This window comes from Elusimicrobiota bacterium, from assembly GCA_016722575.1.
In the GTDB taxonomy this organism is placed as follows: Bacteria; Elusimicrobiota; Elusimicrobia; order FEN-1173; family FEN-1173; genus JADKIY01.
On the sequence record JADKIY010000001.1, the window covers coordinates 806,303 to 850,996 of the forward strand.

39 protein-coding genes and 1 pseudogene (1 of these 40 running past the window's edge) are annotated in these 44,694 nt (G+C 61.5%); 23 read left to right on the forward strand and 17 right to left on the reverse strand.

The features are described from left to right. The 3 genes from IPP68_03545 to IPP68_03555 form a co-directional block, all read right to left on the reverse strand. A protein-coding gene (locus tag IPP68_03545; GenBank protein ID MBL0349437.1) for a hypothetical protein crosses the window boundary here: on the reverse strand, positions 1-1,488 show its 5' end (the start). It extends 8,640 nt beyond the left edge of the window; 1,488 of the gene's 10,128 nt are visible here — the first part of the coding sequence; its start codon is at positions 1,486-1,488; its stop codon lies beyond the left edge, outside the window. Positions 1,489-1,797: 309 nt separating this feature from the next. After that, positions 1,798-2,142, reverse strand: a complete 345-nt coding sequence (locus tag IPP68_03550; GenBank protein MBL0349438.1) for an iron-sulfur cluster assembly accessory protein — start codon at positions 2,140-2,142, stop codon at positions 1,798-1,800. Then, entirely contained in the window at positions 2,143-2,466 is a 324-nt protein-coding gene (locus tag IPP68_03555) for an iron-sulfur cluster assembly accessory protein (protein ID MBL0349439.1), read from the reverse strand. A gap of 87 nt (positions 2,467-2,553) precedes the next feature. Here IPP68_03555 and def point away from each other — a divergent pair, with 87 nt between their 5' ends. From def to IPP68_03595, 8 genes are all read left to right on the forward strand, one after another. Further along, positions 2,554-3,084 carry a peptide deformylase gene (gene def / locus IPP68_03560; protein MBL0349440.1) on the forward strand — a complete coding sequence of 177 codons (531 nt, stop codon included), beginning with the start codon at positions 2,554-2,556 and terminating at the stop codon, positions 3,082-3,084. A 16-nt stretch (positions 3,085-3,100) separates the two neighbouring features. After that, positions 3,101-3,436 carry a hypothetical protein gene (locus IPP68_03565; protein MBL0349441.1) on the forward strand — a complete coding sequence of 112 codons (336 nt, stop codon included), beginning with the start codon at positions 3,101-3,103 and terminating at the stop codon, positions 3,434-3,436. Between the two features lie 6 nt (positions 3,437-3,442). Next, complete coding sequence (locus IPP68_03570) at positions 3,443-4,369, forward strand: methionyl-tRNA formyltransferase (protein ID MBL0349442.1); 927 nt, start codon at positions 3,443-3,445, stop codon at positions 4,367-4,369. A 15-nt stretch (positions 4,370-4,384) separates the two neighbouring features. Then, complete coding sequence (htpX, locus tag IPP68_03575; protein ID MBL0349443.1) at positions 4,385-5,272, forward strand: protease HtpX; 888 nt, start codon at positions 4,385-4,387, stop codon at positions 5,270-5,272. Between the two features lie 37 nt (positions 5,273-5,309). Next, a complete protein-coding gene (gene rlmN / locus IPP68_03580; GenBank protein ID MBL0349444.1) occupies positions 5,310-6,374 on the forward strand; it encodes a 23S rRNA (adenine(2503)-C(2))-methyltransferase RlmN in 1,065 nt (354 codons plus the stop codon). A 52-nt stretch (positions 6,375-6,426) separates the two neighbouring features. Further along, positions 6,427-7,458 (forward strand): PASTA domain-containing protein, encoded by a 1,032-nt coding sequence (locus IPP68_03585; GenBank protein ID MBL0349445.1) that lies wholly within the window; start codon positions 6,427-6,429, stop codon positions 7,456-7,458. Further along, positions 7,458-8,141: a ribulose-phosphate 3-epimerase gene (locus IPP68_03590; protein MBL0349446.1), complete on the forward strand. Its 684-nt coding sequence runs from the start codon at positions 7,458-7,460 to the stop codon at positions 8,139-8,141. Before IPP68_03585 ends, IPP68_03590 begins: the two co-directional genes overlap by 1 nt. Positions 8,142-8,272: 131 nt before the next feature. Continuing rightward, positions 8,273-8,893 carry a hypothetical protein gene (locus tag IPP68_03595; protein MBL0349447.1) on the forward strand — a complete coding sequence of 207 codons (621 nt, stop codon included), beginning with the start codon at positions 8,273-8,275 and terminating at the stop codon, positions 8,891-8,893. A gap of 24 nt (positions 8,894-8,917) precedes the next feature. Here the strand turns inward: IPP68_03595 and IPP68_03600 are convergent, their stop codons facing one another. The 5 genes from IPP68_03600 to IPP68_03620 form a co-directional block, all read right to left on the reverse strand. Next, a complete protein-coding gene (locus tag IPP68_03600; protein ID MBL0349448.1) occupies positions 8,918-10,942 on the reverse strand; it encodes a hypothetical protein in 2,025 nt (674 codons plus the stop codon). A 240-nt stretch (positions 10,943-11,182) separates the two neighbouring features. Beyond that, positions 11,183-11,800, reverse strand: coding sequence for a hypothetical protein (locus IPP68_03605; protein ID MBL0349449.1), 618 nt, complete (start codon positions 11,798-11,800; stop codon positions 11,183-11,185). 47 nt (positions 11,801-11,847) lie between these two features. Next, on the reverse strand, positions 11,848-14,229 hold the full coding sequence (locus IPP68_03610) for an AsmA family protein (GenBank protein ID MBL0349450.1): 2,382 nt from the start codon (positions 14,227-14,229) through the stop codon (positions 11,848-11,850). Then, positions 14,226-14,585 (reverse strand): hypothetical protein, encoded by a 360-nt coding sequence (locus IPP68_03615; protein ID MBL0349451.1) that lies wholly within the window; start codon positions 14,583-14,585, stop codon positions 14,226-14,228. Before IPP68_03615 ends, IPP68_03610 begins: the two co-directional genes overlap by 4 nt. Then, positions 14,582-15,517, reverse strand: coding sequence for a hypothetical protein (locus IPP68_03620; GenBank protein ID MBL0349452.1), 936 nt, complete (start codon positions 15,515-15,517; stop codon positions 14,582-14,584). The genes IPP68_03615 and IPP68_03620 overlap by 4 nt, the downstream gene beginning before the upstream one ends. Before the next feature lie 218 nt (positions 15,518-15,735). Between IPP68_03620 and IPP68_03625 the strand changes: the two genes are divergently transcribed. The 5 genes from IPP68_03625 to IPP68_03645 all read left to right on the forward strand — a co-directional run bounded on the left by IPP68_03625 (position 15,736) and on the right by IPP68_03645 (position 19,231). Beyond that, positions 15,736-16,317 carry a hypothetical protein gene (locus IPP68_03625; GenBank protein MBL0349453.1) on the forward strand — a complete coding sequence of 194 codons (582 nt, stop codon included), beginning with the start codon at positions 15,736-15,738 and terminating at the stop codon, positions 16,315-16,317. 10 nt (positions 16,318-16,327) lie between these two features. Continuing rightward, complete coding sequence (locus IPP68_03630) at positions 16,328-16,537, forward strand: hypothetical protein (GenBank protein ID MBL0349454.1); 210 nt, start codon at positions 16,328-16,330, stop codon at positions 16,535-16,537. Between the two features lie 14 nt (positions 16,538-16,551). After that, positions 16,552-17,730, forward strand: a complete 1,179-nt coding sequence (locus IPP68_03635) for a hypothetical protein (protein MBL0349455.1) — start codon at positions 16,552-16,554, stop codon at positions 17,728-17,730. A gap of 190 nt (positions 17,731-17,920) precedes the next feature. Next, positions 17,921-18,520, forward strand: a complete 600-nt coding sequence (gene lexA / locus IPP68_03640) for a repressor LexA (GenBank protein MBL0349456.1) — start codon at positions 17,921-17,923, stop codon at positions 18,518-18,520. Positions 18,521-18,523: 3 nt separating this feature from the next. Continuing rightward, entirely contained in the window at positions 18,524-19,231 is a 708-nt protein-coding gene (locus IPP68_03645; GenBank protein ID MBL0349457.1) for a hypothetical protein, read from the forward strand. A gap of 19 nt (positions 19,232-19,250) precedes the next feature. On the opposite strand, the gene IPP68_03650 is transcribed toward IPP68_03645, so the two are convergent. Continuing rightward, a complete protein-coding gene (locus IPP68_03650; GenBank protein ID MBL0349458.1) occupies positions 19,251-19,778 on the reverse strand; it encodes a hypothetical protein in 528 nt (175 codons plus the stop codon). Positions 19,779-19,952: 174 nt separating this feature from the next. Here IPP68_03650 and IPP68_03655 point away from each other — a divergent pair, with 174 nt between their 5' ends. After that, on the forward strand, positions 19,953-21,935 hold the full coding sequence (locus tag IPP68_03655; protein ID MBL0349459.1) for a TonB-dependent receptor plug domain-containing protein: 1,983 nt from the start codon (positions 19,953-19,955) through the stop codon (positions 21,933-21,935). Between the two features lie 1,072 nt (positions 21,936-23,007). After that, positions 23,008-23,507: pseudogene (locus IPP68_03660) on the forward strand (HRDC domain-containing protein). A 50-nt stretch (positions 23,508-23,557) separates the two neighbouring features. Here the strand turns inward: IPP68_03660 and IPP68_03665 are convergent. Continuing rightward, positions 23,558-24,136 (reverse strand): hypothetical protein, encoded by a 579-nt coding sequence (locus tag IPP68_03665; protein MBL0349460.1) that lies wholly within the window; start codon positions 24,134-24,136, stop codon positions 23,558-23,560. Positions 24,137-24,618: 482 nt separating this feature from the next. Between IPP68_03665 and IPP68_03670 the strand changes: the two genes are divergently transcribed. The 3 genes from IPP68_03670 (at position 24,619) to IPP68_03680 (ending at position 26,642) form a co-directional block, all read left to right on the forward strand. Next, positions 24,619-24,786 carry a hypothetical protein gene (locus tag IPP68_03670; protein MBL0349461.1) on the forward strand — a complete coding sequence of 56 codons (168 nt, stop codon included), beginning with the start codon at positions 24,619-24,621 and terminating at the stop codon, positions 24,784-24,786. Between the two features lie 349 nt (positions 24,787-25,135). Further along, positions 25,136-26,050 (forward strand): amidohydrolase, encoded by a 915-nt coding sequence (locus IPP68_03675; GenBank protein ID MBL0349462.1) that lies wholly within the window; start codon positions 25,136-25,138, stop codon positions 26,048-26,050. A 13-nt stretch (positions 26,051-26,063) separates the two neighbouring features. After that, on the forward strand, positions 26,064-26,642 hold the full coding sequence (locus IPP68_03680; protein MBL0349463.1) for a hypothetical protein: 579 nt from the start codon (positions 26,064-26,066) through the stop codon (positions 26,640-26,642). A 738-nt stretch (positions 26,643-27,380) separates the two neighbouring features. Here the strand turns inward: IPP68_03680 and IPP68_03685 are convergent. The 7 genes from IPP68_03685 to IPP68_03715 all read right to left on the reverse strand — a co-directional run bounded on the left by IPP68_03685 (position 27,381) and on the right by IPP68_03715 (position 39,008). After that, entirely contained in the window at positions 27,381-28,268 is an 888-nt protein-coding gene (locus tag IPP68_03685) for a hypothetical protein (protein MBL0349464.1), read from the reverse strand. Positions 28,269-29,200: 932 nt separating this feature from the next. Further along, a complete protein-coding gene (locus tag IPP68_03690) occupies positions 29,201-29,554 on the reverse strand; it encodes a ThiF family adenylyltransferase (GenBank protein MBL0349465.1) in 354 nt (117 codons plus the stop codon). A 2,781-nt stretch (positions 29,555-32,335) separates the two neighbouring features. Then, entirely contained in the window at positions 32,336-33,559 is a 1,224-nt protein-coding gene (locus IPP68_03695; protein ID MBL0349466.1) for a glycosyltransferase, read from the reverse strand. Next, entirely contained in the window at positions 33,552-34,214 is a 663-nt protein-coding gene (locus IPP68_03700; GenBank protein ID MBL0349467.1) for a hypothetical protein, read from the reverse strand. Before IPP68_03700 ends, IPP68_03695 begins: the two co-directional genes overlap by 8 nt. Beyond that, positions 34,211-34,990: a trehalose-phosphatase gene (gene otsB, locus IPP68_03705; GenBank protein ID MBL0349468.1), complete on the reverse strand. Its 780-nt coding sequence runs from the start codon at positions 34,988-34,990 to the stop codon at positions 34,211-34,213. Before otsB ends, IPP68_03700 begins: the two co-directional genes overlap by 4 nt. Continuing rightward, complete coding sequence (locus tag IPP68_03710; GenBank protein ID MBL0349469.1) at positions 34,987-37,230, reverse strand: trehalose-6-phosphate synthase; 2,244 nt, start codon at positions 37,228-37,230, stop codon at positions 34,987-34,989. The genes otsB and IPP68_03710 overlap by 4 nt, the downstream gene beginning before the upstream one ends. After that, positions 37,227-39,008 (reverse strand): hypothetical protein, encoded by a 1,782-nt coding sequence (locus IPP68_03715; protein ID MBL0349470.1) that lies wholly within the window; start codon positions 39,006-39,008, stop codon positions 37,227-37,229. Before IPP68_03715 ends, IPP68_03710 begins: the two co-directional genes overlap by 4 nt. A gap of 356 nt (positions 39,009-39,364) precedes the next feature. Between IPP68_03715 and IPP68_03720 the strand changes: the two genes are divergently transcribed. From IPP68_03720 to IPP68_03740, 5 genes are all read left to right on the forward strand, one after another. Next, on the forward strand, positions 39,365-40,279 hold the full coding sequence (locus tag IPP68_03720; protein MBL0349471.1) for a calcium/sodium antiporter: 915 nt from the start codon (positions 39,365-39,367) through the stop codon (positions 40,277-40,279). Positions 40,280-42,092: 1,813 nt separating this feature from the next. After that, a complete protein-coding gene (locus tag IPP68_03725; GenBank protein ID MBL0349472.1) occupies positions 42,093-42,311 on the forward strand; it encodes a hypothetical protein in 219 nt (72 codons plus the stop codon). 609 nt (positions 42,312-42,920) lie between these two features. Beyond that, entirely contained in the window at positions 42,921-43,397 is a 477-nt protein-coding gene (locus IPP68_03730) for a ThiF family adenylyltransferase (GenBank protein MBL0349473.1), read from the forward strand. Position 43,398: 1 nt separating this feature from the next. Further along, complete coding sequence (locus IPP68_03735) at positions 43,399-43,650, forward strand: hypothetical protein (GenBank protein ID MBL0349474.1); 252 nt, start codon at positions 43,399-43,401, stop codon at positions 43,648-43,650. 222 nt (positions 43,651-43,872) lie between these two features. Continuing rightward, positions 43,873-44,694: hypothetical protein (locus tag IPP68_03740; protein ID MBL0349475.1), on the forward strand; the 822-nt coding region annotated here is incomplete at its 3' end.

Consider the following 44,694-nt stretch of genomic DNA (forward strand, 5'->3'; position numbering starts at 1 on the left):
GGTGGTGCCTTTTTCGGCCATTTTAGCCAGGAGGTTGGCCACCAGGGCGTCGTTTCGACGGACGGCGTAGGAGCAGAAATCCTCAAAGGGCTTGAGCGTTTCAACCGTCAGGGACGGGAGCCGGGCCACCGTCGGATCCAGGGCCGCCAGGCGGTCCCGAAGGGCCAGAATCTCGGGCCGGCGCTTTTCGTAGGCCACCCAGTCGGGCATGGCCATTTCGTGCCGGAGCATTTTTTCCAACAGGGCCAGGTCCCGGGCGATGTTCATTAAGGCGGTTTCGGCGGGGGTTTTGGCCAGGGAATTTTGGGCGGCGATTTCCAACTGGTCCAGTTCGGCCACGAGCTCGTTGCGGCTGATCTTCTCCGCCAGCAGGACGTAGGTGATGTAGCTGGAGAGTTGGCCGAAATCGTCCAGGCGAATTTTGTTGTCGGCGCAGACCTGGCGCAGGTGGCGGTGGTAGTCGCCGTAGCCCATCCGGCCCGTGCGGTAATCGATGCTTCGGGCCACCAAGTCCTGGAGGGCCGGTTTCGACAGGCGGCGGACCAAAACTTCCACCAGGCGTTGGCGCTCGGTTTCCACGGCCTTGAAATCGAGGTTTTCCTCCCAATCCAGGGCGTTCAGCATCAGGCGGACGTTGGGAATGTCCAGGCGCCCGTCCCGGCCGCCGGGGGTTTTGACCAGGGCCCGGACGTAGTCGCCCAACTTTTCCCGCTGGGCCTTGTAGGCTTCAAAATGCCGGTCGAAGTTCTTGAGGCCTTCGGAGAAGGTTTTTTTCTTTTCCTGGTCGGCGACGGCCCGCAGGGTGGCCAGGGTGGCGAGGAGGGTGGTTTTGGTCTTGAAAGCGGTTTTGAGGGCTTTGACGTTCCCTTCGTAGAGGGCCGAGTCTTCCGCGCCGTAGAAGGCCGGGGCCTGGGGCAGGGTGAGTCCGGCGTACTCGGGCCCCGCGATCAGGCCTTTAATCAAAAGGAAATCGGCGATGTCTTTGGTGATGGACGAATCGGGGTAGGTGCGGTAGGGGTCCAGGGTGAAGGAGCCCGAGGCGCCTTCCAGTCCCACCAGGTTGACCCGGCGTTCCTGCATGAGCGCCCCGAGCATGGCGGAGATGTTTCGCTGGGCTTCCTCGATGCCGTGGGCGTCTTGGATGTGAACGACCACCGGGGCGTTGGCTTTGGGGGAGAGGTAGACGTCCCGCACCCAGCCGTAGGGCGTGACCAGCTTGCCCAGCCAGTCCTGGGGGGCCGTTTTGGTGGGGGGGATCTTGGCCAATTCTCCGGGGGTGGAGGAAATGGCGGATCCGCCGGCCGAGCCCAGGTCCATCCGGACCGCCTGGGGGATTTGGGACAAGAGCATGTTGCCCTCTTGCCCCAGGTCGATCCCCTCGGATTCCGGCGGCTGCATTTTGCGCGCCGCGACCCGACGAGCGCTCCAAAAGTTTTGCTCCTGGGCGTAGACGCCGAGGACGTTGCAGAAAAAGAAGGAGGCCGCCAAGGCGCCGCCCAGGGCGGACCGAAGGCCCGCCGAAGGTCGGAGGAGCCGTCGCTCCTTTGGAGCGCCGACTGTCCCCGGAGCTCCGCGAAGGGGGCGGAGGAGCCGTCGCTCCTTTGGAGCGCCGACTGTCCCCGGAGCTCCGCGAAGGGGGCGGAGGGACGGGAGAAAGCGAAGTAAGGCTTTGGTTTTCGTCATGGATGAGCTGCGGCGCGGGGCTCTCTCCCCTCGGCGCGGCTTAATAGAAGAATAGGGGAAGAAGGGCGAAAAAGCCCTTAAGGGATGGTAAATTTATTGTAACGGGTTTTTGGGTTAAACGCCGAAGGATTCGCCGCAGGAGCAGGTGGCGGTGGCGTTGGGGTTCTTGAAGAGAAATCGGCGGGAAAACATCTTGTCTTCGTAGTCCAGGGTGGTGCCGGCCAGGTAAAGCAGACTTTTTTTGTCCACATAAACCGTGACGCCGTGGGCGTCCACCCGGTGGTCGGTTTGGGGGGCGGGGCCCACCAGGGGTTCCAGGGAGTAACTGAACCCCGAGCAGCCGCCCGCCGTGACTTTCACCCGCAGGGCCTCGGCGCCTTGGCCTTTTTCGGCCAAAAGCTTTTTGGCGCGCTGGGCGGCGCGTTCGGTTACGTCAAAGAGGGCTTGGGTTTCGATCACTTAGGCGTCGAAGGATTTGCCGCAGCCGCAGCTTTTTTTGGCGTTGGGGTTGGAGATGGCGAAGCCGCCGCCGGAGAAATCCTCTTTGTAGTCGATGACGGCGCCCGCCAAAAGCGCGGCGCTCGGCTCGTCGATCACCAGGTTCAGTCCGCTCAAATCCAGGGCGGTGTCCCCGTCTTTTTTGTCGTCGAAGGTGAACCCGTATTGGTAGCTGGAGCAGCCGCCTTTTTCGACGTAGACGCGCAGGGCTTTGCCGGCGAGTCCCTTGTCGTTGGCGTAAAATTCCTTGACCTTTTCCACCGCGTTCGGGGTCATTGTGAGCATGGTTCCTCCGGGATTCTTGATTTCGATCTAATTATGCCAAAAAAGTCATATATTGTCAACGACGGAAAAGAGCGGTATAATACTTCCATGTCCACCGCCGCCGAGTCCCCGACCCTGTTGGAAATCCGCAAATTCGGGGACCCCGTGCTTCAACGCCCCGCCAAGCCCGTCGAAAAAATCGACGAAAAGCTTTTGCGCCTCGTCGCCGCCATGTTCCGCACCATGTACGCGGAGCCGGGCATTGGCTTAGCCGCGCCTCAGGTGGGCGTCTCCCTTCGCCTGATGGTGCTGGACGTGGCCCCCGAAGGCCAAAGCCGGCCCCTGGCCCTTCTCAATCCGGTCTTTTTGGAAAAGAAGGGGAAGATTCGTTCCGAGGAAGGATGCCTTTCTTTTCCGGGAATCCAAGTGACGGTGCCCCGGGCGGCCCGGGTCAAGGTGTCGGGCATCAACGAACGCGGCCTGCCCGTGACCGTCGAGGCCGAAGGCCTCTTGTCCCGCTGCCTTCAGCACGAAATGGACCATTTGGACGGGGTCGTCATGATCGACCGCCTCCGTCTTCCCCAGAGGCTCAAGGTCCTCTGGGACATTCGCCAGCGTAAAAAAGCCGGGCTCTGGTAGCCCCCAAGGACCTCCCGTGACCGAACCCGCCGCTCCGCCCTCCGCGCTTTTAAAGATGGTTCGCGCTTCCCGCCATCTCATCACCGCCGTGTGCGTCGTTTTGGTTTTTGTCACCATCGTTTCTCTTTTCCGAAACGCTCTGGCCCCCTCCGGTTCCTGGCGACTCCTGGCCGAAAGCGGCCAGGTGTTCCTCCCCGCCGTTTTTCTTTTCGTCCTTTTCAATAATCTCGCCCACCGTTACCCGGTCAGCGAGGCGGCCAAGGCCCGTTTAAAAACGGCTTCCCGGGTTTGTCTCGGCCTGGCGGTCCTGGGGTTTGTGATGGGTTACCTGTATCTCCGGCGTTCCGCCTGAGAATTGATGCTTAAATCGGTTTTCTTCGGCACCCCGTCGGTGGCGGTGCCTTTTTTAGAGCGGTTGGCCAAAACCACCCGCGTGGTCGGCGTGGTGACGAGTCCCGACAAACCCGCCGGCCGCGGCTATCAACTGGCGGCCCCCCCGGTCAAAATCGCCGCCGAAAAACTGGGCCTCCCCGTCCACCAACCCCCTTCCCTGAAGACTTTTTCCCTTCGGGCCGCCCTGGGCGAAACGCCCGACCTGGGCATCGTCGTGGCCTACGGCCACCTGATCCCTTCGGCGGTCTTCGACGCCCCGCGGTTCGGCCTGGTCAACGCGCATTTTTCCCTGGTGCCCCGTTACCGCGGGGCGGGGCCCATGCAATGGGCCCTCATCCGGGGGGAAACCGAAACCGGGGTTTCCCTGTTCCGCATCGACCAGGGGCTGGACACGGGCCCCGTGTTCCTCCAACGGGCCGCCCCCATTCTTCCGTCGGACAACGCCGCCACCCTCCGGGAACGATTGGTGGCCCTGGGCGTCGAACTTCAAGACGAGCTGATCCGTAAGTTAGAGGCGGGCCCCTTTGAACCGACGCCCCAGTCCGGCGAGGTCAGCCAGGCGCCCCTCCTAAAGAAGGAAGACGGCGAAATTTTCTGGGACCGGTACACCGCCGACCAGGTGGCCAATCTCGTTCGTGGAACCTACGAATGGCCCGGGGCTTTCGCTCGAATGAAGGGCCAGCGGATTAAAATCCGCGCGGCGGAACCCCGGTCCGGCGGCAACGGCCGCCCCGGCGAAGTGATCGCCGTCGAGAAGGGGCGCGGATTTTTGGTAAAATGCCTGTCGGACAGCGTCCGGGTGACCCGGGTTCAGCCCGACGGGAAAAAGGAAATGGACGCGGAAAGCTTTTGGAACGGCGCGCGCCTTTCCGTCGGCGACACGTTCGAATAACGGAGGAATGATTTTATGGGTTTTATGAGACGCATCGTTTTGTTCATGGCCGTCAACCTGTTGGTAGTGGTGACGATTTCCATCGTCCTGCAACTCTTGGGGGTCCACGGTTACATGACCGCCCGGGGGTTGGATTACCAGGCGCTCATGTTTTTCTGTCTGATTTGGGGCATGCTCGGCGCTCTGATTTCCCTGGCGTTGTCCCGGATCATGGCCAAATGGATGATGGGCGTCCGGGTCATCGATCCGGCCCAGGCCACCGGCGACGCCGCCTGGCTCGTTCAAACGGTGCACACCCTGGCCCGGGCCGCGGACCTGCCCGAAATGCCCGAGGTCGGCATCTACGCCAGCCCCGAATTGAACGCCTTCGCCACGGGCCCGACGAAAAGCCGCGCCCTGGTGGCGGTGTCGGCGGGTCTTCTGGGGTCCATGGACCGGCGGCAGGTGGAAGGCGTTCTCGGCCACGAAATCACCCACATTTCCAACGGGGACATGGTGACCATGACCTTGATCCAGGGGGTGGTCAACGCCTTCGTCATGTTCTTCTCCCGGGTGATCGGTTTCCTCGTCAGCCAGCAGGTGAAGGAGGAAGCCCGCCGAAGCATTCAATTCCTGGTCACCATCGTCACGCAGATCCTTTTCAGTCTTCTGGGCATGGTGGTGGTCGCCTCCTTCTCCCGGTGGCGCGAATACCGCGCCGATGCGGGCGGGGCGCGCTTGGCCGGCCGGGAAAAAATGATCGCCGCCTTGGAAGCCCTGGGTCAATCCCGCGCTCCCATCGACACCCGGCAGGCCTCCGTGGCCGCCTTGAAAATTTCCGGCCGGCGGGGCCTTTTGGCCCTGTTGTCCACGCACCCGCCCCTGGAAGACCGCATCGCGCGCCTGAAACGGGCGGACTACTGATCCCCGCGCTCCGCCGACCTCGGCGGACCGCCCGTCCATGACCGAATCCCCTTCGGCGCTTCTCGATATTCCCTTCGACCGGTGGACCGCCGCCCTCGGCCTCGAGGGCGCCAACCTTTTTCGCGCCCGCCAGGTGCAGACCTGGGTGTTCGAAAAGCGTGCCGCCTCCTTTTCCGAAATGACGGATTTGCCCGCCGATCTTCGCACGCGCTGGGAATCCGCTTTTCGCCTTCGCACGGCCTCCTTCCTCCGTCAGGACACCTCCGCCGAAGACGGCACCGCCCGCCTTTTTTTTAAGGCGGCCGACGGCCGGGATTTCTCGACCGTTTACCTCCCCGCTCGGAAGGAAACCGAGGACCGGGCCTCCTTGTGCCTGTCCACCCAGGTCGGTTGCGCCTGGGGGTGCGTGTTTTGCGCCTCGGGCCGGGTGGCCTACGAGCGAAACCTCACCCCGTCGGAAATCCTGGAGCAGATCTTCGGCGCCGAAAAAGCCACGGGCCGCCGGGCCCAAAGCCTGCTTTTTATGGGCATGGGCGAACCCCTGGCCAATTTGGACAATTTGCGGGTGGCCCTGGCCGCCATTCGTTCGCCCCTGGGCCTCAACATCGGCGCCCGACACGTGACGGTGTCCACCTCGGGGCTCGTGCCGGCGATCCGGAAACTGGCCCAGGAAGGGCCCCGGGTCAACCTGGCCATCAGCCTTCACGCCGCCGACGACGAAACCCGGCGGAAGGTCCTGCCCAAAAGTTCGGCCTGGACCATTAAAGACCTCTTGAGCGCCGCCTGGGATTACCAGAAACTGGCCGGCGGCGGCGGGCGCGTGACCTTTGAATACATCCTTCTGGCCGGGATCAACGATTCCATCCGGGAGGCCCAACGCTTGTCCAACCTCTTGCGGGGGAAAAAGGCCTGGGTCAACTTGATCGCCTACAACCCCGTGGCGGGCCTCCCCTACAAGCGTCCCGACGACGAAACGGTCCGCGCCTTCGGCAAAGTGCTGGAGGACCGGGGCCTCTTCGTTCGATTGCGAAAACCCCAGGGGACCGATATCGAGGCGGGTTGCGGCCAATTGGGCCGCCCCCGAACCCTTCCGGCGGTTTGAAAGGCCCCCCCGGTCGATATGGTAAGATGAGTTTTCTGTTTAATTCCAAACCATGACCGACCCCACTTCCTATTCCAACAACCCCTCGGCCGGCCGTCTGGAGGCCCTCGCGAGCCGCGTCGGCCCCTCGGCGGAGGCCATTCGGCGCCACCCCTGGGCCTTTTTGGCCGCCGCTTTTCTGGCCGCCGCGATTTCCACCGCCTTGGCCACCTATTGGATCATCGGGGGATTGATTCACAGCCGCCAGGCCGTCACCGTGCCGGACTTGACGGGCAAAAACCTGGAAACGGCCTTGGACCTTCTGGGGCCCCTTCGTTTGTCCCTGGCCAAAGACGCCGTCCAAATCGACGAAAATTTTCCGCCCGGCGCCATCCTGCGCCAGGTGCCTCCCGCGGGCATTAAAGTCCGGGAGGGGAAAGTGGTCCACGTCACGCTTTCCTCCGGTGGCCAAGTGCTCTTCGTCCCCGAATTGACCGGCACGACGTTGACGGAGGCCCAGAACCGTCTCCGCTCCGCGGGGCTCGTGCTCGGGGCCATGTCCCAGGCCTATTCGACGCAAAGAGAAGCCGGGTGGGTCATGGAGCAATCCCCGCCCATCGGGGCCGTCATCAAGCCCGGGTCCATGGTGGATTTGAAGGTGTCCAAGGGACCGCCCCCCGAAGGCACCACCCTCATGCCGGATTTCATCAACCGGCCATTCGGGTTGGCGCGCCAATGGGCCAAAGACGCGGGCGTGGAAGTGAAATCGACGGAGGAATTGTCGCCCACCCTGCCCGGACTCGTGTTGAATCAGACCCCCGCGCCGGACACGCCGCTCGCCGAAAAGGCGGCCGTGACGTTCGTGGTGGCCAAGTCGAGCTCGACCGCCGCGGCCGACGTGAAGTTGATCCGCTACGAGATTCCCCCTGGAACCGAGCGCGTGCAGGTGCGCATCGTGCTGCGGGACGACGACGGGGAAAAAGAGGTTTACCAGTCCCAGCAGAACGCGGGGTCCGCGGTGGAAGTCGCCGTGGCGCCCAAGGGCGCCGCCCGGGCCCGTATTTTCGTCGACGGCGTGTTGATCGAAGAACGCCCCCTGCCGTAATGCCCCGCCCGCCGTTCCCCGCTCTGGCCCCGTCCATCCTCTCGGCCGATTTCGCCCATCTGGCCGACGACGTTCGCACGGTGGAAAAGGCCGGCGCCGACTGGCTGCACGTCGACGTCATGGACGGCCATTTCGTGCCCAATTTGACCATCGGTCCCGTGGTCGTGCATTGGCTGAAGAAATGCACCCAACTCCCCCTGGACGTTCACCTGATGATCGAACACCCGGAAAAATACATCCCCGCCTTCGCCCAGGCCGGGGCCTGGAACATTACGGTCCATCGGGAAGCCTGCCGTCGCCCCGCCGAGGTTTTGCGCCTCATTAAAAAGCACGGGTGCCGGGCGGGGATGTCCGTCCGCCCGAAGACCCCCATTCGGGAGGTTGCCCCCTACTTGAAAAATTTGGACGTGGTCCTGGTCATGACCGTGGAGCCCGGCTTCGGCGGACAGTCCTTCATGCCGGACATGTTGCCGAAAGTCCGCTGGCTTCGGGAGCATTGGCGCGGGAAACGGAAAGAAGGCCCCTGGATCGAAGTGGACGGGGGCATCAACGCCGACACCGCGCCTTTGACCGTGCACGCCGGCGCCAACGTGTTGGTGGCCGGCAACGCCATTTTCGGCGCCCCGAACCCGGGCCGCGCTCTTCAAAACATCCGCCGCCGGGCCGCCGCGCCCGTCCTTTGACCCTTCCGAAGTTCCTTTCTTCCCCGAGCGATTTAATCCTATTCCCGGTTCGGGGGGCGCCGCTGTGGGCCCTCGGTTTATTCGTTCTCGGATGCGGTCCCTCGGAGCCGCCGGAACCCGCACCCCGGGCGGTGGCGACCTTGACCGCCGAGGAGCGGGATTCCGCGTCGATCATTAAAGAGGAATCCCGGGAATGGTATTTGTGGCACACCCACGGGAATCGGATTCAGCGGGAAGGAAAATTCGACGAGGCCCTCTACTGCTACAACCAAGCCCAGGCGGCGTGGCCGAAGACGGGCGAATCCACCGACACGGCCCTTCAAAAGGCCTATTTGTACCTCCGCCTCAAGGAACCCGCCTGGGCTCTGCGTTACGCCGACCGGTTCGCGGCGCATTTTCCCCGGGACAGCAACCCGCCCTACGTCCGGGCCTTCGCCTATTACGATTTGGGGAAGGACGAGGCCGCGCTGGAAGAGGCCGGTCGGTTGGGCAAGGACGATATGGCTCGGCGGATGGTCCAGGGGTTGGTTCAAGCGCGGAAGGGCGATGCGGCGGCGGGGAACGCCGCGGTGATCGCCGCGTGGACGGACTATTTAAAACGGCACCATCGCTACCCGTCGCCCCCCCGGCCCGAGGACATGGTTCAAATCAAGTTTTTGACCTGGCCGCTCCTGCCCTTCGACGCCCAGAAAATATTGATTGACGCGCGTTTGGATCCCATCCCCCTCGAAGCCGGCCCGGCCGCGCGCTGATTTTACCGTCGGGCGCGGACGCGCCTACCGTTGGACGGCCAGCCTCCCCCGCTGGATCTCACCGCCCGCCTCCACCACGAAATAATACACCCCCGACCCGACGGGACGTCCGTCGTCCCCCAGCAGGTCCCATTGGGCGGGGCCCCCCTCCACCCGGATTTCCCGAACGCGGTTCCCCGAAACCCCGTAGACGCGGATCACGCTTCGGTCGGGCACGTTTCGGAAAAGCATGGGAAGGCCGCCGTGGTCGCCTCCGCGCCAGGGGTTTGGAAAGGCGTCGGCGACGTTCCGCGGTTCCCCGGGAACGGTGAGCGTCGCGAAGACCCCCTGGCTGAGATTCGTGTAGGAACCGGTGGGTGTGGTTTCCAATTTCAAGGCGCGGACCATATACGTGTACGTGTGCCCGGCCTGGGCCCCGTTGTCCCGCCAGCGATGGGCGGCGGTTCCGCCCTCGGGCGTCAGCCGGGCGAAAGGCCCCCGGGGGGTGTCGCCCCGGAAGACGGCGTATCCCGAAACGGCCGCGTCCGACGAGGGCGTCCAGGTCACCGACCACCGGCCGTCGCTCCGATCGCCCCCCGCGTCGGCGGGGGGGGCGACCGTGTTCGCTCGAAGAGTGGGATCCCCCAACAACGCCACGTGGATTTGGCCGTGGCCGACGTCCGGGGCGTTTTGGGAAAATCGCGCGCTTTCGCCCAGGGTTTCCCCCAGGGACATGGCGTGGAATTGCCAATTGGGACGGCCCGGCCAGGCCGACGCCAATCCGTACGAGGGCGTGGCCAAGGGCGCCCGAAGAAAATTGTTGGCGTTGTCCCAGTCGCCGAAGTAGCTCCCGAACAAAAGGGTAAAAACGGTTTTGGGATCGCCCACGGCGAACCCCGCCGTCGTGGTCCCCACCCCGCTCGCGCTTTGGTAGGTCCCGCCGCCGCAGGCGTAGGTCCACAGATAGGCGTCGCTGGCCAGGGTGGGGAAATATTGATCCGTCCCGACGGCGGTGATGGACGCGGTGCCCAGGAGGGCGGTGAAGTTGCGCCACCCGTTGGCGGCGAAGGCTTCGCCGCCGAAAACGCCGAACCCGTCGCGGATCAGGCCCCGTTGGGGCACGGCGGCAAACACCCCGCGGTGGTGGCGGTAATCGTGGTCCTTGTTGAGATAGCCCCGAAGGAGCTCGGTTTCGGTGTGCGGGAAGGCCGGCAGATTGGAAAGGTCCACGCGCCCGACGCCCAGTTCGACGGCGTCGCCGGACCCGTCGGCCGGCACGATCGTTTGGTCGAATTTCCCGTCCCCGGGCCGGTTCGTTAACCGGGCGTTGCCGGGCTGGACATAGTTGGCCGTTGCGTCCGTCCAGAGGCCGTCCACGTCCCCGTAATACACGTCCGCCGGCCAGGCGCCCAGGTGGTTGGAATGTCCGTCGGGGTTGATCGCCCCGGCGTAAGGGATGGGCGCCCGGCCGAACAGAAAGACCTCTTTGACGTGCGAGGGGTCCGCCGTGTAATCCTCGACAATCAGGGCCTTCACCTGCCGTTGGAGGGCCCCCGAGGAGGCGAAGGCATCGTCCCGGGGGACGTCGTGGCGGATCACCTTCCACCCATCGCCGATCAAGTCCTCTTCCAGCCGCGCCAGTTCGCTCGACAGGGGGGACGCCTGGGTTTGGTCAACCACCAGGAGAACGGTCCCGCGGTGTTCCACGGGGGGAAGGTCGAACCCCGCTCGGGCTTCGCCGTATCGGTTGTAGAGGTCGGTTTCAATCGTGTAATCGTAGACGGTTCCCTCCGGGGCGTTGTCGTCCACGAACTGCGTGGCGCTCCCGGCGAGGGTGGCGATGGACGGGCCGCGCCCCGTCCCGCTGGTTTGGCGGCGAACGTTGTAACTGCCGGGAGCGGCCGTGGGAGTCGGCCAGGAAAGGGTGATCTGGCGGGGGCCGGTGCGCCGCGCGGTGACCTGGACGGCGTAGTCCCGGGTGGTGAGCGCCTCCGCGGGCGTCGCGGTCCCCCAAAGAAACAGGGCAAGGACCGAAAGCGGGCGTAAAAAGGCGGGGGCCGGTGATTCCATGATGGATTTAGGGGATGCAACATTGTGGCCACGGAGGGGAAGGGCCCCGGGTTAATCACAAGGCGGTTTAGGTAAGGAAATACCCTCTGGAAATCAATTTGTTTTTGCCGTCTCCCCGGCGAAAGCCGGGGCCCGGTTTGAAAAACCGCTCTCGAAGACTGTGTCACTGACCGGATTCCGGCTTTCGCCGGAAGGACGAACTTATCGACGGAAAATGCCCTTATCTAAACGGCACTGGGATTAATCGGGCGCCGGGCCCGAAGGAGGTTTTTGAAACCCGCTCGAATATTTTTTCGGCGCGCCCAGGGAGGCGTATCGAGTTTTCAGGGCCGCCAGGGCTCGCGCGGCCTCCTCGGCGTTGCCGGCCGAACAGAACCGGACCGTTTTCCCGTCGACGTCGAAGGCCAGCCGTCCCGTTTTTCCCAACTTCGAGCGAACCCCCGCGGGCGGGGTTCCGGTGGGGTCCTCCGCCGCCAAGCGCAGGTTCTTGATCTTCGCCATTTCGTATTCCCGAACCCACCCCTTGCCGAAAAGTTCGTAGGCCACCTTTATTCGAAGCGCGTCGGCGGTGATTCGCTCCCGCCCGCCCAACATCCAAAGCCAAAGGGCCAGGGCGAAACCGCCCCCGGCCGTCCAGCCCGTCAACCACAACAGGAGGAACAGCCGGGCCGGGATCGGCGTTTTGGAGTGGAAGAGCGCTTTGACGGCCGCCGCTTCCCCCGCGGCCCATCCGCACAGCCAAAAAGACAGAAAGAGAAGGAGGGGCCACACTCGCTGGACGGAAACGACGATTTCCAAGCCCAGGGGCGTGTCGTTGATTTGAAGTCGTGCGGCGGTCGAGGCGGCGGGGGTGTCCATGGCGTTTTAAGGATAGACCGGGAACGGCGAACGGCCAACCCCCGGGGTCACTTTTTTTTGAATAGTTTTTGAAGGGATTTCAGGCCTTGATCGACGGCTTTGTCCACGGCGTTGGACCCTCCGTTGTCGCCCGCGCCCGGCGCGCGGTATTTTTCGAGGCTTTTCTGAAGAAGGTCCTTGGCGGCGTTTTTGGCCGCCTGGGAGAAATCCACGGAAATCTTGGGGTCCGTGAGGGGCCCCGTGATTTTGGCGGTCAAGGTCGGACGGCCGTCGGGGCCGGAGGTCCAGTCGCCCAAGCTCCCGCCCAGGGACCCGGCCGGCAATTTGATCGTGGCCCGAAGGTCCGAATCGTAATCCGTCAAACGAACCCGGCCTTTGGCCGAGAGATCCGTTTGGTCGCTTTCCACGGCCAGGTCCTCGGTGGTCAACAGGCCCCGGTCGATTTTCAAATGCCCCCCGAGGGTTTTGTAAGTCAGATCGGCGGAATCTTTTTTCATGAGCTTGTTGATTTTTTCCGCCAGGGGGAGGTTGCGGATTTTTCCGTCGGAGGCAGAGAGCGTCAGGGCGCCGCTCAGTTGCCCCAGGTCGGGGCCGAGATCGGTCAACAGCCCCTTGAGTTGGAAGTTTTTCCCCAGGTAATAGGGGTGGGTTGCCTCGCCGATTTTGATGGACCCTTCGGCCCGGGCAATGGGCGCGGGACCCGAGGGACCGGCGGGGGCCGCGGAGGATTCCGTCGTAGCGGTCGAGCTGAAAATTTCCTGAACCTTGGCCAGATCCAGTCGGTCCAACTTAAAGTCGTACGTCAATTCCGGTCGGGAGAAGCGCCGGGCGGTGAGGGCCAGGGAAAAAGGAGACCCGAGAAATTTTCCCTTGAAATCCTTGAGAGTCGCGTCGTCCTCTGAAAAGGCGACCGATCCGCCCAGGCTTTCCAGGGAGGCGCCGGGAAGCGGAGTCAGGCCCACGCCGGACAGGACGGCGTTCCCCTTGGCCTGGGGGGCCGCCGTGGTGCCCTGGATTTTTGCGTTCAGGGAAATTTTTCCCCGGGGGGAGTAGTCCCGGAGGGCCGGGACGAGGGCCGCCGCGGGACCCAAATCCAGGGCGGGGGCGCTGACGGTGAAATCCAGAAGGGATTGGTTCTTGGAGGCCCGCAGAGCCCCTTGGCCGTCAATCGCGCCCACGGGGCTTTCCAATTTAAAGGACTTGAGAACGGTGGCCGCGGCGTCCCAGGCGCCGGCGGCCGTGATTTTCAATAGGGATTTGGCCGGCTTCACAAAGGAATCGCCGTAGCGGAGCTCGGCCTCGCTTAAGTCCAGGTTGACGGAGAAACCCAGGCGGTCCGCCGTGCCCTGGGCCGCGAGGGACCCCGACAGGGGGCCCGTGAGCCCCGCGCCGCCGTTTTGCGAAGGGTATTGGAGGCGTGTGGGGGACGCTTTGGCGTCGAAGGAAAGGGGCGTGGCCTGGGGTTTCGCCCGGGCGTCGATCGTGAAGTCCAAGTCGAGGTCCTTGGTGTGGACGGTCAATGGCCCCGTCAGGGCGACATTCTCCAGGGATCCATTGACCTTCAAATCGCCTTTGACCGAAGCGCCCTTGGCTTCGGCCGGCAGGGCCACCCAGGGGGACAGGGAATCGGCCAAAAAGGGCGAGAGCCCCAGGGCGATGTCGAATTGGGGGGCGGCGAAATGTTGGACGGTTCCCGCCAGGGTCACGGTGGAATCTCCCAGGCCCAGGACGGTTTTTCGGAGTCGAAGGCTCTCGCCCGGCAGGTCCAGGCGGCTGTCGACGGAAACGCGCGCGCCGACGGCCTTGCCCTGGGTCTGGCCGGTGAGCTCGGCGGAGAGGACGATGTCAAAGGGGGTGGCCAGGGAGACGTTGGTGAGGTCCAGCGTGAGATCCTTCACCGTCAGGTCGTCGCCGCGAACCGCGTCGTCCCAGCGAACCTGCCCTCGCCGAAGGGTGACCTTGCGGACGAAGAAGGCCGCCCGGGAGGGTTCCACCGCCGGGGTGGGCCGGGGCGCGGGGGCCGGGGCGCTGGAGGCGGTCAAATCGTCGATGCTTAAAACGCCGTCGGCCCGCCGGTGGAGGACCACCCGGGGGGATTCGATGAAGACGGAACGGACCACGATCCGGCCCGACAGAAGCATGAAGAGATTGGGTTGAACCGACAGGCGCTCCGCCGAAAAGAAAACCCCGGCCGGAAATCCCGCCCGTTCCTGGATCGAAAGTTTGGAAACGTCCAGTCCCGAGAGGCCCAGGTGGATTTCCCCCAAGTCCACTTGGCGGTGGAGGTTGTCCCCGGCCCACTTCAGGGCCAGGGCGCGGAGCTTCTCCGGCGGGTAGCGCAATTTGATGAACACCGCCGCGGCGGCCAGCAGGACCACCGGCGTCAGGAGCACGGCAATCAATACGGTGCGAAATCGAGGGAACTTCATTTGATCTTTTCCTCCGTGATTTTGAGCGAGGCGTCCAGGTCGGCCAGGGCGGCTTCAGCGTCGTCCTGGGCCCGGGGCCGGTGGGTTTGGTTGGCGGCCCTCAGGGTTTCCAATTTCATGGCCGCCACGGTGCGGAACTCCTCCAAGTCGTCCAGGGCCCGGTTGATTTCCCGGCGATTGCGGTGGGCCGTGTTGTCCGCGCGCTGGCGGAGGCGTTCGGCTTGCTGGGTCCGGGCCTTCAAGCGCAAATCCAATTCCGCCACGCTGGCCCGCGCGGGGGGCGCCGGTTGAGGGGCCCGGCATCCCGACGGGGCCAGGAGGCTTAGGGCAAACCAAAAGATCCGTCGACGCTTCACGGGGTCCGTCGGGGCCGGGGGGTCAGGCCGATTTTCTTAAGTTGGGCCTCAAACCCGGGCCCGTTCATCTGCCAATAGGCGAGCCGGTCCGCCCCCCGCAGCTCCCCCTTTTCCCCGTCGGAAACCGTCCATTGGACGAGGCGCCGGGCGCCGGTGCTTTCCACGCAAAAAGTCCATTTTCGTCCTTCCGGGAGATCGGCGGTGAGGACGTCAACGGTGAAGGTCCCGGCGGGAACCGTGACGCGCCGCGGCGCCGACCCTCGGGCCAGAGTGCCGGCCCCCCACTCCACGGGTTTGTGAAATAGCCGCGCCGTCGCCAGGGAACGGAGCACCGGAAGGGTTTTTCGTTCCCCCGGTTGGAGGAAGGGCGCCGCCAAGCCCCGGGCCCAAAGGGGCAAGACGTCTTCGCTCAGTCCCCCCGGGGGAATTTGATGGCGGTGTTCCCCGTCGCCCTCCCCGTCGAAATAACTGCGCCAGCTTTCGTCCACAAAGCCGTCCCGGAAATTCAGCTGGTGGAACACCTGGCCGCACCATTCCTGGGCGGAAAACGCGATCTTGGCCGGGGCCCCGGCCGGGCGACCGCCGGCGGGGGCCAGCCCGACGAAGGCGCTGGTCATTAAATTGTAATCGTAAAGGCCGGTGGAAAAATCCCGCATTAAGTTGAGTTTCATCACCTGGAATTCATCGGAGGCGGGATGTCGCCCGGGGTCGGCTTTGACCTGAAGGGATTCGGAAAAGGGTTCGGTCACGAAGACCGCCACGGCCACGCCCCGGCGTGGGTGCCCATAGCGGGGGAAAACCAAATCGTAGCCCGCCACCTCGGCCTTGCCGTCGCCCCAGGTTTTCCAAAAGGCGTCGTTGTCGGGGGAGTTCCCGGCCCGGGCCACCGGGAGGGCGAACAAGGCGGTCAGCAAAAGCGCGGCCTGTTTCATCGACGGAATTTTATCATTTTGGACCGCCGATCGAAGGCCCCGGCGGGAAGGGAGGGACGGCGACGTTGTCCCGGATCAACGGCGGTTTCCCCTTGCCGTCACTCCATTTTCCCTTTACTCTTTAGGAACGCCCCCGGAGCGATTCCCGGGGCCGGGGTTATAAAAATAGGATCGGTCTGTAATCGTTTTTTTCCGGAGATCGATGATAGAATCCCCCCATGAAGAAAAGGCCCAACGAAGGGACAAGTTCTTACGAAATGCTTCGCCGAGCTCTTTCGGGATTGGGGATAAAAAGAGTCGCCCGGGAGTTGAGAATTTCCGCGGCCCTCCTGTATAAATGGTGCCAACCGCCGCGCGCCAACGCCGAGGGGTTGGAGGGGAGCGGGGCCTTGAACCCCCTGGACCGTCTGGATCAAATCATCGGGTTGACCCGCGACGACGAATTGCTGGCGTGGTTGTGCCAACGGTCCGACGGGTTTTTTGTGACGAACCCCTCCCCGCCGAAGCGGGAGCAATCCCTGGAATTGATGACGGAGATTCAACGTCTGGTCAAGGAATTCTCCGATACCCTGGACGCCATATCCCGGTCCTGCCTGGAGGACAAGGAAATCGACGGAACGGAAGCCCGCCGGATTCGCCGGGAATGGGAGCCGCTCAAGCGGGTCGGGGAAAGCTTTGTGCGGTCTTGCGAATCCGGACGATATTTTAAAAACGGGAAACGGAAGAACGTGAAAAGACCGGGATCCGTCGAGTCCGGGGGGCCCGGCCGGAAACAAAGCGGTGGCCCGGGGCGGACATAGGAGGCGTGCGATGTTTCTGAGAGCCGCGGAATGGGTGGGGTCGGTGTTGATCGTCTGTGTTTTCGCCACGCAGATCTTTTTGCCCCTGGTCCGGGGCACGCCGTTCTTTCCCTTTTTTAGGCGAGAGAGATCCCTGGAAGGGGCGTTGAAGGACGCCCGGCAGGAAGCGGCGGAAAAGCGCGTGGAATCGGAAATCGAAAAAATCAAGAAAGATCGGTAAAAGGAGAAATCGAAATGGACGGTGTGACCAATGTGCGTCGGGTGGCGTTCGGCCTGGTGGCCTCGGCGGTGATGGTGTTCTGTTTGGCCTTTGCGGGGAAATTGTTTCAAAACGTCGATGCCGATGAGATCGTTTGCATCCAGAGCCCGGTGTCCGGCAAATTGAACTGGCACACCACGGCGGGCGTGAAATGGCAGGGGTTCGGCAAGGTGACGAAATATTTCAAATTGGACACCTACGAGTTCAAAGTTCCGGTCCGGTTCAACGACGGCGGTCACGGCACCATCGTCGGATCCTTGAACTACGAAGTGCCCTTGACGCCGGAACAGCTGACCCAAATTCACATGAAATACGGCAGCCAGGAAGCCATACAGAAGCAATTGGTGGAGACCGTCACCAACAAATGCGTCTACATGACCGGTCCGTTGATGTCTTCCAAGGAATCCTACGCGGAAAAACGGACAAGCCTGATCCTTTATATTGAAGACCAAATACAAAACGGCGTGTATAAAACAACCCAGAAGGACGTCAAAACGCGGGATCCCATCACCGGCTCCGAAAAAACCGTGGCCGTGGTGGAGATCGTCAAAGACGAAAACGGCCGTCCCGCCCGCCAGGAGGACGCGGTGCTGAGCGGTTACGGCATCAACACCTCCAACTTCGCCGTGACGAAGCTCGATTACGAAGACGCCGTTGAAAAACAAATTCAACAACAACAGGAATTGACGATGAAGGTGCAAACCGCGGTGGCCTCTTCGAAAGAAGCCGAACAGCGGGCCATCACCGTGGCGAAAGAAGGCGAAGCCAACGCCGCCGCGGCCAAGTGGGCCCAGGAGGTTGAAAAGGCCAAGGCCGTCACCCTCGCTCAGCAACAATACGAAGTGGCCACCCTGGAGGCCAAGGCGGCGGAACAAAAGAAACGGGCCGAAATTCTTTTGGGAGAAGGCGAATCGACGCGCAAGCGCCTGGTCATGCAGGCCGACGGCGCCCTGGAGAAAAAATTGCAGGCCTATGTCGAAACCCAAAAATATTGGGCCGACGCCATGGCCCGGATGACCCAGCCCGTGGTCCCCGGCGTTTCCATGGGAGGCGCGGACGGGAAGGGCGGCAATGGGGTCACCCAAATGATGGAGATCATGGCCGCCAAGGCGGCGCGTGATTTGCAATTGGACCTCAAAGCCTCCAAGCCTTAAGACGTTCGGCGGGCCGCGGGGCGATCGAAAAAATCCCCCCTCCGGGCCTTTGGTTTCCGTCGTTTTTCGCCCCGCTCCCCGGCCGATGCCGGGGAGCGGGGTTTTTATTGGTCCGCCCGGACGCCCGTCTCTTTTCCGCCATGGCCGGGGGGTTGACCTTTTTACCATACAAATGTATGGTATCCCGGCCATGAACGGTTTAACCCCTCCCCAGAAGAAAATTTTCGATTTCATCGTCCACCAGGTTCACGAGATCGGCGTGCCGCCCACGGTGCGGGAAATCGCCCGGCGTTTTGATGTCGCCATCGGCACCGTCCAGGGCCATTTGGCGGCCCTGGATCGGAAGGGGGCTGTTCGGCGGATGCGGGACCGGGCCCGGGGCTTGGCCCTGGCGGTCAAGCGGGATTGGGCGGGGGGGGTCCGCTTGCCGGTCTTGGGACGGGTGCCGGCGGGGCTTCCCGTTGAAGCCGTGGCCCTCGCGGACGAGCATTTCCCCGTGCCCGGGGAGATCGCCCAGGGCGCCAATTTTATTTTGCGGGCCAAGGGGGACAGCATGTCCCCCAAAATCGAGGACGGCGATTTGTTGCTGGTCCGGCTTCAGGAAGAGGCCCTGGAGGGCGATATTGTGATCGCCTACGTGGGGGACGAGGGCGAAGCCACGGTCAAACGGTTCCGTCGAAAGGGGACACGCGTCTTTCTTCAGGCCGACAACGCCAAATACGCCCCCATTCTCAAACCTTTTAAAGTGGCCGGTCGGGTGACGGGATTGATACGAACGGGGTTGAGGTGAACGATGAGTTGGCTTCGCGATCAGATTCGGCAGGCGGCGGGGGCGGTGGAGGACGCGGGGGGCACCGTCCGGTTTTTCCGGCGGGCCATCGACGAACGGTTGGCGGAACTGCCGCTCACCGAGTGGGAAACGCTCTTTTGGACCCGGGGACTGAAACGCGGGTTGATCCAACTCAACAGCCACTGGTTCCGGCTCGGCTCGGGACGGCAAACTTCCTTTAGTTTCTTCGTCCGGAACGAGGCCGGCCTGCTGGTGGGCCTTCGTCGGGAGTCGGTGACCCAGGCGGCGGTGTACGTGGCCCTGGTCACCCATTACGGTTATCCCCGGGCCCGGGTGCGGTTCGAAATCGATTTCCTGGACGTGGCCCTGCGGGACGAATCCGGCGACGTGTCGCTCTACGCCGAAACCAAAGCCTCGGACCGGGTGCTGGAGCGCCTGGTCAACGAATTGTCCGCCTCATTCGCCGAGGGCCTCCCCCGGCTGGAACTTCCCGAAGGCAAACCGCCGCCGGACGCTCACCAAAAAGCCGCCCATATTTTGCGAACCCGCCCCTTGTTCTTTTGGGCCGTGTCGCCGGGGCGTCGGTTGGCCTATTCGGTCCACTTCCTGGGCGACGGCTTCCGCCTGAGTCCCCGCTCGGACATCCCCTTCCACCGGGACGTGGATTTGTTTTCCGGTCTTTCCCCGCAACCTTTGCCCGCGGCGGTCTGATCCGCTTTCCCGGGAAGGCTTAGCGATTCAAAAGAAATCGAGCCGCCGCGGCGAGGGCCCTCCCGACTCCGTAAAAAACAGCCGTGTCGGTCGCCAAAAACAGCGGATACAATAAAATTCGAAAGCCGCCGGGGGCGTTCCACCGATCAAAGAGCAGGGACCCGGGCATCGTATAAAGCAGCAAAGCAAAGTCCGTACTGAAAAAATCGCCGCGCCGCTTCAGGATCACCGCCAGGACGTAACGCCCCCACAAAACCGCGCCCGGGAGGAGATACGCCAAGGCCAGGCTGGCCGGGAATCCGGCAACGCGCCAACGTTGGGTCAGCCAGATTCCGATCCAATAGAGAATCGACGCGTTGAGGAGGAAAAAGGGTCCCGCGAAATAATTCATGACCCCGTTGTGGTGGCGATACCACGGGCGAATGAGAATCGACCAGGGGGAGGACAAGGCATACCAATCGGCGTCACCCGCCTTGACGAGGGCGCTCAGGCAGACCAAAAGATAGATCCCGGCGAAAAGAGATCCTGGAAGAGAGAAATATTTCATGGCGAAGGTCGATTTCGGGGTCGTGTGGCCAAGCCGTCGGACCCTCCCCCGCTCTGAGGCCGTCGAAAGGGTCGCCCGGCTATTGTAATAAAAAAGCCCCGACTCCCTTCGGTCCCTTCAAGAGAGCGTGCGAAAATCAAATAATGAATCCCTGAAGAAGAAACGGCAAAATCAATGAATTGCAAATACGCGTTGATCGGTTTAATTCTGGCGGCCCCCCGTTACGGTTCGGGCGGGGAGGACGACGTTATCGTTCTTCCGCCGCTGGTGATCAGCGCGGAACGGGACAAAGACCCCGTGACCAAGCGGGACGTCACGAAGGAGGATCTTCGGCTGGTCCCCGGAACCCAGGGGGACCCGTTAAAGGTGCTTCAATCCCTCCCCGGCGTGGCGGTCGGGTCCGACGGGTCCAGCGACCCGGCGGTCCGCGGCACGGCGCCCATTGATAATTCTTACTACATTGACTTCCAGACGGTGGGGTATCTTTTTCACACCGGGGACCTGCTCAGCGTTTTGAACGGCGACCTGGTGGATTCCTTTTCCATCTACCCCTCCGCCTTCGGGCCCGAATACAACAGCGGCCTGGGGGCCGTGATCGACGTGCGTTTGCGGGACCCCCGACGGGACCGGTGGGGCGCCAAACTGAACTTGAGCGCTTTTGAATCCGACGCCCTGGTGGAAGGCCCCGTGGGACCCCGCCAGGCGGTTTACGTCGCGGCCCGCCGGAGCTACCTGGACTTCCTGCTCTCCAAATTCCCGGGCACCAGCGACATCGACGTCGTGCAATTTCCGGAGTTCTACGATTACCAGGGGAAATGGTTGTGGCAGAACCCGACCCACCGATTGGTTTTCCAGACCAACGGCGCCTGGGACAAAGTGGCCCTGGACATCAAGAGCGATTCGGCCATCGCCAAGCGGGACCCCGCGTTGGGCGGTCGCTTTGCTCAAATCCAGGATTACCACCAGGAGGGCCTCGCCTGGACGTGGAGTGGGCCGTCGGTGACCAACGCGGTGGCCCTTTCCCACACTCAGACCATTCTGGACAATCGGGTGGGCGGGTTGGGCGTCGTTCGCCTCAACAACCGCTGGTGGGACGTGCGGGACGATCTGGCGTGGCGGCTGCCGGCCGGAAACACGCTGTCGTTGGGCGCCCACCACATTTACGTGCCCGTGGTCTTGAACGTGGACGTCCGGGTGGATTTTCCGTCGGAATTCGACCCTCCGCCCGATTTTACGAGCGCGCCTCCCCGCAGCGAGTTCGGCACGCTTTACATCAACGAAACCCTGGTGTATTTGAAGGACCGTTGGTCGCCCACGGCGGACCTCACGCTTTCGGCCGGCGGCCGGTGGGGTCGAAACGGCTATTTGAAGGAAAATTACGGCGAACCCTGGGCCGCGGGGGAATGGCGGTTTTTGGGCGAGACCGCTTTCACCACCGCCTGGGGGCGCTACCACCAGTTTCCGGAGGGGCACCAAACCACGAAAAATTTCGGCAACCCGGACCTGACCGCCCTGCGGGCCGAGCACGCGGTGGCGGGGCTTAAACGGAAATTGCCCGACGGATGGTCCCTGAATGTGGAAGTGTATCGGAAACGCCTGTGGAATCTGCCGGTGGAGGACCCGGTGCTGAATTTCGTGAACGGCGCCCGGGGGCTGGCCCGGGGGGTGGAGTTGTTGGTGAAGAAGGACCGCACGGCCCGGTGGGCCGGGTGGTTCGCGGTTTCCCAATCCCATTCCACGCGGAAAAACGAACGGACCGGGCAGGAAGTCAATTTCAGCCAGGACCAACCCTGGGTTCTGAACCTCGTGGCCACCCGCCGGGTCGACCAATTTTATTCCGTTGGATTGCGCGCCCAGTATCACAGCGGCGCGCCGGACACGCCCATCACCGGGACGTATGTCGATGGTACGGGTCGGGTTCGGCCGGTGTACGGGCCCACCGGTTCCGTCCGGCTGCCGGACTACCATCGAATCGACCTCCGGTTCAGCCGGGACTTTAAAATGAAAGCGGGGTTGGGCAATTTCTACCTCGATTTGATCAACGTCCTCAACCACAAAAACGTCGCCGGTTATTCCTATTCGGATGATTATTCCGGCCGGGAGAAAGTCACTCAACTCCCCTTCTTCCCATCGGTCGGCGTTCAGTTGTCTTTTTAAAGGAAACCCATGGACCCGTCGTTCGTTCCTCCTGTTTCGGAATCAACAAAACCCCCGTCGTCGCCCACGGCGCTGGAGGTGCTTCGGGGCACCTTCGGTTATGAATCCTTCCGCCCGGGGCAGGAAAAAATCATTAACGCGGTCCTGGCCGGGCGGGACTGCATCGGCGTTCTGCCCACGGGCGGGGGGAAATCCCTGACGTTTCAAATCCCCGCCAAGCTCTTGGGCGGCACGGTCCTGGTCATCTCGCCGTTGATCTCGCTCATGAAAGACCAGGTGGACGCGTTGATTCAATCGGGTTTCCGGGCGGCGGTCATCAATTCCACGCTCAAGGCGGAGGAACGGCGCGAGCGGATGGAGGGCCTTCGCCGGGGCGACTTCGAATTGGTTTACGTGGCGCCGGAAGCGCTGGAGGAGGGGTTCCGCCAATTTTTGGCGGCGTGTCCCGTTCGTTTGTTGGTCGTGGACGAGGCCCACTGCATCAGCCACTGGGGGCATGAATTTCGGCCGTCCTATCGAAATCTGCGGGGCCTGAAGGCCTTGCTGGGCAACGTCCCGGTCTTGGCGCTGACCGCCACGGCCACCCGGGCGGTGGCCCGGGACATCCTTCAACAATTGAGCATGGTCAAACCGGAAGGGTTCAAGGGGTCTTTTTTCCGGCCCAACCTGAGAATCACCTGCCAAAAGAAAGGCGGCGGCCGTGACACGAAAAAAGACCTTTTGCGTTTTGTTCAGGGGCGCCCCGGCCAGTGCGGCATTGTTTATTGTTTGAGCCGAAAAACGGTGGAGTCGACGGCGGCGTTCTTGAATTCCCGCGGGGTTCGGGCGGCGCCTTACCACGCCGGGCTCTCGGACGAGGAGCGGCAACGGAACCAAAACGCCTTCGCCCGGGACGAAATCGACGTGGTCGTGGCCACGGTGGCCTTCGGCATGGGCATCGACAAGTCCAACGTGCGCTACGTGATCCACCGGGACATGCCGAAGAGCCTCGAAAATTATTCCCAGGAAATCGGCCGGGCCGGGCGGGACGGGTTGCCCGCCGAGTGCGTTCTTTTATTCCTGGGCGGACGTCATGGCCTACGAACGTTTCGCGGCCCTGGGGGGGGACGCCTCGTTGACCGCGGCCGCGAAACAGAAAACCGTGGAGATGTTTCGCTGGGCCGACCGTCCGGCCTGCCGCCACCGGGGGCTCTCAGCGGTTTTTGAGGAGGAACTGGCGGATTGCGGGCAATCCTGCGACGTCTGCCGGAAAACAATCCTGGACGATTTGTTGCCCACCGTGTCCGCGCGGGCGGGGGGGACCGGACCCCGCCCCCCCGGCCGTCGGGCGGAAGTCGACGGGGGGAATCTGGACGATCCGTTGTTTTTGCGGCTCAAGGCCCTGCGTCGCTCCCTGGCGGACGCCCAGGGCGTTCCCGCCTACATCGTATTCAGCGACGCCGTTCTTTTGCGATTGGCGGAGCGGCGCCCCGGACGCCCGAGGAATTTCTGGGGATCGCGGGCATCGGTCCGGCCAAGCAGGCCCGTTACGGCGACGCCTTCCTTCGGGCGTTAAACGACTCCGAGGCCTAAAGGCAAGGCCCACCGTCCTTCGACGGTGGGCCCGCCGCGGGTGGCCGAATTCAGGGTTGCTTGAGGCTGTCCCGTTTGGCCTTGTTTTCCGCTTTCTGTTGTTCGAAGTGGGCCTGGGTGGCCGCTTTCACCTCGTCCCGATGGGCTTTAATGGCGGCTTTCTTCTGTTCCTGGGTCAGGGAGCCGTCGGTCGCGATCTTTTCAAAAAACGCGACGCTTTCCTGGTAGCGGGTTTCCCGGTAGGCGTCGTTCTCCTTCCATTGGTTTTCGTGGAAGGCAATGAGGTCGGCTTTTTGAGTGTCGGTCAGCTTCGTGTTGGCGGCCAAGCGCTGGGTCAGGAAGGCCCGGCGTTTTTCGGTTTGTTCAGCGGCGAAGGCCGCGTTTTCCTTGTGCTGGGTCTCCCGGTGATCTTTTACCGCGGCCTTTTTTTCCTCCGGGGATTTGCCCTGAAGGCCGTCCCGAAAGGTTTTGTTCTCCGACTGTTGCTGTTGGCGATGGTTTTCCCAGGCGGTCTTCTGTTGGGTCCGGAACGCTTCGCGATCGTCTCGCTTTTGGCCGGGATCGGCCCGCAAAAACCCGGAAGGGGCCAGGCAGGCGAATCCGAAGAGGAAAACCATTGTTTTTTTCATGGGTTGCTCCTTTTGAACTTAATGGCACGCCTTGGCGCGTGGCGTGGGCCTTCGAACGTTTGGACGACCGCCGGTTCCAGAAAGTGTCGATTCGACGGATTCCTCCCCGGGTGCGCGGTTGATTTTTTGTGTTTTTGGACCCATCCTTGAATCGGAAGTCCTGCTCAAGAGCGATCAATGAAAACAGTTCTGCGCGTTGCCGGATGCGATCTCGGGAAGTCCTCGGCCCAATTCGTACTCGTTCGCGTGAGTCCGACGGGTTCGTCCGTGGAATCCCGGGAGACGCAGGCCCACGACGGCCGGCCCATGGCGGTTTTTGAGGAATGGCACCGGGGGCGGCACCGCTTCTCTCAACAAGGAATTGATCCCGGTGGCCAACCCGAAGGCAATGGACGTCGGCGACGTATTCATCCGGGGCAGGTTCCTGGCCATGCCGTCTGAATTGTCGACTTGGCGGAAAATGCGAAGGGGGACCGGGTTTTTTGCTGGTCCAAAGTTATATGCCGGCCCAGGAGATTCACGTGCTGAATAATCCCGATCGCCGTTTAAGTCCGTGGTGTCGAGCGGGCGACTTGGACAAACTTGACACCCCGGAATGGATTTTTCATTGGTCCGACTTGAAACGTTTCGCCGAAAAGGGGTGTCCTTGACGAGGTTCCCCCTCTCGATCCTTGGGATCCGTTGGCTTGCGCTCCCGGCCTTTGGGGTCCTTCCATCGGTCCAGGATTGGATGGATTTTGAGGCGGCCGTCCGAAGCGGTAAAATCGATAAACGCGAAGCGCGGGAAAGGCTTCCCGGCGCACGCCTGGCAAAAAGACCGCGAAGTTGACCGGTGGGCGGAAGAATGAGTGGAATGTTGGCCATCGGTGCGTTGGATGGAAAAATGTTTGGCTCGATGGGCGGGGGGACTTTGTTTTGTGGGGCGCATTGGGAAAAAAGTAAGCTGTCCCTCGTTGCGGGGGATGGCGGGGCGGGGCGGCCCAACTTTGAGGAGATGAAATGCTGATTACCAACGCGCACGTTCACTTGATCGAGCTTCAAAAGATGATTGAACTTCAGGGGGATGTGCGACTGCCGGCGTCCATCTCCGTCCTTAAAGATTTGGAATCCACGCTGCCTCTGTTGGCCCCGGAAGTCGCGCTTCGGCAAATGGACGAGGCGGGAATCGCGCGCTCCGTTCTCTACGCGGTGGAGGCGCCCATCGTCTACTCTTCGAACGAATACGTTTCCCTGTTGTGCAAAAAATATCCCGACCGATTCATCGGTTTCGCGTCGGTGAATCCCCTGGACCCGGCGGCCCCGGAGAAGCTGGAGCACGCGGTCAAAAATTTGGGCCTCAAGGGTTTGAAGCTGCATCCGCCCCTTCAGGGCTTTTCGGCCAACGACCCGCGCGCCTTCTCGACCTACGAGAAGGCCCAGGCGTTGAACGTCCCCATCGTCTTTCACGTGGGCAGCACCCCCTTCGGTTGCCTGTGCCGGTTGGAACACGCCTCGCCGCTCCTCCTGGATGAAGTCGCGGTGACCTTCCCGAAGCTCCGCCTCCTGATCACCCATCTCGGCACGTTGTGGCACAACGAGTCTTTTATGGTGGTCGAGAAGAATCCGAATGTCTACATCGACACGGCCGCCTACGTGACGGAAATCAAAACCATATTGACCCCGGACATCATCACGCGAATCGGGCCGGACAAAATCATCTTCGGCACCGACTACCCCATGCCCTACGCGGGGAAAGTGCACCGCATGAAAGAGTTCGTGGACGTCGTGAAATCCATCGAGGTGGGGGCCGACGTTCTGGCCGATATATTCCACAACAACTTCCTTCGACTGCTGGAGGGGGACGCTGCCGCCGGGCAAACGATCAACGCCAAGGACATGCTGGCGCGCCTGGCGGGGCCAGGGCGTCCCGGCTAAGGGGCTGGCCCCCATGTCGATTTTCTCCGCCCTCCGCCACCGATTGGTTCGGTGGGAGTACCAACGCCTGGCGGATTACCTCTCGAACGTCGACCCCGAGGCCATTGAAAAAGAAAGCGAACAACGGGTTTTGACGGCGTTTCGCCGCTGGACGCGCGCCGTTCCGGCCTATCGGGAACTGGCGTCGTTGGCGGCCACCCTGGCGGACTTCAAAAGGAACGTCCCCGTGTGCGACAAGGAGTCCCACTTTCAGGGGCACGATTTGCGGAGTCTTTGTCCCGACGGGGACCTTTCCCGCGTTCGGCTTTTTTATTCCAGTTCGGGTTCGTCGCGGGTTTTCTCCTACGGGGCGGAATCGTGGCAAGACCCCCGGCGGTCGGCCCTTGAACTGGAGTTCGTTCTGCACGACAGCCTCTCGGTCTTTGACCGGAAAACGCTGATCGTCAACGGCCTGCCGATGGGGGTGAAGGTCCACACCCGGACGATTCCGTTGATCGAAAGCGGGACGCGCGCGGATGTCGTGTGGGCGCTTTTGAAGAAGCTCAAAATGAATTCGACCAGTTCGTCATTTTCGGGGAGCCGCTTTTTCTAAAGCATTTGATCGAAGGCGGAATCGAGGAGAACGTGCCCTGGCGGGAGTTGGCGGTCCACCTTGTCACCGGTTCCGAATACGTCGCGGAAAATTACCGATCGTACCTCGGCGGATTGCTCGGCATCGATTTTGAAAACCGCGACACGGGCAGCATCACCATCAACTACGGCCTTTCGGAGATAGCCAACAGCGTCGCGCACGAGACGCCCGAGACGATCCTGGCGCGGCGGCGCGCCCACGCCGACCCCGCCCTGCGAAAAACCATTTACGGGACGGATACGCGGCTTTGCCCCGCTATCCTTCAGTACCACCCCTACCAGAATTACCTTGAAACCCTCGGGCCGCCGGGGGAAACGGGGGAGTTGGTGGTGACCACGCCCGACGCTCAAAAAAACTTTCCCTGGTGCGTTACAACACCGAGGACGCGGCGCGGCTCATCGGTTACGGGGCGTTCGATCGACGTCTTCGGGAAGCGGGGCTGGAGTCTCGGCGGCCGCGGTTTCGGCTTCCTTTCGTTTTCGGCTGGGGGCAAGGTCAAGGCCCTGACGACAACGTTCGACCCCTGTGCGCGGAAGAGATCAAAGAAGCGCTTTACGCCGACCCGGAGGTCGCTGCCCGATTCACGGGACGGTTCCGCCTGCCGGATGGGCGAGAACCGCCTGACGCTGATTCTTCCTCGGCCGGGGGTGAAAAACGGGGACGGGCCCTCGGCAGGAGGGGTGGCGAAAAGGCTTGCGTTTACACGGCCGCGAGATCGCCGTGCGGGCGATTCTTCTCGAGTATTCCGACGGGTTTGCGCCGGACTTCGACCGCAAAACCGTTTACATCGACTAAAGCCGTTCGTATTCCGCCAAATAGTCCCCGGTGCGGCAATCGGGGCGGCGGGTTTGTTTCAGCCCCGGGATTTCCCGCCGCCGACTCCAAAGATCCGCCACGCGGCCCGCCACCCATTTCATCGTCCCGGGATTGTAATGCCCCAGGGGGATCGCCAGGCGGATCATCCGCACGCCCTTGGCTTGCTCGGGCGTCAGCATGTTCTCGGCGGCCAGAATGCCGGACTCCAAGTAAAGCTGTGCAAAGGCGCGCTCCGGGTGTCGGTCTTTGGGCAAACAGCCCAAAAGCCCGGCAGTGTCGATGAAGACCGCGTAGCCGGCGGGGGCGACACCACGGGGAACTCCCGCGGCTTTTAAGCGGGTCCAAAGCTCCTGGGCGTTCCGGACGCGGCGGCGCAAGAGCTTTTTCGCTGCGCAGGGATTTTCGCAGGACCGAATACAAACGGGCCTTGGCGTCGACCGATAGGCCCTCGCCGACCAGCATCAAGCGGTCTTGGAATTTGAAGTGAAGGTCCTCGCGGCGGGTCGCAAGGAACCCGCCTACATCCACGGGGAAGTCTTTGGTGGCGCTCATGGTGCAGCCGTCGGAATGGGAGCAGAATTCCCGGACAATGTCGGCGATGGAACGTTGGGCGTATCCGGCTCCCGTTCGCGGATGAACCACGCGTTCTCCGCAACCGGCAGGCGTCGATAAACACGAGCGCCCCGACCGATCGGGCGTATTGATGCACTTCCGGATGTTTTGCATCGACACGGGGTGCCCGCCGACGGCATTGACGGAGGTTTCGACCATGACGTAGGCGATCCGGTCGGCGCCGTGGTCGCGGACGAACGCTTTAGAGCCTCACGTCCAAATTGCCCTTGAAGGATGGTCTCCGTGGAGGTCGTGGGCCTCTGCGACCGGAATGGCCCGGGGCTCGGCGCCGAGAACCTCCGGATGCAGGCGGGTGGTGGGGAACAGCAGATTGTGCAGAACGACTTTCCCCGGCGCGGCGAGCGTCGAGGCCAGGACCAGTTCGGCCGTCCGCCCTGGGCCGCGGGAAGGACGTGCTCGTAGCCGTAGCCCTCCTGGAACAGAGCCCCAAAGACATGAAGTCGGACTCGTGCCGGCCTTTGCCGGAGGGGAAGCGGGCGGTTCGGGAAGATGCATGAGACTGTCCGTCACGAGGTCGACGCGCGCCAGTTGGTTGGTGATCAGGTGCGTGTTGCCGTGAACGCCGTTCAGCACCTCCGGCGCGCGGCGCGGAAAAGCGCACCGCCAAGCGCATGAGGCCCAGGCGATGCAGCCGCAGAACAGCGCGCCCGGTTTGTCCACTATTTCTTAACGGCGCCGGAATCCGCCCCTCCATGGGGTCGTAGAACCGGAAGTTCGGCGCCAGCGCCAAGGAGCCCCAACCGGTTAAAACTTTAAAGATTTCGTTGGCCATAAGAACGCACGTCAGCCAGACCATGGGCGCGAGCGTCGTGCCTTCCCCTTTTTGCATGAGGCGTTCGACGGTGGGCGGGGATAGTATTCGGCCAGGCCTTCGACCCCTGCAGCCGGAGGGAATGGAGAATCAATTCACGGCTCTCCTGGTCGGAAATGCTCGCCACGGCCCGGCCGATGGTCAGCAGCGTAGACTTCCTCCAGAGTGGCGTGTCGGCCGTGAAAACGCGGACGTTCCCGTACGCCACGGCCCATCCTCGATCAGCGGGATCTTTTGGCCCGGGCCGCCCGGCTAAGGGTCACGATAGCGCGAATGTCGTCGATGCTGAGAGCGACGGCGTCGACGCCTTCAGAACCTCGCCGATGTTTTGGTCGGTCATTGTGAGGTATTTGCGCGTGCGGATGGCGGGGTTGATTCGGCGGAGGAACTCCTCGGTTACCTCTGTTTTCAGCCGACCGTTGGTGTCCGTGAACGAATAGATCTGGCGGTTGGAATTGGTGGGTTCAAAGGTCCCGTGGTCCACCAGAACAAAGGATTCGACCCCCAGCCTGGCCAAATTTTCGACGACGACACCGCCCAGACCGCCGAGCCCGCAGACGGCCACGCAAGCTTTGCGGAGGATTTCCTGGTCTTTTTCCGTCAGCAAACCCATGTTGCGATTGACTTGTTTTGATAGTGATCGGACCAGACCATACGGCCTCCAATGGAAATTTGCGATGCTCCATCATGTCACGTTCGGGAGGGGAAATCAACGTCGCAAATCATGCCGGAATCCATGGTGCGGGTCTCTGGCCCGCAACCAATCGGGGGATTTTTTCAATGGATCCAAACGACTTTCGAGGCGTGTCGGCCTGTTCCCAGGCGCACCGATCTGACGCGGGATTTCCAAAACAACGATCGAATCAGAGTTGTGGGCCAGGATCATGACGCGGGGGGGACCGTTTGACCATACAGCCAGGATTGGACGCCGTATGAGATTCAGGGCAAGGTGGAGCGGAGACTTCTTTCCGGCCCCGGGGCGGGGGTTTTCGGGGCGGGATTTAATGGGGCCAGCCTGTCGATGGCGAAGCCCCGCGCCATCACTGATCGCTGGCCTTCGTCGCGCCGCGCAAAGGAGAGTTCCGCCGACGATAATGGTCGACGGTCAAAACCGGCGGACCCCTCACCCCGACGCTCTCCCCACGGACGGGGAAAGGGGGACGTTGATTCTTTTATAACTTAATATAGGGAAACCCCAAACGTTATTTGGATTTCCAACGGGGCAAATCGGACCAGGTAGGTGAAAAAATGGGCCAGGATTTTGTTTGTCCCGTGGGCGACCATGCTTTCGTAGCGACCGCGTTGGAATTCTTTTAGGTCAGGGCCTTCGAAACACAATTTCCGTTCTTAAAACAATTGGTGCAATACCGGTCCGACTCCCGTCGGCGGGATCTTTGTTGAACGGCATCAGGCAAGATTCGCAGGAATTTTTCATTTGAAAAAATGGCGAAACGGGCGGCCCCTCCTTCGGAGGCGGGGCCTATTCGGCCGGTCGCAAACGCCTGCCACTGGCAGGCGGGACCCACGCGGCACTTCCGCTAGCGCGGTCGGGATTTTCCTCTTTCCCGCGATTTCGCGGCTCCTCCGAGACCGGCCCTGGTGGCCGAAACCTGCTGCGGCACGAAAAGGAGATTCCGCTGTTGTTCCTTTGCTGCGACGGGTCGCCGATCGATGATCGGAAATTAAACGCCTTTCGCCTCCGCGGACGCCGGCCCGATCGTCACGCGGCGGTCGGGAGAAGAAGGATCCGCTTTCCGGGAGAAATCGAGGAAAAAATCCTAACGGTCGTTGAGTCAAGCGATTGTGGAGAGGGCGGGTGTGGCGGGCAAGAGTGCGAAAAAGAAAACGATGAGATCGGGCGAAAGCCGGGCCGGGGGGTGGGGGCCGGGGGAGGGAAAAAACCCGGAAGAGCCACCTTCTTCCCCGGGGGAAAAAATGGCGGCTTTTTGAAATTCCTACAACTGTGGTGCCACTGACCTTCCCTAATATAGCACACCACTTTTGGGAAAACTACCGACTGACCGGCGAATACCACATCCGGCCGTCGAAATTGGGGACGGAATGAGGCGGGCCCCTCCTTTCATTCCCTCGCCCCCTGGGAGAGGGCTAGGTGAGGGGTCCGCCGCTTTTCGACCGTCGACCGCTATCACCGGCGGAAACCACCGCGCCGCTGTCCTCACCGTCACGGTGATTATCAATGGTGATCGTATGGTGGTAGATCATTGATTGTCCGTCCCCGGCGCTCAGCCACCAAAGCCCGCGCCTGAAAAACCCAACCCCGCAAACCCGGAAAACCCCCGGCCTTCGGCCGGGAGAAGTCTCCTCTCCGGTTGATTCGTTCCCCCCGGAAAACCCCCGGACGCTGACCGCTGCGGTTGATCGTTTCACCCCGGGTCGCTCCGGCGGCTCGGCACGGTGCGCCTCGCCACCTCCGCTCCGTCGCCTGGGGGACTGTACCGCTGTCCGCTGTGGTGGGAACGCGGTTTCCGGGCTAGCGCCCTCCAACCAGCCCTTCGGGCCCAGGGCCTTTTCGGCCCGTCGCAATCGCGTGCCACCGGCACGCGCGACCCTCGCCTCCCTCGGCTCGGTCAAAACTCCCGCTCGGAGCGTGGTCCGCGGCCCCGCCCTCGGGCTCAGTCGTCCCCGCAAACTGTCATTCCCTAGTGGGTAGATCGCCCGGCGCGGGGCCACTCCACACTGGCGAGAGGAACGCCGCCCGCTCCGCCGTGAGGGAACCCCCAAAAAATTCCCAAGGCCTGGCGCGCGCAAATCCAGGTTGTTGCCAAAGGGCGGCAATGGTCTTATATAGTCGTCCCCGGGGTCAAAAACACAGCCCCCGGGGCCGCACTTCAACTCCATTCGCAGGCCCAGCCTTGTCTCCAAGGCCCGGCCAGCCCCGCCGTCGCGCCTCGCGCGTGGGCTCGCTCACAAAATGCCAGCTTCATTGTTTTCGCGGTTGGGTAAGGGTTTCTCGGGTCACAACAACCTCAGTGCTTGGTGGTGGCCTCTGCAAGCACCGGCTCCATTGCGCCGCCGCGCCGGCCACACATCGGCCCGCGCGTCACCGCTGCCGGTGCTGCCAGGCTTAAACCGCCCCCCCTCCCCCCAATACCGCGGCCACAATTCGGCCGCATTGGGCGGGCTGGGGGGCTGCCTGGCTGGTGGCCCCCCAACCCCCCGGGTTTTTCCACCAAAACCAAAAACACTGAATTGGGCGCACGAACCGCGCCCAATTCAAAAGCCACCTAGCCCGAATTTTCCAGGTGGATCTCGGGATTTGATGGAAAATTCGGGCCTTTTCCGCCTCAGTCTTCGCGCCCAACTGGGGAATCCGGGTTCATTCGGAAAAGTTTTCTGCGGGAATTTTCTTGTTTTCTAATGATAATTGTCTTGGCTAAAGGCGGATGATATGTTCCCCTGGATTTAAGACGGAATGGAACAGCATGAGGTAATCCCTCAAATGCCGGGTCACAAGGAAATTTTGCCTAACATGTTGACGGCCGTTTTCCCCTAATTTCTTCGCCCAGAGGGGCTCTTTCAACAGACGCGTCATCGCCCGGGCGGCTTCGGCCACTGAATCCACCAACAACCCCGTGTGCTCGTGAAGGACCTGTTGGGGAATGCCGCCCACGGCGCCGCCGATCACTGGCCGTCCTTTCCAAAGGGCCTCCGAAACGGTCAACCCAAAACCCTCGCGGAGCGATTTCTGAACGACGACCGCTGAGGCCCGTTGAAGGGCATTAATTTCGATATGGCTCGTGGGGGGAAGGTTCAGAACGATAATATCGGGGTTCCCCTTGGCCTTTTCCCGCACCTCGGCCAACACCTGTATTCCCTCAGGATCATCGTCCGCGGCCCCTCCAACGATCAAAAGCCGGGCCGGACATTCTTTGCGCGCCCATTGGAAGGCCTCGATCACCCCCACCGGGTCCTTCAGCCGGTCAAACCGCGAAACCTGCGTGACCAAGGGTTTATCCAGAGGCACGCCGAGCCTTTCGATAATGGTTTTGATTTCCCGATCCTCCAAGGGTCGGTTTTTGTCGCTCAATGGGTCGATGGACGGGGCGATCAATACCTGGGGAATGGGAAGGTTTTGGGCGAAGGCGGGGGTCGAAAAAACGGCTGCGTCGAAGGATTCAATGATGGGCCGCAAATAATCCCAAAGAATTTGGTCCCGCTGGGTCAGATCGATGTGGCAACGCCAAATCCACCGGTTTTTCCAGGCCGCCCTCTTTTGGACCAGGGGGGCGGGCTGGGGGTCATGAATATAAACGATGTCCGAGTCCAATGCCAGGAGCGCCGCGTTTCCTTCGACGGTTTCCTCATACACGCGAAAATCCGCCGGTTCAAATCGAACGGGGTCCCCGTGCAAGGCGTTGTGGATTTTCTTGGTCACAATGTAAAAGGCTTCCCCGCCTTTGAGAACCTCCCATCGGGCGTCCATCCCCAGCCCCTTCAACAGGGGAATCATTCCGTTCAATATTTCCGCCACCCCGCCGCCGACGGCCGTGGAATTGATATTGACCACCCGTTTCCCGGTCAAGGGCTCGGCCAAAAGCTGCAATTCCTCCAAAACGTCCGACCCCACCACCGCCCGATAATCCTCAAGCCTAAGCACGGGAGCCCTCGGTGGAAGCGAACAATTCGATCAATTCCTTCCGAATATCACCCAGGGTTTTTAAAGCCAAATTCACGTCCCGCACTTTTTCGGCAAGCAGAGGGTCCCCCCACTCCGCGGAACACCAAATGGATAAGTCATTTTCACCCGGCGGCAATCGCAATTTCGCCTCGAAAAGGTGGAGATAGAGGCTCCCGTCGCTCACGCGGGCCAAAGCCTCCGCCAATTCTTTCGGATTCGCCGCGACGTGCGGGGTCGGTATGGAAAAACGCCGGGCGGACATGAAAAGGAAGGCTTTTCCCTCGGGCAATTGGGGCGGGGATGGATTTTTCCTCACATGGGTTTCGAGAGTCTGGACCAAAGCGGCACGGAGTTGCGCCAAAGTCGAATGCTTTAACGGGTTGACGTCCGACAATGCCTTTGCCAAATCCTTCTCCCCGGCGATTTTATCCGCCCAGTAGGCGAAATCGTTGACCGGTTCCGGAACCAAAAACTGGTGCTCATATAAAAACCGATGGGTGTGTTGATAGATGACCGCTTCGGGGACTTGGCGCAAACCGTCCAACAATTCCCATGCGTTCCGGGCTTTTTCGTTCCGAATCAAGGTCAACGCCAGTCGGGTGAAAAAACGAAAAGGCGACTTGGCGATTCTCATGAAATCTTCCCGGCACATTCGAGAGCCCAGCTGAGGAAGCGGCCCACCTCCCGTTGATGGGAAAGCCGCATGGCCGCGCGGGTCTTGCCCGGCCCGACCTTCACACCGAGGCCGTGCCCCGCCACCACCCTGAACATGTCCTCATCCGTCACATCGTCCCCTACCGCCACGACGAAGGGCCGGCCGCGACGCCGCCAGAGGTTGATCAAAGCCCGCCCTTTGTCCCACCGCACGCGCGGCCTCAATTCCCACACGCAGTGTCCCCGGGTCCAGTGGAACGCCTGAGCGTGGGTCTTCCTCTTTAAAATGGCCAAGCGTCTTCGAAATAGTCCAAGCCGCCCGGGGCGCACCCGACGGTAATGAACGCTGATCCCAAAACCCTTTTCTTCGACGTGCACGCCCGCGACGCCGCGCATGTGTTCGCCCGCCAGCCGCATCAACTCTCCCGTGTGCCGCTTCAAAAGAACCGCAGCCCGATTGATGTGTCGAAATCCGGGCCCCGCCATTTCAAGGCCATGGTTCCCGCCATAAAACGCCTTTTCGACTCCCACGCGCCTTCGCACGTCCCCCAAGGAGCGGCCGCTGACCACCGCCAGGTCGCAGGACTCGGCCAATTCGGCAAGGCGCTTTCGACTTGCCGGATTCAACCGGGCACGCGACGGATGGTCCACCAGGGGGGCCAGCGTCCCGTCAAAATCCAAAACAAGCATCGCGCGTTTCGCGGCCGAAATCTTTTCTCCCCACTTGTTGGAATGGGGCCAAAAGGACTTGGTCATAAGGTGCGCAATGTGGCGGATTCGGTCGGCAACCGCACCCGCGTCAATTCCTCAATCAGTTCCCCGGCCCAGCGGTAAATGTTGTGCTCCCGCACCATTTCACGCATTCGTTTCATCCGGTCGGCTTGTTCATCGGCGGGCATCTCCAGGGCGACCCGGAGGGCGTCGGCCATACGCTCCGTGTCGTAGGGGTTGACCAACAGGGCGTCCCGCAGTTCCCGGGCCGCCCCCGCAAAGGGACTCAAGATCAAAACCCCGGCGTTGTCGGGCCGCGCGGCCACGAATTCCTTGGCCACCAGGTTCATGCCGTCGTGCAGCGACGTCACCAGGCACACATCCGCGGACCGGTAGAACGGCAGAATTTCAGAGTGATTGTGGTGGCGTTTCAAGAAGACGATGGGCCGCCAGTCCCTCTTTTTATATTTCCAATTGATTCTCTCCGCCTCGGCGTCCACCTCCGCCAGGAAATCGTGGTACCGTTTGATGTGGGTTCGGCTGGGCGCGCCCAATTGCACGTAGGTTAATTCCCCCAGGAATTCGGGAAATTTCTCAAAAAAGCGTTCAATTCCATGAAGCCGCTCCAGCACGCCCTTGGTGTAGTCCATCCGCTCGACCCCCACCGCCAGGAAACGGGTTTTGATTCCCAACTCCTTCAAGAGGGCCGCCCGGTCCGGCCCCGGGCCCAAGTCCTCGGGAAAATCCACGCTGATGGGAAAGGGCTTCACCAACGTGGAATGGTTTTCCCGGTTGACGGTAAACCGTTCCCACTCGATCCGGCATTCCAACACCCGGTCCACGGTCTCCATGAAATTGTTGCAATGGAATTGCGTGTGGAAGCTCACCAAATCGGCGCCCAGCATCCCCGCGAGCAGGTCCTTTTGCCAAGGACAAATTCCAAAGGCTTCGGGGTTGGGCCATGGAATATGCCAAAAAACGGCCACCCGGGCGTCCGGGCGCTTGGCTTTTAGAATTTTGGGCAGGAGGGCGAAATGATAATCCTGGATCAACACGCAGGGGTTATCGATCCCCTTGATTTCCTCCAACACGGCCCTGGCGAATTTCTCATTGACGGCCTGATAGGCCGCGAAGTCCTGGGCCCGGAATAGGGGCCGCGTGTGGGCGATGTGGCAAAGCGGCCACAATCCCTCGTTGGCGAATCCGTAGTAATATCCGTTTTCCTCTTCCTTTGTGATGGCCACGCGTCTCAACGTGTAGAAAGGATCGTCCGGCGGCACCCGCAAGCGATTGCTTTCATCCACCGTTTCCCAATCGGCGTCCCCGGCTCCGTGGGCCACCCAGGTCCCGCCGGCGGCGCGCATCACGGGGTCCAGGGCCGTGACCAATCCGCCGGCGGGGACGATCCATTTCACGTTCCGGCCTTCGCGGGAGTGCATATACGGCTCGCGGTTGGACACCACGATCAACGGTTTCCCGTTGAGTTTTAGCTTGACGTGTTCCTTGAGCCGTTCGGCCGTCCAAAGGGATTCGGCGGTTTGGCGCAGGCGGGCCTCCTCCTCGGCGGCGGTTTTGGCCTGAACCAAATGCCGCGCAAACCGCGACGCCTCCTTGGCCAGAGGGGCGAACAGTTCGGAATGGGGGAGGGGCGGGTTTCCCACGGTTTCACCGGCCCGCAATTTCTTCATCCATTCCGCCATTTGACGGATGGGCCCCAACACGCTCCAGCGCATGAGGCCCAAAATGATGAGGGTGATTAGCGTCATTTGGACGAGAGCCCGGCCAAAGGAGTGACGCCAGATGCGGGCCAGATAACCCCGAATGTAGGTCGCGTCGTGAACGATCAACAGGGCCCCCGCGGTTTGTTCCTCCGTCACGATGGGGAAGGCGAAGGCGTATTCGGGCTTGCCGCGCCAATGGACATATTCTCCCCGCTCGAGGCGCGTGTCCATGGCCTCCGCCACCAATTCCGGTTTTTCCGGCAATATTTTCAAAAGGGCGCTCGTCCCCGCCAGGGCTTTGTCCTTGGCATCAAACACCACAATTCCCGTCAACCGGACCCGGCCTTCAAAACGGCGGACAATTCGCTCCAGACTCTTGGCGTCCCCCTTGGCCAAGGCCGAGCCCACGGACTCCTCGAGCCCCTCGGCCACCAGAGACGAACGCCGGTCCAGCTCCTCGGTTTGGCGGCTCCGCTCCTGCCTCATCAGGAGATACGCGGATCCGGCCGCCACCAGGAAAACAGAGACAAGCATGGAGATGATGAACTGAACGGTCATTTTCATAACAGCACCTCGATGACGATGATCGCCAGGATCAGGGCGGTGAGTTTAATGATGAATGGTCCCATCATTTTAAACCAGTCCCAGGGGGTGAAATTCGGATCGATGTCTTTTCGGATAAAAGAAAAAGCCACAACCGATTGGGCCGACCCAATGTGGGTCAGGCAGCCGCCGACGGCGTAGCCGGCGATTTGCGCCATGGCTGATATATGGACCACGCCGGTTTCGAACCCCCGCAGGGCCCTCCCGGCGAAGTCGGCAACGACATTGTTATCCAAAAGAGCCGACAGGAGCCCCGTTCCGATGAATTGGGCCGCAGCGACGGCCATCAGCCCTCCGTGCTCTAAGCCCCATTGGAGGCCCCGGGCCAGATGGGAAAAGAAATCGGTTTTTTGGAGGAGCGAAATGGAGAAGAACAAGGGAATCAAGAACAAATATTCCTGGGTTTCGTGCCAAGCCTCCCGCCAGGCCAGAGAGCGCATCTTTTTTCGCAAGGCAATGGCCAGGAAAGCCGTGGCGTATCCGGCCCAGGATGCAAAAAACAATGGAACATCGTGGTTCACAGCGTGCAAGATCAATAACCCAACGAAGGGAAGAAAGGACAAGCAGGCCCAACGTTGCACGGTTCGTCGCGGGCCCCGCATTTTTTCCAGCCGCCGATCCAAGGCAACGGCGGATTCGTCTGCCTTGTGATCGTTGCGACCGAAAACATGGACGTAATAATCATCCAGGGTTTCGGAGATATCCTCCGCCAGATAACGCCCCAGGAGGCGAAGCCGCGTGTCCCGGGGCACTTTTTCATTGACCAAGGCCTCGCCAAAGGGGACTCCCCGGTGGAGGCGTTCGACAACGGCTGGGTAATGCGCACCGATCGCCTCTCGGTGCTCCTCGGCGAATTCCACCGGGAGGACCACCTCGCCATGTCGGTCGGCCTGCATGAACCGCACATCGGCGGTGTGTCGATCCAAAATATCCAATCGTCTGAAGTCGACGATTTTGTCCCGCAGCGCCGGACGCAATCGAAGGAGCACCAGGAGATAACTCGCCAGTGCCGCGGGCAGGCAGTAGCGAAGGAAAAAACCGTCAGTCAAAAGGGGATGCAAATTGGCTTTCATGATCAAATTGGGCGGTTCGCCGTAGGCCAACCACATGCCGGACACCGTGGTGATGACCGTGGCCATCATCACGGAGAAAAGGACGTCCCGGTCTTTGACTTTCGCCCAAAACAGGAGTATGACCAGGGTCCGGGTCAATAGGCCGATCATGGAAACCCCATCCAAAACGCCCGAGGCCAGCGCGACGATTCCCGCCAACAGGCCGACGGTGGGAAAAACCCGCCCGCGCCATCGGGAGAGCAGACCGAAGGCCATGGTCTCCAACAATCGGGACTGGGAAATCGCCGACACAAAATAGGTCAGCCCGACGATAAAGAGCATCGTGTCCAAATGGATCAGGCCGTCCAGCGCGTGGAAATGGAAAAAATTCCGGACCACGAATTCCGCGAGGGCCGATGGACCCCGAATCGTCCACTCTTCTCGCAAAGACGAAGTCGGCCACCAGCGGGTGAAGAACGTCGCTGCAATGACCATCCCCGCCCCGAAGGTCAGGGCGTTTTTGTCTAAACGCCAGGAAATAGAACCAAAGACAAAAAGGGCCAGGACCGTCAATATCACTTCCAGGGCCAAAAACCAGACCGGCCATGGACCCGGCGAGAGCCAGGCTATGAGAAAGGCCAAGACGGCTGAGGCGGACAAAAAAGGAAGGGCGGGAATTCGTCTCACCGTTCCGTCGCTCCGCCGCCCGCCATGCGGGCGGGCAAAAAACGACGGTCGAGGGGCCAAGGCTCCGGGTCCCCACCCCGCTGCGTTTTTTCGATGGCACGGTCCAGCTCAATAACCATCATGTATAGTCGTCCTCCAAAAAAATAAGACCGCCACCCCGTCCACCTCTCCGACGGTTTCCCGTCCGAGGTTCGCGGAATGGCGGCCCGACCATTCAAATCCTCCGAAAGCAATTACGCTTTCGGACCCTTTTATATTTCCAGCTTCAATGATAGCCTATTTCCAGTGAACGTCAAAACAAGGAATTATTACGAGAGGCATTTCTTTCCCTCCCCTTCGCGGCGGGGGGTCGCCTCATGATTGATTCGGCCCTTCTTCTCCTTGGGATCGCCTGCGCGGCAACGGGAGGGGAGCTTTTTGTGCGCGGCGCCGTTGGGCTCGCTCGGCGAACAGGGCTTTCCCCGGCGCTCATCGGCGCCACGGTGGCCGCCTTTGCCACCTCCAGCCCGGAATTGTCCGTCGCCATCGGGTCCGCCCTCGCCAGGGAGCCGCAAATCTCATTGGGGGATGCGTTTGGGAGCAACGTCGTCAACGTCGCCCTCATCCTCGGGCTCGGGTTGTCCCTTTCGGGGATCAAGGCCTCCCGTATCGAGGTTCGTCGGGAAGTGGCGCTGGCCCTTTTGGTCCAAATCTTGCTGGGGATTGTTATCCTGGATGGCCGGGTTTCTCGTGGGGAGGGCTTTTTCCTCCTATGCGTTTTTGCGGGGTGGTTGGCGGCGCTAATTCGTGGGGCATCCAAAAATACAGTCGAAGTTCGGCTGCTCTCTCTCGCCGATCGCCTTCCCGTGGTGTTGGCCTGTAATTTAGCCGGGCTCGCCCTGCTTGTGGTCGCGGGTCGGTTGGTGGTGGCGGGGGCGCGGGGGTTGGCCTATTCCTGGGGAATCAGCGAGTTCATGGTTGGGGCCATTCTCGTTTCACTGGGGACATCCGTGCCAGAACTGGCCACAACGCTTGTCGCGAAACTTCGAAAACAAGACGCCCTCGGTCTGGGGGTCGTTTTAGGGAGCAATATTTTCAATGGTTTGTTTATCGTCCCCGTCGCCGCTCTTATTTGCCCCATTTACGTGAGTCGATCCTCAGCGGGGGTTTCACTCTTGTTTGGGGCCGCGGCCGTAACCCTTCTATACCCCAATCGATCGGGATTTGTCGGTCGTCAACGAGGCTTTTTTCTGCTGGCGCTATATGTTATTTACCTGGTTGTTCTTCTTTAGAAATAGTTCTCGCTAAGGTCCTAGCCGATCGCTTTATCAAGGGTTTGGTTCGGAGAATGAAGTCCGGAGCGCGGACACAATATTTGAATTTGTATCGGGCCCCCGCGCCGTGATCTTGACAATCGTATGCTTAAAGAATACGATCTCCCGCGATGTCCAGAACTTCGGAGGAACTGAAGGAAAAAATTGTGACCATCCGGTTCACCAAGAAGGAATACGAGTCAATCTGGGAACGGGCCAAACGAGAACACCGTGACCTGTCTAATTTCATCCGGGCACTCGTTTTAAAAATGGTGGAGCGGAGGTAATTTTTTTTGGGCTGACATGTATGCTTAAAGAATACATGGAATGAACAAATGCTCTTTTACAACCCAGGAAAAAACCGGCGGACCCGACCGCCACGTTCCACGTGTCGGCCCGGGCTCGCCAGAAACGTCAAAAGTGCGTGCGCGCCAGGCCTTGGGAATTTTTTGGGGGTTCCCTCACGGCGGAGCGGGCGGCGTTCCTCTCGCCAGTGTGGAGTGGCCCCGCGCCGGGCGATCTACCCACTAGGGAATGACAGTTTGCGGGGACGACTGAGCCCGAGGGCGGGGCCGCGGACCACGCTCCGGAGCGGGAGTTTTGACCGAGCCGAGGGAGGCGAGGGTCGCGCGTGCCGGTGGCACGCGATTGCGACGGGCCGAAAAGGCCCTGGGCCCGAAGGGCTGGTTGGAGGGCGCTAGCCCGGAAACCGCGTTCCCACCACAGCGGACAGCGTACAGTCCCCCAGGCGACGGAGCGGAGGTGGCGAGGCGCACCGTGCCGAGCCGCCGGAGCGACCCGGGGTGAAACGATCAACCGCAGCGGTCAGCGTCCGGGGGTTTTCCGGGGGGAACGAATCAACCGGAGCGGAGACTTCTCCCGGCCGAAGGCCGGGGGTTTTCCGGGTTTGCGGGGTTGGGTTTTTCAGGCGCGGGCTTTGGTGGCTGAGCGCCGGGGACGGACAATCAATGATCTACCACCATACGATCACCATTGATAATCACCGTGACGGTGAGGACAGCGGCGCGGTGGTTTCCGCCGGTGATAGCGGTCGACGGTCGAAAAGCGGCGGACCCCTCACCCTAGCCCTCTCCCCAGGGGGCGAGGGAATGAAAGGAGGGCCCGCCTCATTCCGTCCCCAATTTCGACGGCCGGATGTGGTATTCGCCGGTCAGTCGGTAGTTTTCCCAAAAGTGGTGTGCTATATTAGGGAAGGTCAGTGGCACCACAGTTGTAGGAATTTCAAAAAAGCCGCCATTTGCTGTTTCCCCCCGGGGAAGAAGGTGGCTCTTCCGGGGTTTTCCCACCCTCGGGCGACCAAACCCCCTCCGGGCCTGATCGCCGATCTCATCGGTTTTCCTTTCCGCACTCTTGCCCGCCACACCCCGCCTCTCCACAATCGCTTGACTCAACGACCGTTAGGATTTTTCCTCGATTTCTCCCGGAAAGCGGATCCTTCTTCTCCCGACCGCCGCGTGACGATCGGGCCGGCGTCCGCGGGAGGCGAAAGCGTTTAATTTCCGATCATCGATCGGCGACCCGTCGCAGTAAAGGAACAACAGCGGAATCTCCTTTTCGTGCCGCAGCAGGTTTCGGCCACCAGGGCCGGTCCTCGGAGGAGCCGCGAAATCGCGGGAAAGAGGAAAATCCCGACCGCGCTAGCGGAAGTGCCGCGTGGGTCCCGCCTGCCAGTGGCAGGCGTTTGCGACCGGCCGAATAGGCCCCGCCTCCGAAGGAGGGGCCGCCCGTTTCGCCATTTTTTCAAATGAAAAATTCCTGCGAATCTTGCCTGATGCCGTTCAACAAAGATCCCGGCCGACGGGAGTCGGACCGGTATTGCAATTATTGTTTTAAGAACGGGAAATTGTGTTTCGAAGGCCCTGACCTAAAAGAATTCCAACGCGGTCGCTACGAAAGCATGGTCGCCCAATCCTGGCGCATTTTTTCACCTACCTGGTCCGATTTGCCCCCGTTGGAAATCCAAATAACGTTTTGGGGTTCCCTATATTAAGTTATAAAGAATCAACGTCCCCTTTCCCCGTCCGTGGGAGAGCGTCGGGGTGAGGGGTCCGCCGGTTTTTGACCGTCGACCATTATCGTCGGCGGAACTCTCTCGCGCGGCGCGACGAAGGGACAGCGATCATCAGTGATGGCGCGGGGCTTCGCCATCGACAGGCTGGCCCCATTAAATCCCGCCCCGAGAAAACCCCGCCCCGGGGCCCGGAAAGTCTCCGCTCCACCTTGCCCTTCGAATCTCATACGGCGTCCAATCCTGGCTGTATGGTCAAACGGTCTCCCCGCGTCATGGGGATCCTGGCCCACAACTCTGATTCGATCGTTGTTTTGGAAATCCCGCGTCAGATCGGTGCGCCTGGGAACAGGCCGACACGCCTCGAAAGTCGTTTGATCCATTGGAAAAATCCCCGATTGGTTGCGGGCAGAGACCCGCACCATGGATTCGGCATGATTTGCGACGTTGATTTCCCTCCCGAACGTGACATGATGGAGCATCGCAAATTCCCCATTGGAGGCCGTATGGTCTGGTCCGATCACTATCAAAACAAGTCAATCGCAACATGGGTTTGCTGACGGAAAAAGACCAGGAAATCCTCCGCAAAGCTTGCGTGGCCGTCTGCGGCTCGGCGGTCTGGGCGGTGTCGTCGTCGAAAATCTGGCCAGGCTGGGGGTCGAATCCTTTGTTCTGGTGGACCACGGGACCTTTGAACCCACCAATTCCAACCGCCAGATCTATTCGTTCACGGACACCAACGGTCGGCTGAAAACAGAGGTAACCGAGGAGTTCCTCCGCCGAATCAACCCCGCCATCCGCACGCGCAAATACCTCACAATGACCGACCAAAACATCGGCGAGGTTCTGGAAGGCGTCGACGCCGTCGCTCTCAGCATCGACGACATTCGCGCCATCGTGACCCTTAGCCGGGCGGCCCGGGCCAAAAAGATCCCGCTGATCGAGGGATGGGCCGTGGCGCAGGAACGTCCGCGTTTTCACGGCCGACACGCCCACTCTGGAGGAAGTCTACGCTTTGCCGACCATCGGCCGGGCCGTGGCGAGCATTTCCGACCAGGAGAGCCGTGAATTGATTCTCCATTCCCTCCGGCAATTGCAGGGGGTCGAAGGCCTGGCCGAATACTATCCCCCGCCCACCGTCGAACGCCTCATGCAAAAAGGGGAAGGCACGACGCTCGCGCCCATGGTCTGGCTGACGTGCGTTCTTATGGCCAACGAAATCTTTAAAGTTTTAACCGGTTGGGGCTCCTTGGCGCTGGCGCCGAACTTCCGGTTCTACGACCCGATGGAGGGGCGGATTCCCGGCGCCGTTAAGAAATAGTGGACAAACCGGCGCGCTGTTTCTGCGGCTGCATCGCCTGGGGCCATGCGCTTGGCGGTGCGCTTTCCCGCGCCGCGCGCCGGGAGGTGCTGAACGGCGTTCACGGCAACACGCACCTGATCACCAACCAACTGGCGCGCGTCGACCTCGTGACGGACAGTCTCATGCATCTTCCCGGAACCGCCCGCTTCCCCTCCGGCAAAGGCCGGCGCGATCCGGGAAGTGCATCAATACGCCCGATCGGTCGGGGCGCTCGTGTTCATCGACGCGTGCCGCTTCGCGGAGAACGCGTGGTTCATCCGCGAACGGGAGCCGGGATACGCCCAACGTTCCATCGCCGACATTGTCCGGGAATTCTGCTCCCATTCCGACGGCTGCACCATGAGCGCCACCAAAGACTTCCCCGTGGACGTAGGCGGGTTCCTTGCGACCCGCCGCGAGGACCTTCACTTCAAATTCCAAGACCGCTTGATGCTGGTCGGCGAGGGCCTATCGGTCGACGCCAAGGCCCGTTTGTATTCGGTCCTGCGAAAATCCCTGCGCAGCGAAAAGCTCTTGCGCCGCCGCGTCCGGAACGCCCGGGAGCTTTGGACCCGCTTAAAAGCCGCGGGAGTTCCCGTGGTGTCGCCCCCCGCCGGCTACGCGGTCTTCATCGACACCGCCGGGCTTTTTGGGCTGTTTGCCCCAAAGACCGACACCCGAGCGCGCCTTTTGCACCAGCTTTACTTGGAGTCCGGCATTCTGGCCGCCGAGAACATGCTGACGCCCGAGCAAGAAGCCAAGGGCGTGCGGATGATCCGCCTGGCGATCCCCTGGGGCATTACAATCCAGGACGATGAAATGGGTGGCGGCCGCGTGGCGGATCTTTGGAGTCGGCGGCGGGAAATCCCGGGGCTGAAACTAAACCCGCCGCCCCGATTGCCGCACCGGGGACTATTTGGCGGAATACGAACGGCTTTAGTCGATGTAAACGGTTTTTGCGGTCGAAGTCCGGCGCAAACCCCGTCGGAATACTCCGAAAAGGAATCGCCCGCACGGCGATCT

Coding starts and splice junctions, on each gene's coding strand:
- IPP68_03555 (MBL0349439.1), bottom strand. CDS start 2,466: ATGCTCACAATGACCCCGAACGCGGTGGAAAAGGTCAAGGAATTTTAC.
- def (MBL0349440.1), top strand. CDS start 2,554: ATGTCCACCGCCGCCGAGTCCCCGACCCTGTTGGAAATCCGCAAATTC.
- IPP68_03570 (MBL0349442.1), top strand. CDS start 3,443: ATGCTTAAATCGGTTTTCTTCGGCACCCCGTCGGTGGCGGTGCCTTTT.
- htpX (MBL0349443.1), top strand. CDS start 4,385: ATGGGTTTTATGAGACGCATCGTTTTGTTCATGGCCGTCAACCTGTTG.
- rlmN (MBL0349444.1), top strand. CDS start 5,310: ATGACCGAATCCCCTTCGGCGCTTCTCGATATTCCCTTCGACCGGTGG.
- IPP68_03585 (MBL0349445.1), top strand. CDS start 6,427: ATGACCGACCCCACTTCCTATTCCAACAACCCCTCGGCCGGCCGTCTG.
- IPP68_03590 (MBL0349446.1), top strand. CDS start 7,458: ATGCCCCGCCCGCCGTTCCCCGCTCTGGCCCCGTCCATCCTCTCGGCC.
- IPP68_03600 (MBL0349448.1), bottom strand. CDS start 10,942: ATGGAATCACCGGCCCCCGCCTTTTTACGCCCGCTTTCGGTCCTTGCC.
- IPP68_03605 (MBL0349449.1), bottom strand. CDS start 11,800: ATGGACACCCCCGCCGCCTCGACCGCCGCACGACTTCAAATCAACGAC.
- IPP68_03610 (MBL0349450.1), bottom strand. CDS start 14,229: ATGAAGTTCCCTCGATTTCGCACCGTATTGATTGCCGTGCTCCTGACG.
- IPP68_03620 (MBL0349452.1), bottom strand. CDS start 15,517: ATGAAACAGGCCGCGCTTTTGCTGACCGCCTTGTTCGCCCTCCCGGTG.
- IPP68_03625 (MBL0349453.1), top strand. CDS start 15,736: ATGAAGAAAAGGCCCAACGAAGGGACAAGTTCTTACGAAATGCTTCGC.
- IPP68_03630 (MBL0349454.1), top strand. CDS start 16,328: ATGTTTCTGAGAGCCGCGGAATGGGTGGGGTCGGTGTTGATCGTCTGT.
- IPP68_03635 (MBL0349455.1), top strand. CDS start 16,552: ATGGACGGTGTGACCAATGTGCGTCGGGTGGCGTTCGGCCTGGTGGCC.
- lexA (MBL0349456.1), top strand. CDS start 17,921: ATGAACGGTTTAACCCCTCCCCAGAAGAAAATTTTCGATTTCATCGTC.
- IPP68_03645 (MBL0349457.1), top strand. CDS start 18,524: ATGAGTTGGCTTCGCGATCAGATTCGGCAGGCGGCGGGGGCGGTGGAG.
- IPP68_03650 (MBL0349458.1), bottom strand. CDS start 19,778: ATGAAATATTTCTCTCTTCCAGGATCTCTTTTCGCCGGGATCTATCTT.
- IPP68_03655 (MBL0349459.1), top strand. CDS start 19,953: ATGAATTGCAAATACGCGTTGATCGGTTTAATTCTGGCGGCCCCCCGT.
- IPP68_03665 (MBL0349460.1), bottom strand. CDS start 24,136: ATGAAAAAAACAATGGTTTTCCTCTTCGGATTCGCCTGCCTGGCCCCT.
- IPP68_03675 (MBL0349462.1), top strand. CDS start 25,136: ATGCTGATTACCAACGCGCACGTTCACTTGATCGAGCTTCAAAAGATG.
- IPP68_03680 (MBL0349463.1), top strand. CDS start 26,064: ATGTCGATTTTCTCCGCCCTCCGCCACCGATTGGTTCGGTGGGAGTAC.
- IPP68_03685 (MBL0349464.1), bottom strand. CDS start 28,268: ATGGTCGAAACCTCCGTCAATGCCGTCGGCGGGCACCCCGTGTCGATG.
- IPP68_03690 (MBL0349465.1), bottom strand. CDS start 29,554: ATGGGTTTGCTGACGGAAAAAGACCAGGAAATCCTCCGCAAAGCTTGC.
- IPP68_03700 (MBL0349467.1), bottom strand. CDS start 34,214: ATGAGAATCGCCAAGTCGCCTTTTCGTTTTTTCACCCGACTGGCGTTG.
- otsB (MBL0349468.1), bottom strand. CDS start 34,990: ATGACCAAGTCCTTTTGGCCCCATTCCAACAAGTGGGGAGAAAAGATT.
- IPP68_03710 (MBL0349469.1), bottom strand. CDS start 37,230: ATGAAAATGACCGTTCAGTTCATCATCTCCATGCTTGTCTCTGTTTTC.
- IPP68_03720 (MBL0349471.1), top strand. CDS start 39,365: ATGATTGATTCGGCCCTTCTTCTCCTTGGGATCGCCTGCGCGGCAACG.
- IPP68_03725 (MBL0349472.1), top strand. CDS start 42,093: ATGCCGTTCAACAAAGATCCCGGCCGACGGGAGTCGGACCGGTATTGC.